We start from the raw sequence: 56,536 nt of genomic DNA on the forward strand, positions 1-56,536 counted from the left end.
TCGCCCTACGGCGCGCGCAAACCGTGCGAAACGCGGTTATCGCCGCGCTTGAAGCCCCGATCCCTGATAGTATCACGGTCACCGCCGAAGGATTTGGTGAAGCGATGCCCATGGCCTGCGATGACACCGAATGGGGCCGCAAGGTCAACCGGCGGGTCGAGATTTGGGTGCAGTAGCCGCTAGAGATACCCTTCGGAACGAAAGCTGAGCTCGGTCGATTTGCCGATGATCAGGTGGTCATGCAGGGTCAGCCCCAGGGCGGAGCAGGCATCCTGAATGCGGTTGGTCATGTCGATATCTGACTGTGACGGCGTTGGGTCGCCCGAAGGATGGTTGTGCACCAATATCAGGGCCGAGGCATTCAGTTCCAACGCCCGTTTCGCCACTTCGCGCGGATAGACCGGCACGTGATCCACGGTGCCTTTGGCCTGTTCCTCATCCGCGATCAGGACGTTCTTGCGATCCAGATAGAAAACGCGAAATTGCTCGGTCTCGCGATGCGCCATTGTCGTGTGGCAATAATCCAGCAGCGCGTCCCAGCTGGATATCACGTGCCGTTGCATCACCCGCGCCCGTGCCATCCGATGCGCGCAGGCTTCGAGGATTTTCAGATCGGTGATGACCGTATCACCAACGCCCTTGATCTGGCGCAGCCGTTCTTCGGGCGCTGTCAACACGCGGTTGAAATCGCCAAAGGCATTCATCAATGCGCGCGCCAATGGTTTCACATCCTGCCTCGGGATGGACCGGAATAAAACCAGCTCCAGCAACTCATAATCCGGGATCGCCGCCGACCCGCCCGCCATGAACCGTTCGCGCAGCCGCTTGCGATGGTCTTTGATGTAGGAGGGTAACCGACCATTCGGCAGCGGCTGCGCTGGCGCTTCGTCCGTATCAAACAGCATGGGGGCTTCGGCAAAGGCGTCCTGTGTCATGCGTTTACCCTGTCGCAGAATCACTTTCCGAAAGGTTAACGCGCCTCTCCTGCCATACGCGCGGTGGCGCGGCGGACAATCATGTGCAGAAGGATCGAAAACACGCCCAGCGTCAGCATCGCCGCAAACATCAGGTCCGTCTTGGCGCGGCCATTGGCCAGCAGCATCAGATATCCCAGACCTTGCGATGAACCGACCCATTCACCGATCACGGCACCGATCGGCGCATACACCGCCGCAAGCCGCATCCCCGAGGCCAAAGACGGCAACGCCGCAGGGATACGGATGTGCCACAACACAGCGCGCTTGCCCGCCTGCATCGTGCGCGCAAGGTCCAGATACCCCTGCGGTGTCCGCATCAAACCGTCAAAAAAGGACGACGTGATCGGGAAATAGATGATCAGCACCGCCATCGCGACCTTGGACAACAGGCCATAGCCCAGCCACAGGGTCAGCAACGGAGCCAGCGCAAAGACCGGCAGGGCCTGAGTGAACACCAGCATTGGCTGTACCAGAACCCGTGCGACACGGGAATTGGCCAGCTGCAATGCGGTGACAACGCCAAGCAGCGTGCCGCAGGCAAGGCCGATAATGACCTCGATGGCTGTGATCCAGGTGTGTTCTGCAATCAGCCAGCGGTTCTGCCACCAGGTCTCGGCAACCACTGCGGGACCGGGCAGGATGAATTTTGGCAATCCGGTCAGGGTCACGATCCCCTGCCACATGGCAAGGGCAAACAGGGTTGCTGCCAGAACAGAGAGGGACTTCATACCCCGCCCTCCCGCAGCAGCCGCAAAAGCGCGCCTTGTGTTTCCAGCGTCTGCAGATCATCCACGCTGCGCGGGGCTGGAGCAACCGGCGGGTCGCACGGTGTCAGCCCGTGCTGTGTCATGACGACGATGGATTGCCCCAGACGCGCGGCCTCGCCCGGATCGTGGGTTACCAGAAGGACAGTGCGGCCTTTCAGCGCCTCGGCGGCCAGATCCTGCATATCGGCACGGGTTCGGGCATCAAGGGCGGAAAAGGGTTCATCTAGCAACACAATCGGCCGGTCTTCCATCAGGGTGCGGGCCAGTGCCACGCGCTGGCGCTGCCCACCCGAAAGCTCGGGCGGTTTCTTGGTCATATGGTCCTGCAACCGCATCCGTTCGATCAGGCGGTCGCGCCGGTCAAGGTCAACTTTCTCGCCCCGCAGCCGCGCGCCCAACGAGACGTTTTGCGCAACACTCGCCCAAGGCAGCAACAGGTCGTCCTGCGCCATATAAGCAACCCGGTCTGAAACCGGCTGGCCGTCGCTGGCGGTGATCCGGCCCGAGAATTCAGCCCCGGTTTCCAGCCCGGCAATCAGCCGCAAGACCGTAGTTTTGCCAACACCCGATCCGCCCAGCAGACAGGTCCACGCCCCGGCGTCAAGCGTCAGGGTCAGCGGCGCGAACAGAGTTGCACCGTCGATCGTGGCAGTGCCGCTGATGGTCAGATCGGGCGCCGGGGTCATGGGGTCAGACCCATCTGCCAGAAATTGACTTCAAGCTCGGTCGCGGTGCGGAAGGTCTGGCAGAGGCGTTCCCAGCGCGGTGAGGCCTCAAAATCTGCCCCAATACGCCTTGTTAGAGCCTCATCCTGCAGCGCGCCAACCGCTTTGCACGCGCCCTGGTAGTCTTCACCGGCATAGGTGCTGATCCAGTCGCGATAGGTCTCAGACGTCGCCTCGGCCGCCAGCCGCTTGCCGATCTCGCCATAGCCCATGACGCAGGGCGCAAGCGCCGCCAGAAGGTCGAGCAGATCGCCACTGTACCCGGCCTCTAGCACAAAGCGGGTATAGGCGAGATTTTCGGCACGTTCGGGGGTGGCGAACAACTCCTCCTGCGAGATCCCGGCTGCTTCGCAAATACCGATATGCAGCTGCATTTCTTCGGCAACCAGCGCATTTACGGTGCCCACGGCAGTCAGCATCTCGGAATGCGTTTCCGATTTCACCACCGCCAGCGCCCAGGCGCGGGAGAAGTGGATCAGAAACACGTAATCCTGCCGCAGGTAATGCAGGAACGCCTCGCGTGGCAGCGTCCCGTCTTTCATCCCTTCGACAAAAGCGTGGCGGGTGTAGTCCCGCCACGGCCCCTGCGCCGCATCGCGCATCAGCGCAAAGGCTTTGCCATAATCGCTCATTGCGCGGTGACGTCGATGGCAATGTCGCTGACGGGCAGGACAGTGTCGATCATGCCGCTGTCGTTCAGGAATGCTTCGAACCGGGCATATCGGCCAGCGTCAAACCCGGCGGGACGCAGGGCAAAGCGCGGCAGCGTGTCGACCCATGCCCGCGCGTTCAGCTCGTCCTGCAGTTCGGGTGATGTGGTCGAGAAGACCTCCCAGCTTTTTTCCGGGTTGTTGACGATGTACTGAGTCGCTTTTTCGGTCGCGGCCAGGAAACGGGCGATCTTGTCTTTGTCCATCGTATCGGGGTTGGCGACATAGATCAGTTCGTCATAAGACGGCACGCCTTCTTCCTCGATATAGAAACAGGTGCCGGGGCGGCCTTCGATATCCATCTGGTTCAGTTCGAAGTTGCGATAGGCGCCAATCACCGCGTCCACCTGACCGGTCATCAGTGAGGGCGAGAGTGAGAAATTCACGTTGATCATTTCAACATCATCCAGCGCGACTTCGTATTTGCCAAGCACGGTGCTGAGGATGGCCTCTTCCACACCGGCGACGGAAAAGCCGATTTTCTTGCCCTTGAGGTCAGCGGGCGATTTGATCGGGCCGTCTTTCAGAACCAGCAGGCAGTTCAGGGGCGTCGCGACCAGCGTGCCGACCCGTTTCAGCGGCAGCCCTTCGTGGATCTGCAAATGCAGCTGCGGCTGATAGGATACCGCCAGATCCGCCTGACCGGCAGCAACCAGACGCGGCGGCGCGGACGGGTCGGCGGGGGCAACGACTTCGACCTGCAATCCCTGCTCGGCGAAATAGCCGTTTTCCTGCGCCACGATGATGGGCCCGTGGTCGGGGTTGATGAACCAGTCCAGCAGGACGGTCATCTTGTCTTCGGCCCAGGCCGGCGCGGCGGCCAGAAGGGCAAGGGCTGTCATCAGCTTTTTCATATCTCACGTTTCCTTTTCTCAGGAGGCTGAGGCCGCGACGAGGACAATCTCGCCCGGCCAAATCGGTTGAATTTTCTCGGCAGCGCGCCATGCGCGCAGCCCGGTGGCACAGCAAAGGGCAAGGCGTTGCCCTTTTTTAGAATCTATTATTTGAATTTCTTCGGGTGAAATGCGCGTCGCATTCGGGTGAGCTGGAACCGGCGCTTCGTCCGGGTCACGCAGTTCGACAATCTGGTCTGTCTCCTTCAACTGACTGGCAGAGAGAAAGCGGAAACAGCTGTTCGGTTCCGGCGCGTCATCAAAACGAAACCCGGTGCAGCGCAGGGTTCGCGCATCATATTGCACCATCTGCCCAAGCGGGGACGGGTCAAGCCGCAAGATCAGGTTCAGCGCCATCTGCGCCTGCATGGACCCGATCACACCGACAACGGGGCCTAGAACACCCGCCGTGGCGCAGCTTGCGCCGCTATCCGGCGCATCGGGGAAAACGGCTCGCAGAGAAGGCGCGCTGCCGCAGAAGCCGCCCACATAACCCGAAAGCCCCAGTACCGAGGCGCTGATCAGTGGCTTGCCTTGTGCCAGACAGGTATCCGACAGCAAATAACTGACCGCATAGCTGTCGGCACAATCCAGAATGATATCTGCCTGCGACACCAGATCGGGCGCATTTTCCCCTGTTAGAGCCATTTTCTTGGCAATCACATCGATTTCGGCATTCAACGCACGGCATCGGTCAGCGGCGCGTTCGGCCTTTGACAGCCCGCAATCTTCTTCTGAAAACAATGTCTGGCGATGCAGGTTCGACAGATCGACGATGTCACCATCGACAATCGTGATATGCCCCACCCCGGCCCCGGCCAATAGCGGCAGCAGCGGCGCGGCCAGACCACCTGCGCCGACCACCAGAACACGGGCCGCAGTCAGGCGGGCCTGTCCTTCAGCCCCAACCTCGGGCAGCAGCGTCTGGCGGGCGTACCGGTTCATCTCGTGACCTCGATCCAAGCACGCACCCGCGCTTCGGGGTCGGCGTTCAGCGTGATGTCCGTGACAGCCGAGACAATGTCGGCCCCGGCAGCCAGCACCCCTGCTGCGCGCGCGACGCTCATACCGCCAATGCCGACCAGAGGAATGTCGCCAACCCGCGCCTTCCATTCGGTCACGCGGGGCAGGCCCTGCTGATGCCATTTCATCTTTTTCAGGATGGTCGGATAGACGGGACCCAGCGCCACGTAATCGGGATCCATGGCCAGAACCCGCTCAAGCTCATCATCGTCATGAGTGGAAACACCCAGCTTTAGACCCGCTTTTCGGATGGCTTTCAGGTCGGCAACATCCAGATCTTCTTGCCCCAGATGAACCCAGTCACAACCCAGATCGATGGCCTGCTGCCAGTAATCGTTGATCACCAGAACCGCCCCATAGTCGCGGCACAGATCGCGCGAGGCGGCAATCTGATCGCGCACCACTTCAACCGGCTGATCCTTGATACGCAGCTGCACCAGTTTGACACCCAGGGGCAGCATCTGCCGCAGCCAGTCCGAGTGATCGAAGATCGGATAGAAACGGTCCAGCGTCATGACAGGAAGGCCTTTCCAACAACAGGGGTCGAAGGTTCGGCCATATCGCGTGCCTCGATCGGGTCTGCCTGATGGGCCAGTTGTCCGGCATGGATTGCCTGCGCCATCGCCTTGGCCATCAGAACGGGGTCACCGGCACGGGCCACAGCGGTGTTCAGCAGAACGGCATCATAACCCAGTTCCATCGCATGGGCCGCGTGGCTGGGCAGGCCGATCCCGGCATCCACCACCAGCGGCGTGTCAGGGAACTCGGCCCGCATCGACCGCAGGGCGTATTCGTTGTTCAGCCCGCGCCCGGACCCGATAGGCGCCCCCCACGGCATCAGCACTTCGCACCCCGCTTCGAGCAGGCGTTCGCCCACGATCAGATCATCGGTGGTGTAGGGAAACACCTCAAACCCGTCTTCGGTCAGGATGCGCGCGGCCTCGACCAGCTGGAACACATCCGGCTGCAAACTGTCGGTGTGGCCAATCAGTTCCAGCTTGATCCATTTGGTGTCAAATACTTCGCGCGCCATATGGGCTGTGGTCACCGCCTCTTTCACCGTATGACAGCCAGCCGTATTCGGCAGGATCAGAACACCCAGTTCGCGTATCATCTGCCAGAATGTCTGCCCCGCGCCGGATTCCCGCCGCAACGATACCGTGGCAACCGCCGCACCGCTTTCGCGAAAGGCCTGTTCCAGAATGGCGGGGCTGGGATATTGGGCGGTGCCCAGCATCAAGGGGTTCGGCAGTTCGATGCCGTAGAACGTTCGCATCCTCAGCCCCCCTGCATCGGCGCGACAACTTCGATCCGGTCGCCGTCGGTCAGTTTGTGCGCAATACGCAGGCTTGACGGCACGAAATCTTCGTTCACGGCGGTAGCCACACGGCCTGAGAAGCCGCATTCCAGCAACAGATCCGACAGGGTTTCGGCACGCACGTCCCGCGTCTCGCCGTTAAGCACGATCTTCATCGACCATCTCCGAATGTGTGTTGTCCAATGCCAGATCAGCGACACCCCGCGCCAATGCAGGGGCCAGCAGATAACCGTGGCGATACAGCCCATTGGCATAGATTGTCCGGCCCAAGCGCCGGATACGCGGCAGGTTGTCCGGGAATGCAGGGCGCAGGTCGACGCCGATCTCCAGCACCTCGGCCTCGCCAAAGGCCGGGTTCACGGCATAGGCCGCGCTGAGCAGTTCCAGCATCGAACGCGCGGTGATGCGGCTGCTGTCCTCGGACTCGATCATGGTTGCGCCCAGCATGTAGACGCCATCCCCGCGCGGAACGATGTAGAGCGGCATCCGCGGATGCAATAACCGCACTGGGCGCGAAAGGGTCACATCGGGGCAACGAAGAACCAGCATCTCACCCTTCACGCCGCGCAGGTCGTGCAGATATTCGCGCGCGTGCAAACCCCGGCAGTCTATGGCGTTGTCCAGTTGCGCCGGAGCCAGCTTTCGGTGGAATTCCACGCCTGCGCCTTGCAGGTGACGATGCAGATCGCGCAACGCCTGACGAGGATCAAGGTGCGCTTCGTTTTCAAAATACAGAGCTTTGCCAAACTTGCTCAGATCAGGCTCTAATTCGAGTATTTTCGCACGATCAACCTCGCTGAACCCTTCGGTCCGGCGTGCAAACCGGCGCAGGTCGGGCAGGTCGCGCGCATTGGCAACGACAAGAGTTCCATGTCTGTTTACCTGCGTTCGCTGCGCCCACCATTCGATTGCTTCCTGCCCCAGCCGCAGCACCGGTTCTTCCGCGTTTTCAAATTCACACCAAGGGGCCAGCATCCCACCGGCCCACCAGGAACACCCATGCGGGCCGGGCGGGCCGCCCGGATCGAAAACCTGCACCTTTGCCCCGCGTGACACAAGCTCGCTGGCCACGGCCAGACCCGTTACGCCCGCACCTATAACCGACCAGAGTGTCATGCGGGCCAGATCCGGTGGAAGTGGTGCACAGGACCGTGCCCGGCACCAATCTTCAGCTCATCCGCCCGCGCGATGGCCCCTTGCAGATAATTATGCGCCTGTGCGATCGCATCCCTCAGCGGCAGGCCCCTGGCCAAACCGGCGGCGATCGAAGACGACAGGGTGCATCCGGTTCCGTGGGTGTTTCTCGTGTTCTGTCGCGGGGCCTGAAATGCGGCCACGACGCCTGAGGGGTCGACCAACAGATCGTGGCAGACATCGCCCGACCCATGCCCGCCCTTCATCAAAACCGCACCTGCGCCCAGAGCACACAGGGCCTTGCCTTGTGCAGCCATCTCGTCCGGTGATTGCGCCGGTTTCGCATCCAGCAAACATGCCGCTTCGGGCAGATTGGGTGTCAGCACAGTCGCTGCTGGCACCATCACTTCGCGCAGTGTTCGGACCGCTTCCTGCGCCAACAACGCATCTCCGGATTTTGCGATCATGACAGGATCAAGAACGACGGGACCTTTGAACGCTTCCAGGCCTTGGGCCACTGTGTGAATGATCTCTGGCGTGGCAAGCATGCCGATCTTGATGGCCGTCACATCCAAATCGCTGAGCACCGCGTCGATTTGCGCAGCAATGACATCCAGCGGAACCCCATGCACCGCAGTGACGGCTTGCGTGTTCTGCGCCGTAACAGCGGTAATGACGCTTGCGCCGAATACACCCAGCGCCGACATCGCTTTCAGATCGGCCTGAATCCCGGCGCCTCCGCCGCTGTCAGACCCTGCAATGGTCAGGGCAATTGCCGCCATGTCGTTGCTCCATCTTCTTTGGGCAACGAGGTAGGGAAAACGTCTGTGTTCATAAGACCGTTCCCTACGCCGGAATTGCCCGGATCAGGTTCGATGGGTTAACGCGGTCGCGCCTCTCAGCCCTGATACGGGCACCCCAACGGTTGTCGCGGACAATTTCAGGGTCAGCGGTTGGAATCAAGACCCAATTTGGCAAATGCATTGCCACTTTTGGTCATCTGATAAGGCCAATTGAATGTCTTTAGGGAGTATTTTGCGAGGCTCTGCCTCGCGCTCCGGGATATTTAGAGCCAGATGAATAAAGGATCCCTGCTTCATCTGGCCGGAAATATCCCGGGGGAGGCGCCCGGAACGGGCGGCGGGGGTAGAGCCCCCGTAACCCTGGTTGTCAGCTTTTCATACCGTCCCAGAAGGATTTGACGGATGAGAAGAAGCTTTTTGATTCCGGGTGGTTATCTTCGCCCAGGTCATCAAACTCGCGCAGCAGTTCTTTTTGGCGGCTGGTCAGGTTGACCGGGGTTTCAACTGCCAGTTCGATGAACATGTCGCCAACACCGCCGCCGCGCAGCGCGGGCATACCTTTGCCGCGCAGGCGCATTTGCCGGCCCGACTGGCTGCCAGCCGGGATCTGCACCCGCCCACGCCCGCCATCGATTGTCGGAACCTCGATCGATCCACCCAGCGCGGCCTTGGCCATGCTGACCGGTACGCGGCAATAGAGGTTCACGCTGTCGCGTTCGAACAATTTGTGATCAGACACTTCCACAAAGATGTAGAGGTCGCCCGGAGGGCCACCGCGCATTCCGGCCTCGCCTTCACCTGCCAGACGAATACGGGTACCGGTTTCGACACCAGCGGGGATGTTGACCGACAAGGCGCGATCTTTTTCGACGCGGCCTGCACCTTTACAGGATTTGCAGGGGTTCTTGATGATCTGACCCAGACCCGAGCAGGTGGGGCAGGTTCGTTCGACCGTAAAGAAACCCTGTTGCGCCCGTACCTTGCCCATGCCGGAACAGGTGGGGCAGGTTGTCGGCTCGACCCCGCCTTCTGCACCGGTTCCTTCGCAGGAAGAACAGGCCACGGCTGTCGGTACATTGATGGTTTTCTGCTGGCCCGAGAACGCCTCTTCCAGCGATACGCGCAGGTTATAGCGCAGGTCCGAGCCGCGCGCGGCGCGTCGACCGCCACCGCCACGTTGCCCACCCATGAAATCGCCGAACAGGTCATCGAACACATCCGAGAACGCGCTGGAGAAATCGCCCTGTCCAAAGCCGCCGCCAGGTCGGCCACCACCGCCCATGCCGTTTTCGAAGGCGGCGTGGCCAAAGCGGTCATAGGCCGCCTTTTTGTCGGCATCGCGCAGCACGTCATAAGCCTCGTTGGCTTCCTTGAACTGCGCCTCGGCATCCGGGTTGTCCTTGTTGCGGTCCGGATGCAGCTCTTTGGCTTTCGTGCGAAAGCCTTTCTTGATCTCATCCGCCGAAGCGCCCTTGGACACGCCGAGCACTTCGTAATAGTCGCGTTTTGACATCAGTATTTCCTTCTGCCTCAACGTAAATAGGCCGGCCCGGCATCCGGACCGGCCTACATTGGCCCGGTTACCCGTTAGTTACGCTTGTCGTCGTCCAGATCTTCGAACTCGGCATCGACGATATCGTCATCACCATGTGCGGCATCTGCCGCGGCAGGCTCGTCCTCGGCCTCTTCGGACTGCGCCTTGTAGATGGCCTCACCCAGCTTCATCGCTGCTTCGGTGACGTTCTGGATGCCAGACTTGATCTTGTCGGCATTGTTGGTTTCCAGCTCGTCCTTGAGTGCGGCGATCGCCAGTTCGATAGCTTCGATCGTGGTCGGGTCGACCTTGTCGGCATGCTCTTCCATCGACTTTTCGGTCGAGTGGATGAGGCTTTCCGCCTGGTTCTTGGCGTCGACCAGCTCGCGGCGTTCCTTGTCGGCTTCCGCGTTCTCTTCGGCGTCCTTGACCATCTTTTCGATGTCTTCGTCGGACAGACCGCCCGATGCCTGGATGGTGATCTTCTGTTCCTTGCCGGTGCCTTTGTCCTTGGCCGAAACCGAGACAATGCCGTTGGCGTCGATATCGAAGGTCACCTCGATCTGGGGCATGCCACGCGGTGCGGGCGGGATGTCTTCGAGGTTGAACTGACCGAGGATTTTGTTGTCCGCAGCCATTTCACGCTCGCCCTGGAACACGCGGATGGTCACGGCATTCTGGTTGTCCTCGGCGGTCGAGAAGACCTGAGACTTTTTCGTCGGGATCGTGGTGTTGCGGTCGATCAGGCGGGTGAACACGCCACCCAGCGTCTCGATACCCAGCGACAGGGGGGTCACGTCCAGCAGAACCACGTCCTTGACATCGCCCTGCAGAACACCGGCCTGAATGGCGGCACCCATGGCAACCACTTCGTCCGGGTTCACGCCTTTATGCGGCTCTTTGCCGAAAAACTTCGTGACCTCTTCGATCACTTTCGGCATCCGGGTCATACCACCGACCAGAACAACCTCGTCCACGTCAGCAGCCGACAGACCGGCATCTTTCAGAGCAGCCTGGCACGGCTTCATCGACTTCTTGATCAGGTCACCGACCAGGGATTCCAGCTTGGCACGGGTCAGTTTCATGACCATGTGCAGCGGCTGACCGTTCGAACCCATCGAGATGAACGGCTGGTTGATCTCGGTCTGCGAGGTCGAGCTGAGTTCGATCTTGGCTTTTTCCGCGGCTTCTTTCAGACGCTGCAGGGCCATCTTGTCAGCAGACAGATCGACACCGTGTTCCTTTTTGAACTCATCCGCCAGGTAGTTGACGATGCGCATGTCAAAGTCTTCACCGCCCAGGAAGGTGTCGCCGTTGGTCGATTTGACCTCGAACAGGCCGTCGTCGATTTCCAGAATGGTCACGTCGAAGGTACCGCCACCAAGGTCATAGACCGCAATGGTTTGGGTTTCCTGTTTGTCCAGACCATAGGCCAGTGCGGCAGCAGTCGGTTCGTTGATGATCCGCAGCACTTCCAGACCGGCGATTTTACCCGCGTCTTTGGTGGCCTGACGCTGTGCGTCGTTGAAGTATGCGGGAACGGTAATGACCGCCTGCGTGACTTCCTCACCCAGATAGCTTTCCGCGGTTTCCTTCATCTTACCCAGAGTGAAGGCCGAGATCTGGCTTGGGGAGTATTTTTCACCGCGGGCCTGAACCCATGCGTCGCCATTGCCACCATCAACGATGGTATAAGGCACCATTTTCTTGTCTTTTTCGACTTCGGCATCATCCACACGACGGCCGATCAGGCGCTTGACGCCAAAGATCGTGTTGTCGGGGTTGGTGACCGCCTGACGCTTTGCAGGCTGACCGACCAGTCGCTCATCTTCAGTGAAGGCGACGATCGAGGGCGTGGTCCGCGCCCCTTCGGCGTTTTCGATAACCTTCGGCTGCGAACCGTCCATGATGGCCACGCACGAGTTTGTGGTCCCGAGGTCAATCCCGATTACTTTTCCCATTTTTGCAATCCCTTTCTCTTCAAGGCGATGTCTCGACGACAGGACCCGTTACGGCATCCCGCCCCCGATCTGATGTGCGCGACAGCACTACCATCGCGCGTCCCGGCGTATATAAGGGCGAGACCTGAGGCCTGCAAGCACCGTAGAACGCAGGTTTTAGGGATTCTGATGCCTTTTTTGGCAAGGAATTGGAAAGGATTGGGGTTTCCGGAATGGCGCGATTGGTTTTGCGGGGGTTCGATATCAGGAAAGGTTATCTTGATCCTGCGGCCCAGTCGCGGGTGATCGCGGATTTGCGCCCGATTCTGAAAGCCGCGCCCCTGTTCCGGCCTGTTACCACCTCGGGCAAGGAGATGTCGGTTCGGATGACCTCGGCAGGCGATCTGGGTTGGGTGACCGACAAGGCGGGGTACCGTTATCAGGATCAGCACCCCAAAGGTGGTGACTGGCCGGAAATCCCCGCCGCCATTCTGGATATCTGGCGCGATCTGGTCAGCACCGAGCGAGCGCCCGATTGCTGTTTGATCAACTACTACGGGGAAGGCGCAAAAATGGGCCTGCACCAGGACAAGGACGAGGCAGATTTTTCATGGCCCGTCCTGTCGGTTTCGCTGGGCGACGATGCCTTGTTTCGGATTGGCAGCACGACGCGCGGCGGCAAGACCGAGTCGATCTGGCTGAGCTCGGGGGATGTGGTTGTCATGGGTGGTCCGGCGCGGCTTGCCTATCACGGTGTGGATCGGATCAGGTTCGGATCCTCGCGCCTGTTGCCCAAAGGCGGGCGCATAAACCTTACGCTGCGGGTCGCGCGCTAGCGGCGCGCATTCCAGCTTTTCGAGACGTGCTGACGGGTAAAGAATTCACCCATAAGACCGATCATCAACAGGGCGATTCCAACCCAGGCCGCGTATTCCCAGCTGGTGTTTCTTGGATAATAGTTGCGGAACACGAACCCGCGGGTCTGGTCGATGATGTGAAACAGCGGGTTCCAGGCAAACATCATCAACAGCCCGCCACCCAATGCGTTCGCAATGAACATCTTGCCGGAAAACACCATGTTCAGACGGCGATATATATTGGTTAGCATCGAAACGGTCGTCGGGGCCCACGGTTTCAACGCCATGAACACAAGCCCCACCGCGCAGCCGGTAAACCAGGCCAGCACCAGCATTGCGAAGGCGCCGCCGGGGTTCTGCACCTCAAGCGGAGCAACCGCGACACTGTAGACGAACAGGATGATGAACATGGCCAACAGGAACTTATAGAAAGTGCTGAAGGCCGCCGCGAGAATCGTGACCATAACGTTCATCGGCGAATGCAGCATCATCGGATTATTGGATGACCCAACCCCGGAAATCGCGCCAATCGATTGTATGTGCAACATGAACGGGAACACGCCCGACAGGACATACAGCAGAAATTCGCCCCTGATCCTGGCGACCCCGCCCCGGCCCATCAGCGACATGAGCAGATAGAACGTGACCATCATCACCAGCAATTGCACAACGTTGAGCAGGATCGCGATCACCGCATTCGGATGCTGCGCGCGCACGTTCCGCACCACCGCGTGGAACACCAGTTCCGCAGTCGTCAGTGCACTGCCCAACAGCGTTTGATTGCGCTTGAAATAGAACACTAAAAGGGTCTTTCCTGCCTCGTCGTCCCTAACCTGGCATGAATATCTTGCCGTTCGGTAACCGTCGCATCATAAGTCGGTCACGAGTTTGGATCAACAAACCACAGGAACGGAGCATTTTTGTGACCTACGACGCGCTTATTCCCGTCATCCGGCGTCTAGCCCTTGAGGCCGGCGACAGGATCATGGAAATCTATGAGGCAGACGATTTCGACGTCAAAGTCAAATCAGACTCCAGCCCTGTGACCGAAGCGGATGAGGCAGCCGATGCGCTGATTTCAGCCGGGTTGCGTCAGGCCTTCCCCGATATCCTGCTGATCACCGAAGAACAGGCCGCCTCGCATTCCGAAAAAGGGGATACCTTTTTGATTGTCGATCCGCTGGATGGCACCAAGGAATTCATCAACCGCCGTGGCGATTTCACCGTCAACATCGCGCTGATCGAGGACGGAACGCCGACACGGGGCGTGGTCTATGCCCCGGCGCGGGGCCGCATGTTCTATACGCAGGCCGATGGTCAGGCAGTCGAGGAAACGGGCGCGTTTGACAAGGATGCACCCGGCACCCTGACCCCAATATCAGTCTCTAACCCAGACAATTCCGCGCTTTTGGTCGTGGCGTCAAAGTCGCACCGGGATCAGGCCACCGAGGATTACATCAACAAGTATCAGGTCAGGGACAGCAAAAGCGCGGGATCGTCTCTCAAGTTCTGTCTGGTTGCGACGGGCGAGGCGGATCTTTATCCGCGGGTCGGGCGCACGATGGAGTGGGACACGGCGGCAGGGCACGCGGTACTGGCCGGGGCCGGAGGCCGGGTTGTGCGGTTTGACGATCACGCGCCGCTTCTCTATGGCAAAGAGGGCTATGCGAACCCGTTTTTTATCGCGTACGCTCCGGGTGTTAAGCTGAAGGAGGCCTGATGTCAGTTCTGATCGCCATCCCCGCCCGCTATGCCTCGACCCGCTATCCGGGCAAGCCATTGGTGCCGCTGACCGGCGCGACCGGCGTTTCGATGACACTGATCGAACGGTCCTGGCGGGCGGCCACTTCTGTCGCGGGCGTGGACAGGGTTGTGGTCGCAACCGATGACGACCGCATCCGCGAGCTGTCCGAAGGCTTTGGCGCCGAGGTGGTGATGACCTCGGAAAATTGCCAGAACGGCACCGAACGCTGCGCCGAGACGCACAAGGTTCTGGGCAGCGGATATGACATCGTGGTCAACCTTCAGGGCGATGCACCCCTGACACCGCATTGGTTTGTCGAGGACCTGATCACGGGGCTGCGCGCGGCACCCGATGCTGGCGTGGCCACACCGGTCCTGCGTTGCGACGGGGATGCTTTGAACAGCCTGCTGAACGACCGCAAACATGGCCGCGTTGGCGGAACAACCGCCGTGTTCGGGCGCGACAACAGCGCGATGTATTTCTCGAAAGAGGTCGTGCCTTTCACCTCAGAAACCTATGGCGGGGATGAACCCACGCCGGTGTTTCACCATGTCGGCGTCTATGCCTATCGGCCCGATGCGTTGGCGGCCTATCCGGGCTGGCCAACAGGCCCTCTGGAAAAGCTGGAAGGTCTTGAACAACTCAGGTTCATGGAAAATGGCCGCAAGGTTCTGTGCGTCGAGGTTGACGCCAAGAGCCGTCAGTTCTGGGAGCTGAACAACCCGCAGGACGTGCCCAAGATCGAAGAGATGATGGCTGCGATGGGGCTGGAGTAGCCGGTTTTGCCCATGACGCCCCGCGGTTCCCATATCTCGATGACAGGCAATCTGGTTCCAAAGGACGCTTCATGAAACCAATCCTCGTGACCGGTGGTGCCGGATATATCGGGTCGCATGCCTGCAAGGCGCTTGCGCAGGCGGGCTATGTTCCCGTGACCTATGACAATCTGGTCACCGGCTGGCAGGATGCGGTGAAATACGGGCCGTTTGAACAGGGCGACCTGTTGGACCGGGCACGCCTGGACGAGGTATTTGCCAAACATAAGCCGGTTGCGGTGATGCATTTTGCGGCGCTCAGCCAGGTGGGCGACGCGATGCGGCAGCCCGGTTTGTACTGGTCGAACAATGTCACCGGATCGTTGACGCTGATCGAGGCTGCGGTTGCGGCGGGCTGTCTGGATTTCGTGTTCTCGTCCACATGCGCCACTTACGGCGAGCATGACAATGTGGTGCTGGACGAGACCACCGCCCAACACCCGCTGAACGCCTATGGTGCATCAAAGCGCGCGATCGAGGACATCCTGAGGGATTTCGAAGCGGCCCATGGGCTGCGCCATGTCATTTTCCGGTATTTCAACGTTGCTGGCGCCGATCCCGAGGGCGAAGTGGGCGAGTTTCACCGGCCTGAAACCCATCTGATCCCCCTGATGCTGGACGCGATTGATGGCAAGCGCGAGGGTTTGACCGTTTTTGGCACCGATTACGATACGCCCGACGGCACATGTATTCGCGATTATGTCCATGTCTGTGATCTGGTCGACGCACATGTTCTGGGGCTGGGCTGGCTGGAACAGGGTAAAGAAAGCCGTGTTTTCAATCTGGGCACCGGCTCGGGGTTTTCCGTGCTTGAGGTGATCGAGCATTCCAAATCCGTCACCAACCGCCCGGTACCGTATTCGGTCGGTGCCCGTCGGGCGGGCGATTGCACCAAGCTGGTGTCCGGCTCTGTCCGCGCCCAAACCGAACTGGGGTGGAAGCCGAAAAGGTCAACGTTAGAGACGATGATTGCGGATGCCTGGCGCTGGCATCAGAATGGCCACTACGAGAAATGAGGCCCCAGTGACGTCCAATACGGTTCAGACACTTCCTGATATCGGTTGGCAACAGGAATACCGGTTGCGCTGGAAACGGCGACGCCTTCTTTGGCGCTCGATGCGCAGCCGACATCAACTGACCTGCCTGAAAGATCATACAAGCAGGATACGGGGCGGCGACGTGCTGGCCTTTACCACCTTGCGCAATGAGATTACCCGCCTGCCCTGGTTCTTCCGTCACTATCGCCAGCTGGGCGTGAACCATTTTCTGATCGTCGACAACGGCAGCGATGACGGCTCGGCTGACTACCTGCAAGGGCAACCGGATGTGTCCCTTTGGCAGACCCGGTCCAGCTATCGCGGATCACGCTTTGGGCTGGACTGGCTCAGCTGGCTACAGATGCGTTACGGCCATGGCCACTGGTGCCTGATGGTCGACGCGGATGAGCTGCTGGTTTATGCCCGGCACGACCGCCAATCTCTGCATGAGCTCACAGAATGGCTGGACCGACAGGGACGGGTCGGGTTTGGCGCATTGATGCTGGATCTGTATCCAAAGGGGCCGTTGGGCGGACAAACCTATGACCCGGAAACGGACCCGATCGAGGTGCTGAACTGGTTTGACACAGGCCCGTATCGCGGGCAGCGGCAAAGCCCGATGGGAAACCTGTGGGTTCAGGGCGGCGCACGCGAGCGGGTGTTTTTTGCCCAGATACAGCAGCGATCCCCGACACTGAACAAGATCCCGCTGATGCGCTGGTCGCGGCGATATGCCTATGTAAACTCGTGCCATTCCGCCCTGCCCCGTCGTCTGAACGCAGTGTATGACGGACCAGCCGGCGACATCCCGTCTGGCGTTCTGCTGCACACTAAATTTCTGCCGGACATTATTGAAAAATCTAAAACTGAAAAGCTGCGCCGCCAGCATTTTCATGACCCGAACCAGTTCGCTGCGTATTACGATCAGATATTCAATCAACCAGACATGTGGACCCCGCAATCGGTGCGCTATGCCGGCTGGTCGCAGTTGCTGGAGCTGGGGCTGATGTGTGACGGCGGCTGGTGTTGAAAACAAATCCAAAGGGATCAACGGCACCTTTACCACTTCCGGGGTTTAAAAAAGTTGCCTCAGAAGAGGTAGAAGTGGCATAAACCGACAATGTCCTGTCGCACCAGCGGTCGCGGCGGATTCGGGGAAAGCTCGCGTCATAATAAAGGTTGGGCAGTCGCGTGAGCCTGTTTGATTCATACAAGATGAGATTGCGGCGCAAGCGCCGTATTCTGCGCTGCCTCAGACGTCGGCGCGAACTTAAGCCCGCCAGCAACAACACGTCTGCCATCCGCCGTGACGATATCCTGTTAATGAGCGTTGTGCGTAACGAGAAAATTCGCCTGCCCTACTTTCTGGAATATTACCGCAAACTGGGCATCGACCATTTTCTGTTCATCGACAATGACAGCGATGACGGCAGTTTCGAATTCCTGAAAGAGCAGGCCGATGTATCGGTCTGGCGGACGACAACCAGCTACAAACGTGCAAGCTATGGTCTGGACTGGTCCAATTACATTCTGCGCAAATACGCGCATGGACATTGGGTTCTGAGCGTCGACCCGGATGAGTTTTTTATCTACCCCTTTTGCGACACCCGCCCGATCCGCGCCCTGACAGACTGGCTGGACGGAAGTGCCGTACGCAGCTTCGGCACCATGCTGATCGACATGTACCCCGAAGGACCCGCGGATGCCGAAACCTATCGCGAGGGGCAGAATCCCTTTGAGATTGCGCGGTGGTTCGATCCGGGGAATTACACGATCACCAAGAACCCGGATTACAAGAACCTGTGGATTCAGGGGGGCGCGCGGGCGCGTGTGTTCTTTCGCGACAAGCCATCCAAAGCCCCGGCACTGAACAAGATCCCGCTGGTCAAATGGGATCGACGCTATGTCTATGTCAGCTCGACCCACTCGCTTTTGCCGCGCGGGCTGAATCAGGTGTACGACGAATGGGGTGGGGAAAAGGCCAGCGGCTCGTTGCTTCATGCCAAGCTGATTGACACCCTTGGCGACAAGGCGCGTGAAGAATTGCAACGCCGCCAGCATTATAGCGGTTCGGGCGAATACAAAGCCTATGCCGCACAGCTTGAAGACAAGCCGGTATTCAAGTGCGAGTGGTCCGAGGCCTATATCAACTGGCGGCAGCTTGAGATTCTGGGCCTGATGTCAAAGGGAAACTGGGCATGAGCGATCTGGGCGTCGTCATGCTGGTTCATACCTCGCTGGACCGGGCCGAACAGGTCGCGCGCCATTGGACCGCTGCGGGATGCCCTGTTGTGATCCATGTGGATCGCAAAGTACCGGGTGAAGAATATGCGCGATGTGTTGCGTCCTGTTCGGACAATCCCCGGATCGCATTTTCCGACCGGCATCAATGCGACTGGGGCGGGTGGGGCATCGTTGCCGCCTCACAAAGCGCGTCCGAACTGATGCTGGAGCAATTTCCCGAAACGCGCCACGTCTTCCTGTCGTCGGGGGCCTGCCTGCCGCTGCGCCCGGTTCAGGAGCTGATTGATTACCTGGCCGACCGGCCTCGTGTCGATTTCATCGAAAGCGCGACAACGTCTGATGTCAGCTGGACAATCGGCGGATTGGATCATGAACGGTTTACGCTGAGGTTCCCGTTTTCCTGGCGAAAACAGCGCGGATTGTTCGACGCATATGTAAAGCTTCAGCGCGCGGTCGGGTTTCGCCGGAAAATTCCCGACGGTTTGGTCCCGCATATGGGCAGCCAGTGGTGGTGCCTGACCCGCCAAACACTGTCTGCCATTTTGCAGGACCCCAAGCGCAAACAATATGACAGCTACTTCCGCCATGTGTGGATCCCGGATGAAAGCTATTTCCAGACATTGGCGCGGCTGTATTCCACACATATCGAGAGCCGATCCCTGACCCTGTCCAAGTTCGACTATCAGGGCCGCCCGCACATCTTCTACGACGATCATCTGCAATTGCTGCGGCGATCAGACTGTTTTGTTGCCCGCAAAATCTGGCCCCGTGCGGAACGGCTGTATCAGGCGTTTCTGACCGATCAGGCCAGTGCGATGAAACCGGCAGAACCCAACCCCGGCAAGATTGACCGCGTGTTTTCCAAGGCGGTCGAACGGCGGACGCGGGGGCGTGACGGGCTGTACATGCAAAGCCGGTTTCCCCGGCACGGCAGTGAAAACGGCCTTACCTCGTCACCCTATTCCGTATTTCAGGGCTTTTCCGAACTGTTTGAAGATTTCGAAGAATGGCTGGCCGCGGCCACTGGCACACGCGTGCACGGGCACCTGTTCGGACCCGAGCGTGCGGAATTTGCAAAGGGTGAAACCATTACAAACGGTGCGCTCAGCGATTGTGCTTTGCTGCGGGATTACAATCCGACGGCCTTTCTGTCGAACCTGATCTGGAACACACGCGGCGAACGCCAGTGTTTCCAGTTCAGCCCCCGCGACACGCAGGACATCAACTGGTTTCTGGCGCGGGACAAGAATGCGCAAATCTCGGTCATCACCGGGGCCTGGGCAATTCCGCTGTTCCGGTCGAACCTGAACTTCTCGGACATCCGGAGCGAGGCCGCGCGTCTGCAACAGATCGAAACCAAACAGCTTGAGGTTTTGACCTCGGTCTGGACCAAGGCGCGGATGCGCAGCTGGTCGCTGGCCGATTTCCTTGAAGCGCCGATGGAGCCCCTGCAGACAATCCTGGACGAGATTGGCGCGCATCAGTCCAGCCACCTGACAGAAGCGCCCACAATGGTCGATCTGTCCGGCTTCGGGAAGTTCCTGCAAAACCTCAAGAACCAGGGTATGCACCCTTACCTGATGGGCGATTTTCCTTCGGACGATGTGTTCGGCCGTCAGACGAAACCCTATCGCAAACCCTATCTGGTGCAGTAATCACCCATGCCAGCCAATTTTGACTACTTCGTTGTTCTGGCTGCCATGCGCACAGGGTCGAACCTGCTTGAGGCCAATCTGAGCGCGCTGGAAGGGGTTTCCTGCCATGGCGAAGCCTTCAACCCGCATTTTGCCGGCAACCTGAAGTCCGATACCCTTCTGGGTCTGTCGCTGGAAGACCGCGACGCAGATCCGATGCGGCTGTTGAAGGCAATCAGGTCAGCACCGGGCGACTTGAACGGTTTTCGGTATTTCCAGGACCATGACCCACGCATTCTGAAGCCAGTGCTAAATGATCCGCGCTGTGCCAAGATAATTCTCACACGCAATCCGCTGGACAGTTTTCTGTCCCTGAAAATCGCACGCGCCACGCAGCAATGGCTGCTGAAGAACGTGAAGCGTCGCGTCGATGCACAAGTTGCGTTCGACGGCGCTGAGTTTTCTGAGTATCTCGATCAGCTCCACAGCCATCAAGACATGTTGCGGCAGCATTTACAGAAGACCGGTCAGACTGCCTTTTTTATCACCTATGACGACCTGGCCGAGTTGGACGTTCTGAACGGTCTGGCCGCATGGCTGGGGGTTGAGGCGCGGCTGAGCAAGCTGGACGATACTCTGAAACCGCAAAACCCGGCACCTGCCGTATCGAAGGTCACCAACCCCGATGAGATGCAAGACGCCCTGTCCAGGTTGGACAGGTTCGGATTGCACCAGCCCACCCGTTTCGAGCCAAACCGAGGGGCGGCGGTACCGCAATATATCGCCGCAGCCAGATCAAATTTGATGTATTTGCCCATTCGCGGCGGAATAGAGCCTGTTATCGCGCAATGGATGGCCGAGCTGGATGGCTGTTCTGCGGACGATCTGGTCACAAACCGGAACCGCAAGGAAATCCGCGCCTGGATGCAAGACCACCCCGGACACCGAAAGTTCACCGTGTTGCGCCACCCACTGGCACGGGCGCATTCGGCGTTTTGCCAGTACATTCTGGATACCGGGCCGGGCAGTTACAAGATGGTTCGCAATTACCTGCGCAACCGCCTTGACCTGCCGATCCCCGGGCAGGTGCGCGACACCAATTACTCGGTCGAACAGCATCGGGATGCGTTTCTGGCGTTCCTCGGGTTCCTGCGCATGAACCTCAACGGTCAGACGCCGATCCGCGTTGACGGGACGTGGTGCAGCCAGTCCCGCACGCTGGATGGTATTGCCAGCTTTTTGATGCCGGACCTGATTCTGCGGGAAGAAGCGCTGACCACGGCTCTGCCGGATCTGGCCCGCTCAACAGGCCACCCCAATCCGCCGGTTCCCGGCCCGTGCGCGCAAGATGTTCCGTTTACGCTGGATCAGATCTATGACGAACAGCTTGAAGCGCTGGCATCCGAGACCTACCAGCGCGACTATGAAACATTCGGGTTTGGCGCGTGGACGCCTTTGCCCCCTAAGGGCGCAGAGTGATCAGCGTCCCCCGGTTGACCATCGCATAGATTTCTTCGATCTCGTCATTCTTGACCGCGATGCATCCCGCTGTCCAATCCGGTGTTTTCTTGGCGCGTTTGAACTCGGATCGCAGATTGGGCTGCCCGTGAATGAAGATGTCCCCACCCGGATCAACTCCCGCAGCCTTAGCCTTGGCGATGTCCTGAGAGTTGGGATACGATATCCCGATAGACAGGTGATACCGGCTGTTGGGGTTGTGCCGATCGATCAGGTAACTTCCTTCGGGCGTGCGGCCGTCTCCGCGTTTGGTTTTTGTGCCCTGCGGCGCAAATCCCAGATCCACATCATATTCCTTGAGGACTTTTTCGTGGTGCAACAAATAAAGTTTGCGCGCGCCCTTGTTGACCACCAGCGAGGTGACCTCGGGCCCATCATAAGTCAGAAAATTTGGTCGGGCTGATGCACAAGCCGATAGGCCCAGCGTTGCTACCGCCCCCAATCCGAATGCTCGACGATCCATGTTTCACTGCCTGCTTTGTTTTTTTGGGGCTTATTATGCCAAAAAACGCGAAAACTGAAATCACTTTTTGATGTTCAAGTTTTCGGTCAGATGCCGCTCGATGCTCTCCAAGCGTTCCAGAACCTCATCACGATACGCATCAGTTTTGACCTCATCCTCTGCATGGTGCGCGTCCTGCATGGAATTTACGATCAGACCCACCAATAGGTTCACCACCGCAAAGGTTGTGACCATAATGAAGGGGACGAAGAACAGCCAGGCATAGGGATAAACCTCCATCACCGGGCGGACGATCCCCATCGACCAGCTTTCAAGCGTCATGATCTGAAACAGTGTATAGGCCGACAGGCCAAGATCGCCGAACCAATCCGGGAAGGTTGCCGAGAACAGCTTGGTCGAGATCACGGCACCGATATAGAACAGAATTGCCATCAGCAGGAAAACACTGGCCATTCCCGGTAGGGCCGAGATGAACCCTTCAACCACCCGGCGCAGTCTTGGCGCAACGGAAATCACGCGCAATACCCGCAGGATTCGCAGGGCTCGCAGAACGGAAAGACCTCCGGCGCTGGGAACAAGCGCAATGCCGACGATCAGGAAATCGAAATTGTTCCAGCCGTTTGTGAAAAACCTGCGTCCGGTCGCGGTCAGCTTCATGGCGATTTCCGCCACAAAGATCGCAAGGCACAGCTTGTCCAGCATCACGATCAGCGGCCCGGCGGCTTCCATCAGGGTCGGCGACGTCTCCATCCCCAAAAGCACTGCGTTAAAGATGATGACAGCCGTTATGAATTGCCCGAATGCAGGCGCTTCGATGATGTTCAGCAGACGCTGTCTGAAACCCATGGGTCGCTTTCTCCTGTCTGATCAAGATGCGGCGTTCAGGGTAAACCGCGCAGCAAGTTCCGTATGTGACGACCATCGAAACTGGTCAACGACCTGCACCCATTCAAGGGTATAGCCAGCGTTAACCAATATTTTTGCATCGCGCGCGAAGGTGACGGGGTTGCACGAGACATAGGCAATCACCGGGCGTCTGGCCTGTACCAGCTCGGCCACCTGTGCCTCGGCACCAGCGCGGGGCGGGTCCAGAACGACTGCGTCAAACGATTTCAGTTCATCCGGCATCAATGGACGACGGAACAGGTCGCGGGCCTCGGTCGTCACGCGTTTCAGACCTTGCGCCCTGCGCCAGCCCTGATCCAGCGCCTGCACCATGTCCGCGGCACCTTCGACCGCGTGAACCTCGGCTTTTTCTGCCAGAGGCAATGAGAATGTGCCGCTGCCCGCAAACAGGTCAACAATTCGTTTCGCACCCCGTGTTGCCTCGGAAACGGCCTGTAATAGAGCCTGTTCTCCGTCCTTGGTCGCCTGAAGGAAGGCACCGGGTGGTGGCGTGACGGCGGCGGCCCCAAAGCGCTGAACCGGAGCGTGGCGCATGGCGATCACTTCACCATCCCAGCTGAGCCGCGCCAGACCATGTTTTTCGGTTTCCTGCGCGAGTGCCAGTTCCAGCGGCCCATCCAGGGGCTTGCCGCCCTTGACGGCCACATCCAGCCCGCCTTCGGACAGGGTGAGCGTGACGGCCAAGACGCCCTTGCGGCTGCCGCCCAGAACCGCCAGCGCCTCGGCCACGGGAATTGCGGCGATCAGGGCCGGGTCAAGCAATAGGCAATCCGGGATTTCGGTGATCGTATCCGATGCACGTCCATGGAACCCGGCCAATGTACCTTTCTTGGTCCGCCTGACGGCAATCGTGGCGCGTCGGCGTGAGTGTTCGGGAGATGTGTGTGTCGGACGCATCGGCGCCTCAAGCCCCTGCGCGAACAGGGCGTTGCGGACAATGCTCAGCTTCCAGTCGGCGACAAACGCGTCGGAGGCGTGTTGCAGCTGACAGCCGCCGCAGGCTTTGTAATGGCGGCACGGGGCTTTCACCCGGACATCAGACGGTACTTCGACGCGGATATCGGTCAGCACCTGATCAACAAGGGTGCCGCTGACAACCTCACCCGGAAGGGTGCGCGGAGCGTAAATGGGCCCATCAGCGATGCCGTCGCCCTGATGGCCGAGCCGGGTGATTGTGTATTTCTGCGTCATGAGGGGCCTGATAGCCGGGCTTTGGGTTCAACAAAACCCTTATTCGGCAGCTTCCGCCTGAATGAAACCACCAGATTGCCGATGCCAGAACCGGGCATAAAGCCCGCCCTGATCCAAAAGATCCTCGTGCGTTCCGGTTTCCACGATTTGCCCCTGATCCAGAACGATGATCCGGTCCATCTCGCTGAGCGTCGACAATCTGTGGGCGATGGCCAGAACGGTTTTGCCCTGCATCACCCGATGAAGCGCCGATTGAATCGACGCCTCGACCTCGGAATCAAGGGCTGAGGTTGCTTCGTCCAGAACCAGAATTGGCGCATCCTTGAGAATGGCGCGTGCAAGGGCGATCCGTTGCCTTTGGCCACCGCTGAGCTTTACGCCACGCTCGCCCAGATGAGCGTCATAGCCGGTGCGGCCATGGCCATCCTTGAGGCTCAGGATGAAGTCATGCGCTTCGGCCTTGATTGCTGCTTCGATCAACTCGGCCTCGGACGCGTCCGGGCGACCATAGAGGATGTTTTCGCGGGCGGACCGGTTGAACATCGCCGTTTCCTGCGTGACCATGCCGATCTGGCGGCGCAAACTGTCCTGCGTGACCTGCGACACGTCCTGCCCATCGATGCAAATAGCGCCATTTTCCCTGTCATAGAGCCGAAGAAGCAGCGAAACGAGCGTTGATTTACCCGCCCCTGAGGCCCCGACAATTCCCAGCTTCTCGCCCGGTTTCACAGTCAGCGTCAGGTCCGTAACACCGCCCACATCCCGGCCGTATGCAAAACTGACATCTTCAAACGAGATGGATCCTTCGGTCACATCAAGATCCTTCGCGCTGCGCGCATCTTCGACCCTGTCCCTTCTGGCCAGCGTCTTCATCCCGTTTTCAATCTCGCCCACATTGGCATAGAGGCCCATCAACGTGAAGCTGACCCATCCGGTCATCTGCGAAATGCGAACCGACACCGCGCCCGCAGCAACGATGTCACCTGCGGTTGCCATTCCGAACTGCCATAACCACAGCGTCGCCCCCAGCAGGAGAACAGGCAGAATGCCGGCAAGCGCCATCAGGACGAACCGGAAACTGGCCGACAGCTTGCCGAACGCCAGTGATTTTTTCCGCAGCTCGACCATTGAATGCCGCGCGGCCTGATCTTCGAAATCCGAGTGTGCAAAAAGCTTGACGGTTTTGATGTTGGTGATCGTGTCGACCACCTGCCCGGAAACCATCGCCCGCGCCCCGGCGCGTGCGGCCGAGCGCATGCGAATACGCGGCAGGTACCAGCGCACAAGCAGGAAATAGACCACCAGCCAGGCCGCAAAAGGCAGCATCACCAAAGGATGAATAGACCCTAACAAAAGCAAAGAGCCCACCAGCGACGCCAAGGCAAACACAATCGCACTGATCGTTTCGGACACGACCGAGGCCATGGCGTTCGACGTTTGCATCTGTTTCTGGGCAATGCGCCCGGCGAAATCATCGTCGAAATAGGTGACAGACTGGCCCAGCGTCCAGCGGTTCAGCTTGGCCAGCACCAAAGGCGTGATGTTGGGCATCACGATATAGTTGTTCGAAATCGAAGACAGCCCAAACAGGATCGGGCGCAGCAGCATGAAGAACACCACCGCCCCAAAGATCATCCACATATTCCCGGCGGTCATGAAATGCTCGGGCCCGCTGGATGTTGCCACATCGATCACACGTCCCAGAATCCACGCTGTTCCAGCCTCCATCGCGCCGGCCAGCGCCGAAAAGAACGCGGCGACAAACAGCATGGGCCAGGCGCCCGAAAGGCTCCAGCGAATGAACGCCCCCAATGTCTGCGGCGGGGGCGTTTCAGTGGTCCTGAACGGATAGATGAGATCGGCAATCTTCATTCAGCGGCCTCCGGGTTCATGAAGCCGCCAGATTGCCGCGCCCAGAACTGCGCGTAAAGGCCACCCTGCGCCAACAGATCAGAATGCGCGCCCTCTTCGACGATGCGGCCCCCGTCCATCACCAGAATGCGGTCCATCTGCGCAATGGTGCTGAGCCGGTGCGCGATGGCAATCACGGTCTTGCCCTGCATCATTCCGTAGAGCGTTTCCTGAATTGACGCTTCGACCTCGGAATCCAGCGCCGATGTCGCCTCGTCCAGCAAAAGGATTGGTGCGTCCTTCAGGATTACGCGGGCCAGCGTTACCCGCTGCCGCTGACCACCGGACAGCTTTACGCCCCGCTCACCCACATGCGCGTCATACCCGGTGCGCCCCTGCGGGTCTTGCAGGTCAAGGATGAACGCATGCGCTTCGGCCTGTTTGGCTGCGGCAATCATCTGCGCCTCGGTCGCATCCGGGCGACCGTAAAGGATGTTGTCACGCACAGACCGGTGCAGCAGCGAACTGTCTTGCTGGACCATGCCGATATGGCTGCGCAGGCTGTCCTGCGTGACGCCCGCAATGTTCTGATCATCGATCAGAATGGCACCGCGTTCGACGTCGTAAAACCGCAAAAGCAGCTTTACCAGAGTCGATTTCCCGGCACCCGACCGCCCAATGAGACCGACCTTTTCACCGGGCTGAATGGTCAGGTTGATGTGGTCAAGCCCACCAGCCTCGCGCCCGTAATGGTGCGAGAGATCCCGGATCTGAATTTCTCCTCTGGTCAACCGCAGGGGTTTGGCTTCGCGCGCGTCAAGCAGGTCGATGGGTTGCGCGATGGTCTCCATCCCCTCGGCCACGATACCAAGTTGGCGGAAGAAGCTGGTCAGCGCCCACATGATCCATCCGGTCATGGCGTTCAGGCGCAGGGTCAGTGCGGTTGCTGCCGCGACGACACCAACCGAAGCGGAACCCTGCATCCACAAGGCAATTGCCCAGCCCACGACACCCACGATCAGCACCCCGTTCAGGGTGACCAGAACCGCATCCATGATGGTGAAAATCCGCATCTCGATCTGGAATGTCCGGCGGGTTTCCTCGATCGCTTCGCGGGCATAGTCCAGCTCTTGCGGGCCGTGCGCGAACATCTTGACGGAATGAATGTTTGTATAGCTGTCCACGACGCGGCCCGTAACGGTTGACCGCGCATCGGATGCCGCCTTGGACGCCGGCCCGACACGGTGAACCGTCCAGCGCACCAGCATCGCGTAGAACGCAAACCAGATCAGCAGCGGGATCAGCAGACGCGCATCCGCCGCATAAAGCAGGATTGCCGCCCCGATCAGGTAAGCCAGTGAAAAGGAAATCGCGTCAAAGACCTGAAAGATCACCTCACCCGCTGCGGGCGGTGTCTGCATGATCCGGTTGGCAATCCGCCCGGCAAAATCATTCTCGAACCAGCCAACCGACTGACGCAGAACGTGCTTATGGGCGCGCCAGCGGATCAGAGTGCCAAAGTTCGGCAGAATCGTGTTGTTCAGGATCAGTACGTCGACCAGATGCAACAAAGGGCGCAGAAACAGGACAAAGGCCGCGATCAACAGCAGCTCGGTCCCGTGGTTCTGCCACACCTCGGTTGGTGTGCCGCCCAACAGGTCAACGACACGACCCATATAATAGATCAACCCAATCTCGACACCGGCGACGACAATGGAAATCAGCGCAGCCCAGACAAACACCCGATAGAACGGGCGCGAATAGTCCAGCAGAAACGGCCACAGCCGGGTCGGCGGCGCGTCAGCCTCATGATAGGCGACAAATGGGTCAACAAGGTTTTCGAAATAGCGAAACATGGAGTGTGCTCCGATTGAGCAGAGATAAAGACGTGCGAAGACAGATGGCGCCTGAACACCACCCTTTACGGGGCAAGTGTCCCGGCTTTAGCCGAACCAGATCCCGTAATACATTCGCATTCCTCCATCCATGTGACGGGCGCACCTAACCACAATGGACCAAAGTTGTCATCCCCTTTTGAGACTAAACATTAACTTGCAAGCAAGTCTTCACGTGACAGCGCAAAACCCGACGCGATCCAGCGGCTTTCAAGCTCGGCCAGTTTCTGGCCCAGCGCCGGGCCGGTATACCCGGGGATCAGGTCCTTGGCCTGTATAGGGAAACGCGCGGCTGCGCCTGCGTGCAGGTCCTGTCTGAAGCTTTCGGACCAGGGCTGTTCAAAAAAGGCGCACCGTAAAAGGGTTTTGTTCAACCCGCCTTCGTCACCATACCGATAGCCCAGTTCAGCCACGCTGGTGGTTGACTGCGCTTCGCTCCGCATTCCGGTCAGGCGTTGCAGTTGCGAACGGCTCAGGCGCAGGGTTGCGGCGTCATCGGGTGTCGCGATGGCCGCCAGACGGCGCAGGGGGTTCGACTCGGCACCTGCCGCATGTTCCAAAGCGACCAGAGGTGCCAGTGACCGGTCATCCGCGCCCGGCAGCAATTGCGCTAATACGCCTGTGCTGCGCATCGTCGCAATAGCCGGGGCCGGATCGGGTGCGCCCAGCAGTTTCAGCAGTTCGGCCCCGACGCGTTCCCGCGACAACGAGGTCAGCCCGTCAAGATTGGCACCAATGGCAGCCAGCGCGTCCGGGTCGAAACCGGCATCCGGGTCGCCATACCATGCGTGAAACCGGAAATAGCGCAGTGACCGCAGATAGTCTTCGCAAATGCGGTCCTCGGCCTCGCCGATGAACCGCACGCGCCGGGCCTGAAGGTCGGGAAGCCCGCCAAGCGGGTCTAACACGGTGCCATCTGGCAGCGCATAAAGCGCATTCATGGTAAAATCGCGCCGCGCAGCATCTTCTTCGACGTGATCGGAAAAGGCGATGACGGCGCGGCGACCATCGGTTTCGACGTCACGCCGGAAAGTGGTGATCTCGTGCGGGATACCGGCGCTGACCACTGTAATCGTGCCATGGTCGATACCGGTGGGGATGGCCTTGAGGCCGGCAGCCTGCGCCATCTCGACAACCTGTTCAGGCCGGGCATCAGTGGCAATGTCGATATCCGACACCGGCGCGCCCAGCAGCGCATTGCGCACGCACCCACCCACAAAAAGCGCCTGCGCCCCGGATGAGGTCAGGGCGGCGCATACCTTTTGGGTCGCCGGTTCGCTGACCCAAAGCTCCTCAATCTGCATCATTCATTCACCCGCGCTGCAAGCCCGCGCAATATGCGGGCCGTCGCACCCCATATGTAATAAGGGCCGTACGGAACTGTGTAATATCTGCGTTTTTGTCCGCGCCAACGGCGCGATTCCACCAGATAATTCTTGGGATTCAAGAGATGCGCAAGGGGGGTCGAAAAAACTTCGTCGACTTCGCCGGGTTCCGGAACAGGTTGAAATCCCTTTCGAAGAACGGCCACCACGGGTGTGACCGTGAATGAAGTGACAGTTTCATGCGTCGGCAGGTAACCCAGAATTTCGGGAAGGTCCGCGGGAAGGCCGATCTCTTCCTGTGCTTCGCGCAGGGCCGTTGCCGTGACATCCGCATCCCCTTCGTCCTGTTTGCCACCGGGAAACGCGATCTGACCCGGATGATGCTTGAGGGCCGAGGACCGTTTCGTCAGGATCACCCGAGGGGTGTCATCCGCAAGCGAGATTGCAACCAGAACCCCCGCCGGGCGCAGGCGGCGGCCGGGTGGCAGGACAGTATCCGGGTTCAGGTCAAAATCGCTGGACCCGTGACCGGGACGGCGCAGCGCCGTCCGGATCTGTTCAATCGGGTCAAGCACCCTTTCGGTCTTCGGCTTCAAAGCCAACCGTTGACGGGTCAAGCACATAGTGTGCGCCGCAGAACTGGCAATCGGCGGTGACCTGACCTTCGGGCGTCGTCATCTTTTCGAGGTCCTTTGCCGAATAGATCGACAGGCTCTGCCGTACCCGGTCTTCGGAACAGGTGCAGCCAAACTGCACGGACTGCGCATCAAAGACCCGTGGCTGTTCTTCGTGGAACAACCGGACCAACAAATCAGTCGGCGCAATCGAAGGACCGATCAGCTCAAGATCCTCGACTGTGTCCAGCAGGATATTGACCCGGCCCCAGTTCTCGCCCTCTTCGCCGTCGACCAGATCGCTGGCGGTCAGGATCTCGCCATTGCCCTCACCCGAGGCGGCAAATGGCGAAGCTTTGGGCATATGCTGCAACATGATGCCGCCGGCACGCCAATGTTCATCCACGCCGGGCTCGGTCGATTTGCCAAAGCTCAGCGAGAACCGGGTTGGCAGCTGCTCGGACTGTGCAAAATAGGCCTCGGCGCAGGCGCTGAGGGAGGCCCCGGTCAGCGGCGTGATACCCTGATAGGGTTGCGTGCCTTCGCCCTGGTCTATCATGATGGCAAAATACCCTTCGCCCACCTGATCGAAGGGGGCCGTATCGGTGAGCCGGTCACGGTCAAAGCTGGCATAGGCCCGGATCTGCGCAGGCTGACCTTCGGCCTTGGGTGCGTAATAGTCGGTCGCAATCATGCGCACCGGCCCCTTGGACTGCACCTGCAACGACAGCTTCCAGCGCAGCGCAACCGTCTGCCCGATCAATGCGGTCAGCAGGGCCATCTCGGCCACCAACGCCTCGACCTGTTCGGGGTAGTCATGCTGCTTCAGGATACCATCCAGCACACCATCCAGGCGGGCCACTCGGCCACGCATATCCGATACATCGAGTTGAAAGGGCAGGACGGTATCGTCCCACGCGATTTTCGTTCCAAGAGACATGGGGTTTCCTTACGCGCCACAGGTTGGCATACCGGCACCATATAGGTCGAACAGATTAGGTTGTAAGGGGCCATACATGATCAGGCGGTTCGGTGAAACCCCAGAGCCGGGGCGGAAATACACGCGACGGGTCGGTGTTTACGCACTTTTGCCCCGCAGAAGTCACCTTTTGCTGACCTGCCAGACAGAACCCGGACCCGACCTGCAATTGCCCGGCGGGGGTATTGATCCGGGCGAATCACCCGTTACCGCCCTGCATCGCGAAGTCTTTGAAGAAACCGGGTGGCTTATTGCGGCGCCCCGGCGGATTGGTGCCTTTCGGCGCTTCACCTATATGCCGGAATACGACCTGTGGGCCGAGAAGGTCTGCCTGATCTATCGCGCCCGCCCCGTGCGACGCATAGGCCCGCCGACCGAGGCGTTTCACGAAGCGCTGTGGATGGAAACTGCTGACGCCGTCGGTTTACTGGGAAATGACGGTGACCGGCACTTTGCCGAATTGCATCTCGGGTCGCTTTAAGGTCCGTTATATTCAAAAAAGACGGCCGAGACATCATCGCCGATGCCGTCTTTGGGTGACATCACTTGCGTCAAACGCCAGAACATGTCGTCCAGAAACTCTGACCCGCCCCTTTCCGACATGCTCTGTTGGGCCATCTGACGCAAACCGTCTTCTTCCAGCAAGCCACCACCAGCCAGTTGGCATTCGGTAAACCCGTCCGAGTACAACAGTAGCTTGTCGCCGGGCTGCATCTGCGTCTCGATTTGTTGAAAGCGCGCATCTTCGATCAATCCTATGGGAAAGCCTCCGTCACCAAGAAACTCGGCGCGGCCACCCTGCCGCAGCAGCAGGGGGTGCGGATGCCCGGCCTGTACCATTTTCAGATGCCCGTTGCGCAGGTCGACGATGGCGTAAACCATGGTAAAATACTCTTCGATACCCTCATCGGCCATCAGGCGGGAATTGAGCGTTTCAGCCACGTATTTCGGTGGAAGAAGTGCATAAAACTTGTCGAACCTCCGCTCCATCGCGACGTTCTGATCGAAATGCTTGCTGGACAGGTACCCCCCCAATCGCGCCGTCATCATGGCCGAGGTGATACCATGGCCGGATACGTCGATGCTGTAGAACCCAAGCCGGTTCACCCCGGGCGAGAACATCCCCACCAGATCACCGCCGATATGACCACAGGGTTTCAGCAACAGACTGACTTGTGACTTCCCGAATGACCGGGTCAGTTCGGGAACCAGCGATTCCTGAATTTTCCGCGCCTGCATCAGGTCCTTGTCGATCGCGTCATGCGCCAGCCTGAGTTCCTCGAGCGCGGATTCGATCAGGCGGTTTTTCTGTGAGAGCTCGCGCTGCATGTCCAGAATGCGCGCACCGGCTGAAATTCGGGCGCGCAGTTCGTCCGCCTCAAGCGGCTTGATCAGAAAATCGTCTGCCCCGGCATCCAGACCGCGCGCGACCTCCTGCTTTTCGCTTTTGGATGTCAGAAGGATGAAATAGCTGTATTGATCCGTTTCCAATGCCCGAAACGCACAGCAGAATTCAAGGCCGCTCATCCCCGGCATGACCCAGTCGCTTAGCACAAGATCGGGCGGATTATCGACACAAAGTGCCAAAGCGGCATGGCCTGTATCGGCCTCGATCACCTCGAACCCCCACTTCCTGAGAGAGGCCACCAGAATGCGCCGTTGCAGGCGGCTGTCATCCACCACCAGCACCGTGCGGATCGCGCCGAAATCCAGATCAGCTCTGGTTTCCTCAAAACTCGCACCCGGCACCATTTACCCTCTGCTCTGATGAGTTTCGTCACTGATGGCGACCCTATCGCCGACTGATTTAACATCCGGTGAAGAGTGACGATTGCCGAAGAGTGGCCCCGTTAACCTGCTTTTTACCGGGCGCGTCTATTCAGAACCATGACCATTCATTAGCTGGTGTACATCATGATCCACTGGGCCAGAGTCAGACAATTGCGGGATGAAGTCGGCCCCGAGGAATTCGATGAGGTGGTCGAGATATTTCTGGAAGAAGTGCAGGACGTGATCACCCGCCTGCGCCGCGACACCAACCGGGCCGAGTTGGAGCAGAACCTGCATTTCCTGAAAGGCAGCGCATTGAGCCTGGGGTTCGATCAATTCTCGAAACTCTGCCAGGATGGGGAACGGCAGGCCGCAGCAGGGCAAGGGGCCGAGGTTGATCTGCCAGCGCTTTTGGCCGCTTTCGACAGCTCGAAAACCATGTTTGAAGCCGAGCTGAATGAGAACCTGAACTAGATCACGAACTGTGCCAGCGTCTCGTCCTCGGTGATGTCGGTATAGGTGAACCCTGCATCGTCCAGATGGGCAAACAGGCGCATGAAGTTTTCGGGCTTGCGGGTTTCGATCCCGATCAGAACCGAGCCGAAATTGCGCGCCGATTTCTTCATGTATTCGAACCGGGCGATATCATCCTCGGGGCCGAGAATATTCAGGAACTCTTTAAGAGCGCCGGGTCGCTGCGGCAGGCGCAGGATGAAGTACTTTTTCACACCGGAGTACCGCTGCGCACGTTCCTTGACCTCGGGCAGGCGTTCGAAATCGAAATTGCCGCCGGATGTCAGGCAGACCACGGTCTTTCCGCGCACAAAGCTTTGGATATCACCTACTGCCTCGATCGCCAGCGCCCCCGCAGGTTCCAGCACGATGCCTTCGACATTCAGCATCTCGATCATGGTGGTGCAGATACGGTCCTCGGACAGGACCAGAACGTCCGACAGGTGACGTGATTTCAACAACTCGAACGGCTTTTCACCGATCCGCCCGACCGCCGCGCCATCGACAAAGGTATCCACATGATCCAGCGAAACAGGATGCCCCGCGGCCAGGGCTGCGCGCAGACAGGCCCCTCCGGCCGGTTCGACGAACAGGCAATGGGTGCGGTCCCCGAACCATGTGGCCACGCCGGCGGACATGCCGCCTCCGCCCACGGGAAGCACAACGTGATCGGGCGCACCACCCATCTGCCTTTCGATTTCAACCGCCAGCGAGGCTTGCCCTTCGATCACATCGGCATCGTCAAAAGGCGACAGGAAATACCCGCCCTGCTGCGTGCACCATGCCTGAGCGGCAGCAAGCGTGTCATCGAAATAGTCACCGATCAGATGAATCTCGACGTTGTCCCCGCCAAAGATACGCGTTTTCTGGATCTTCTGCTGAGGCGTCGTGACCGGCATGAAGATCACGCCCCGGACCCCCATATGCTGGCACATATAGGCCACGCCCTGCGCGTGATTGCCCGCGCTGGCACAGACGAACAGGTTCTGTCCCTGTTGCTTGCGCATGGCGTTAAAGGCACCGCGAATCTTGTAGGAGCGCACCGGGCTCAGGTCTTCGCGCTTGAGCCAGATATCCGCCCCATAACGGTCGGACAGGTGGGCATTGCGCTGCAACGGCGTTGCCGGGAAGACAGAGCGCATCGCCTCTTCGGCGGCGCGGGCGCGGGTCATGAAGTCGGTCATGCCCGCCTCCCTGCCCCATCAGCGTGATAAGGGCAAGGAATACATATGTGTACGGGCGTCAGCGTAGTTCGCGCTTCTCGACGACAAAACCGTAAAGGGCCGTCATGATGCTGACGCCCAGCATGAGCAGAAACCATTGCGCAACTAGGAAATAGACAAAGCTGCCTATGATTGGGGCCAGAGGTGTATGTAGCAACAAATTCGGTATTGCTGTAAGAACTCCAACACAAAGTGCGGCAACAAAAATCGGCTTAGAGAACTCTTTGGTTTTGCGCCACGAATCTGGAACTTTCATAAATTCCCCAACTGCCGCAGCCGGTAACACGAGCGAAAGCCTAAACGAAATGTACGAAATGACGACACCAAGCAAAAAACCAAGAAAGGTGCCGTCATCAGTTGACACCCCGCCATCATAAAAAACGGCTGCAGGTACCAGAAAAATAAAAACAGCGACAAGACTCAGTAGAATGCTCAATGGGATAATCCGAAGAAATGCGCCGCCATAGGCCCACATACGGTCTCCGTCCCATACTGGCCACGCGAGATGTGGTTCAACGTTCTGAAGTACGTAACGATGCCAGCCTACGGCCACCCAAACCAGTACGATCAAATAGAGGACTGCGAGTACAAAGCCAGCTAGAGACACGCCCAACATCGGAGAGAGTTTATCGGTCTCCGGCAAACTTTCCGTCTGAAAAATAGTCAAAAAATAGAATGCGGTGCCTAAAACAAGAAACGGAAAAAAGCTTAATCTCAACGCGACTGATATGTTGTCCAAAAGCATTAATACCGCATGCCTAAAAATCTTGTAGCCCAGCATCCTAAAACTGCCCTCTCAACCAATCCTTGTTCTCTTTCCCTCCGTTTCACCTCATTTCCCGGCCTTCGTCAACGCGCACCAACTTGCCCCCGCGTCCAAAACCCGCTAGGGGCCAATCGTTCTACGCATAAAGGGAAGTCAGATGTCCGCGCCCAAGAAAGTTGTTCTGGCCTATTCCGGTGGCCTTGATACCTCGATCATTCTGAAATGGCTGCAGACCGAGTATGGCTGTGAGGTCGTGACCTTCACCGCCGATCTGGGTCAGGGCGAGGAACTGGAGCCCGCACGCCAAAAGGCCGAATTGCTGGGGATCAAGCCCGAGAACATCTATATCGAGGATATCCGCGAGGAGTTTGTCCGCGATTTCGTCTTCCCGATGTTCCGTGCCAATGCGCAATATGAAGGGCTGTACCTGCTGGGTACCTCGATCGCACGGCCGCTGATCTCGAAACGTCTGGTTGAGATTGCCGAGGCCACTGGTGCTGATGCTGTTGCCCACGGCGCAACCGGCAAGGGCAACGATCAGGTGCGGTTCGAACTGGCGGCTTACGCGCTCAACCCAGACATCAAGGTCATTGCACCGTGGCGCGAATGGGATCTGACCAGCCGCACCAAGCTGCTGGAATTCGCCGAGCAGAACCAAATTCCGATTGCCAAGGACAAACGCGGTGAGGCGCCGTTCTCGGTTGATGCAAACCTGCTGCATACCTCGTCCGAGGGCAAGGTTCTGGAAGACCCCGCCGATATGGCACCCGACTATGTCTACCAGCGCACCGTCCACCCCGAAGACGCCCCGAATGAGCCTGAGTTCGTCGAAATCGGCTTTGAAAAAGGCGACGCCGTCAGCATCAACGGTGAGGCGATGAGCCCGGCCACGATCCTGACCAAGCTGAACGAATATGGCGGCAAGCACGGTATTGGCCGTCTGGACCTGGTCGAAGGCCGGTTCGTGGGCATGAAGTCGCGCGGTATCTACGAGACACCCGGCGGCACCATCCTGCTGGAAGCGCACCGTGGTATTGAATCCATCACAATGGACCGTGGCGCGATGCATCTGAAAGACCAGCTGATGCCGCAATATGCGGAACTCATCTATAACGGTTTCTGGTACAGCCCCGAGCGCGAGATGCTGCAAGCCGCCATCGACAGGTCGCAAGAGCATGTCACCGGCACCGTTCGCGTGAAGCTGTACAAAGGTCTGGCCTCGACCGTGGGTCGCTGGTCGGATCATTCGCTGTACTCTGAGGCGCATGTGACCTTCGAAGAGGATGCAGGTGCGTACGATCAGAAAGATGCGGCAGGCTTTATCCAGTTGAATGCGCTGCGTCTGAAACTGCTGGCTGCGCGCAACAAGCGCCTGTCCAAGTGATCGACGAAGACGATAGCGACGACGAACTCGACATGTTCATCGAGGCGCAGGACACGGTTTGGGCCGATGTCCTGCGCGAACTTGAACAGGGGCAGAAAACCAGCCACTGGATGTGGTTCGTGTTTCCGCAACTGGCCGAGCTAGGTCAATCCCATATGGCACAGCTCTACGGCATTGAAGATCTGAACGAGGCGACACGCTATCTGAACCACCCGGAACTGCGCGACCGGCTTAGGCAGGCGGCCTCGCTGATGTTGCTGCACGCAGGACGCGATGCCAGCGACATTCTGGGCGGAATTGACGCGAAAAAGCTGCGATCCTCGATGACATTGTTTTCGTCTGTGGCAGATGCTCCGCCCGAGTTTCGTGCTGTTTTGGACGCCTTCTATGGCGGTAAGCCTTGTGACCGGACGGTTCAGATTCTCGGCGCATCGTGATAAGAAGTTCCAGTTGGGTCAGCCTTGCCTGTTCGGCACCTGACGCATTACGCATTCGGAAACCGTGAAAGGACCCCGAATGCTTCAGGACATCGCCGATGGAATTCAAAAAGGGCTGAACGGCAAAAGCTTTGACGGTTCGCTCAAATTCGATTGCGGCGCGGACGGTGTGATTGTTCTGGCGGACAATCAGGCAACGACGCAGGATCGGGACACGGATTGCACAATCCGCATCTCGCAGGAGAACCTGACCAAGCTGTTGACCGGAAAGCTGAACCCGATGACCGGCGTTGCTTTGGGCAAGCTCAAGATCTCGGGCAATATGGGTGTTGCGATGAAGCTGGGGCAACTGCTGGGCTGAGTTTACTGCAAAGCTGGCCTTTGTCCCAGGCCAGCCAGACCGGCGGTCCCGCCCGCGGTGTACCGCCGTTCCCCATCGGGATACCTATCGCGCATGATCCGTCGCAAATGAACGGTGGTTTCGTCCGCCTTTCAAGTGGGCCGTTTACGCGTGATCGCAGACGATAAACTAGTCTCACCAGCGCGTGACATTGCATGACAGGCAATTGCAAGGGGGTCGAACCCGCGTCAATCTCATCTTAAAAGGAGACCTGACATGATGCGGACTGCTTATTTTGAAACCGTCAGACCAGCCCTTCTGTTTACACTGATTGCATTGGCTGCACTGTTGCGCGCGCTGCCCGCCCCGGCTGCAGGAACCGAAACGCTGACGGTGGCTGGCGGGTGTTTCTGGTGCGTGGAATCCGATTTCGAATCCGTGCCCGGCGTAATCGGGGCGGTGTCAGGGTACACCGGCGGCACATCTGCGGACCCGACATATGATCAGGTTTCAAAAGGGGGAACCGGACACTACGAGGCGGTTCAGATCACGTTCGATCCGGCGCGCGTCTCTCGCGCGTCACTTCTGAACATGTTTTTCCGGTCGGTTGACCCGACAGACGCAGGTGGCCAGTTCTGCGACCGGGGCGACAGCTATCGAACTGCAATATTCGTCTCTAACAAAGGCGAAAAGGTGTTGGCAGAACAAGCCAAAGCAGACGCGCAGCAAGCGCTGGGGCAGACCATTGTCACCCCGGTTCTAAGCGCAGGACCCTTTTACCCCGCCGAGGCGTATCATCAGGATTATTACAAAGGCAACAAACTGGTCCTTACCCGTTTTGGACCAAAGCGCCAGCACAACGCCTACAAGGCGTATCGCAAAGCCTGTGGTCGTGACGCGCGCGTCAAGCAGCTTTGGGGTGGGGATGCGCCATTTGCAGGCTCCTAGTCAAAGGATGCGTCACGTACTTCTTTCAGATCGGGAATGACATCCGCCGTTCCGTGCCGCATGACCATCAGGGCTGCGGCGCGGTTTGCCTGCAATATGGCCTGTTCCATTGGCATTCCGCGATCCATGCCTGCCAGCACGTAGCCGGTGAAGGTGTCGCCTGCCCCTGTGGTATCCACCGCCCGCACCTTATGCGCGGGAAACTCGACCGGATCGTTGCCCTGCTGCAAGTACCTCGCACCTTTTGAGCCGAGGGTAACGATGACATGCCGAACGGGCAGATCGGCGATGCTCAGACCGGTTTCCTGACGCAGTTGCTCGGCCTCCACCTCATTCAGGATCAGGAAATCCAGATAGGGCAGAACGCCCTGAACGGCCTGTGCCTGAAACGGGGCTGCGGCATAACAGACGGTCAAGCCAAGCTTGCGCCCCAGCTGCGCCGCTTCGACCTGGGCATTGGTTTCATTCTGCAAAATCAGCAGATCACCGGTGTTTGCCGAGGCCAGCGCCTGCCCCAGATGGGCAGGTTCCAATGCATGATTGGCCCCGGGATATAGGATAATCAGGTTTTCACCCTCGGCATCCACCGCAATGATGGCGTGGCCCGTGGGAACATCCACCTCAGAGATATGGCGCGTATCCACACCATATTCTGTCAGTCGATCCTTGGCCCAGCGCCCATCGGGCCCCACGGCACCAATGTGGCTAACGCGTGATCCCGCACGCGCAGCGGCCACCGACATGTTGGCCCCCTTGCCGCCCAGGAACCGATCCAGCCCGCGGGCGGCCAGAGTTTCCCCCGGCGCAGGCAAATGCGGCAGGTCATAGACCATATCCGCGTTGATCGAGCCGAGATTCCAGATCGTCATGACTTATCCGATGTCGCAAGAGGCCAGAATGGCCATGTTCAGAATATCGTTCGCGGTCGAGACGGTCGAACAGATCTGGATCGGCTTGTCGATGCCAGACAGGATCGGGCCAATCACGGTCGCTCCGCCCATTTCCTGCATCAGCTTGGTCGAGATTGATGCCGAATGCCGGGCCGGAACGATCAGGATATTCGCCGGACCGGTCAGGCGCGAGAACGGATAGGCCGCTTGCTGTTCGATGTTCAGGGCGACGTCCACCGTCATTTCACCCTCGTATTCAAAGTCGACGCCGCGCCGATCCAGAACAGCCGGAGCACGGTGCATCTTTTCAGCACGTTCTGACACCGGATAGCCAAAGGTCGAGAAGCTGACAAAAGCCACGCGCGGCTCCAGCCCCATATGCCGGGCAACTGCGGCCGAACGCTCGGCAATATTCGCCAGATCGTTTTCGTCGGGCCATTCATGTACCAAAGTGTCGCCAATCAGGACAATCCGGCCCTTATGCAGCAAAGCTGTCACACCGGCAGCACCGTTGGCCGCATCTGCATCAAACACATGGTTGATCCGGTCGAGCACATGCGCGGACTTGCGGGTTGCGCCAGTGACCAGACCATCACCATGCCCGTGGGCCAGCATCAGCGAAGAAAACACATGGCGGTCCCGTGCAGCCAAACGGTGAATGTCTTTGCGGTCAAACCCCTTACGCTGCAGGCGCTGATACAGGAAGTTCGAATAGGTTTCGAGATGCGTGGTATTGGCCGCATTCACGACCTCGATTTCACGCACAGCGTCGCCCAGGCCCGTTGCTTCCAGTTTGGTCTTCACATCGTCCGGCCGACCCACCACAAGTGCCTTGCCGAAACCAGACCGCTGATACATGACCGCTGCGCGCAATACCCGGGGATCGTCGCCCTCGGCGAAAATCATGCGGCTTTGCGCCTGACGCGCTCGGGCGTTCAGACCGCGCAGGATGCTGGCGGTCGGGTCCATCCGGGATTTCAGACTCAGCTCATACGCGTCCATGTCGATGATCGGACGGCGCGCGGCACCGGTGTCCATCCCCGCCCTTGCAACGGCCGGTGGAATGCGATGGATCAAACGCGGGTCGAATGGGGTGGGGATGATATAGTCCCGCCCAAAGGTCAGCGACTTGCCATAGGCCATGGCGACCTCATCCGGCACATCCTCGCGCGCCAGATTTGCAAGTGCGTGGGCGCAGGCGATCTTCATCTCATCATTGATGGCGCGTGCGTGAATGTCCAGCGCGCCGCGGAACAGGTAGGGGAAGCCCAGAACGTTATTCACCTGGTTTGGGTAATCGCTGCGTCCGGTAGCAACGATTGCATCCACGCGAACCTCGTGCGCTTCTTCCGGAGTGATCTCGGGATCGGGGTTGGCCATTGCAAAGATGACAGGATTGTCGGCCATGCTGGCAACCATATCCTGCGTGACCGCGCCTTTCACCGAAACGCCCAGGAACACATCTGCGCCCTTCATCGCGTCTTCCAATGTGCGCAAGTCGGTTGTGATCGCGTGGGCCGATTTCCACTGGTTCATGCCCTCGGTCCGACCCTGATAGATCACGCCCTTGGTATCGCAGACGATGCAGTTTTCGTGCCGCGCACCCATTGCCTTGAGCAGTTCGATACAGGCAATTCCCGCCGCACCCGCGCCATTCAGAACGATTTTCACGTCCTCAATCTTCTTGCCCGAGATATGCAGCGCGTTCAGCAGGCCCGCAGCACAGATCACGGCTGTACCGTGCTGGTCATCGTGAAAGACGGGGATGTCCATCTCTTCTTTCAGGCGCTGTTCGATGATGAAGCACTCGGGCGCCTTGATGTCTTCCAGATTGATGCCGCCAAAGGTCGGCCCCATCAGGCGCACCGCGCGGCAGAATTCATCCGGGTCTTCGGTGTCCAGTTCGATATCGATCGAGTTCACGTCGGCAAACCGTTTGAACAGGACCGATTTGCCTTCCATCACCGGTTTCGAACCCAGCGCGCCAAGGTTACCAAGGCCCAGCACTGCGGTTCCGTTCGAGATTACGGCCACCAGGTTGCCCTTGTTGGTATAGTCATAAGCCGTTTCCGGGTTTTCCGCGATGGCCTCGCAGGGAACGGCCACGCCCGGGCTGTAGGCCAGCGACAGATCACGCTGCGTTGTCATTGGGACGGTGGCCTGCACCTCCCACTTGCCGGGGGTGGGGTCCAGGTGAAAGGCCAATGCCTCTTCTTTGGTGATCTTCGCTTTGGGCATCTTAAATGTCGGTTCCATGACTTCAGGGCTGACGCCTCATAGCGCAGGCGAGCGCGCGCCTCAACGGGAATACTTTTCGCCTTTCGCTGCAGGGGCCGGGTTTGTAAGGTCACGACCGGAAAACGCCAGAAGGGGGCCGCTTTTGTCCACAGTCACGCCAATGATGGCGCAATACCTCGAAATCAAAGAGGCCCACGCGGATGCCCTGCTGTTTTATCGCATGGGTGATTTCTATGAGATGTTCTTCGAGGATGCCGTCAACGCTGCCGAGGCGTTGGACATCGCCCTGACCAAGCGCGGCAAGCACAATGACGAAGACATCCCGATGTGCGGCGTGCCGGTGCATTCGGCCGAAGGATACCTTCTGACCCTGATCCGCAAGGGTTTTCGCGTTGCGGTCTGCGAACAGATGGAAAGCCCGGCTGAAGCAAAGAAACGAGGCTCTAAATCGGTCGTAAAGCGCGATGTCGTGCGACTGGTCACGCCCGGAACACTGACCGAGGACGCATTGCTTGAGGCGCGCCGGCACAACTTTCTGGCTGCCTATGCCGAGGTCCGGGACGAGGCCGCGCTTGCCTGGGCTGATATTTCGACGGGCGCGTTTCACGTGATGCCCCTGACCTCGGTCCGGCTCAGCCCTGAGCTAGCCCGTCTTGCGCCCTCCGAACTGATCGTGGCCGATGGGGCGCAGGAAAAGCTGAACGAAACGCTGCTTGATCTGGGGATTTCACTGACCCCGGTCGGGCGCGCCAGCTTCGACAGCACGGCGGCGGAAAAGCGCATCTGTGGGCTGTTTCACGTAGGTGCTTTGGACGCGTTCGGTAATTTCGGCCGCGCCGAAGTGTCCGCGATGGGCGCGCTGATCGACTATCTGGAGATTACGCAAAAGGGCAAACTGCCCCTGCTGCAAACGCCGCTGAAAGAATCTGAGGATCGGGTCGTTCAGATCGACGCCGCCACACGTCGCAATCTGGAGCTGACCCGCTCGCTGTCCGGCGGGCGCGCAGGGTCGCTTCTTTCTGTCGTTGACCGAACCGTTACCCCCGGTGGCGCGCGATTGCTGGAACAGCGGCTTTCAAGCCCTTCTCGTAATCTGGATGTGATCCATGCCCGGCTTGACGCAGTCAGTTTCGCCGCTGGTGACAGCCTGATCGCGTCTGATCTGCGCGAAGCCTTGCGCAAAACCCCGGATCTGGACCGCGCCCTGTCGCGTTTGTCGCTCGAGCGCGGCGGACCTCGTGATCTGACAGCCATTCGCAATGGTTTGACACAGGCAGTCACGATTGCCGAAATCTGCGCGGATCAGGATTTGCCGGTGTTGCTGGCAACCGCGCTTCAGAACCTCGTTGGTTTCGATGACTTGCTGACTTTACTGGACGAGGCGCTGGTGGCCGAACCCCCGCTTCTGACCCGCGACGGAGGCTTTATCGCGCCAGGTTTTGACGCTGAACTGGACGAGGCCCGCACCCTGCGCGACGAAGGTCGCTCGGTCATTGCCGGGTTTCAGCAGAAATACGTCGAACACACCGGCATCACCTCGCTGAAAATCAAGCATAACAACGTGCTGGGCTATTTCATCGAAACCACGGCAACCCATGCTGAAAAGATGCTGAACCAACCCTTTAGCGAAACCTATATCCATCGCCAGACGACAGCCAATCAGGTGCGGTTTACAACCGTCGAACTGTCTGAGATCGAAACCCGTATCCTGAACGCAGGGAATCTAGCGCTGGATATTGAAAAGCGGCTCTATCAAAGGCTTTCTGGCGCGATACTGGACCTTGCTGCCCGATTGAATCAAGCCGCCCGCGGGCTTGCCGAACTGGACCTGACGACCGCTTTGGCTGATCTTGCACGGGGTGAAAACTGGTGCCATCCAAGGGTTGACGCCTCTCGCGCATTCAATGTGCAGGGCGGCCGACACCCGGTTGTGGAACACGCCCTCCGGCAGCAAAGCGGCGATGCATTCATTTCCAATGATTGCGATCTGACCGTCGAAAACGGCGCAGCGATATGGTTACTGACGGGTCCGAACATGGCCGGTAAGTCAACCTTTCTGCGCCAGAACGCCCTGATCGCACTGCTTGCCCAAATGGGCAGCTATGTTCCGGCCGAAGAGGCGCATATTGGCGTCGTCAGTCAGCTGTTCAGCCGCGTCGGAGCCTCGGACGATCTGGCGCGGGGGCGGTCGACCTTCATGGTCGAAATGGTCGAAACCGCCGCCATCCTGAATCAGGCCGATGACCGCGCTCTGGTCATTCTGGACGAAATCGGTCGTGGTACCGCCACCTATGATGGCCTGTCCATCGCCTGGGCCACATTGGAACACCTGCACGCGGCCAACAGATGTCGCGCATTGTTTGCCACGCATTATCATGAGCTTACGGCTTTGGCCGGCAAACTCGAAGGTGTCGATAACGCCACCGTAGCGGTCAAAGAGTGGGATGGCGAAGTCATCTTCCTGCACGAGGTTCACAAGGGCGCGGCTGACCGGTCTTATGGGGTGCAGGTTGCGCAGCTGGCCGGTTTACCCGCTTCTGTCGTCGAACGTGCCCGGGTGGTTCTGGACCAGCTTGAAAAAACCGAACGCGAAGGCGGTAAGCAAAAGGCGCTGATTGACGACCTGCCGCTGTTCTCGGCAGCCGCGCCGCCACCCCCGCCCGCACCGAAAACCTCGCCGGTGACCGAGATGCTGGAGGGTGTCCTGCCCGACGAACTGACCCCGCGCGAGGCGCTGGATCTGATCTACAAATTGAAAGAGGCGGTCAGATCCTGACCGCCCTTCATCTTTTCAAAAATACTCTCGCCGAAGGCTTGGCTTTGAAAAGCCAATCAGCTTGCTGGCGTTGAAGAGACCCCGACCTGAGCCGGACGCAACAGTCGGTCGTGCAGCATGAAACCTTCGGCGGACACCTGGATGATGTCCCCTGCCCGCGTGCCCGGGACCGGGGCCTCGAACATTGCTTCGTGCACATTCGGATCAAACCGGTCGCCAACCTGGGGTGTGATCACTTCGATCCCGTGTTTCTGGAACACATCCTTCAGAGCGCGCATGGTCAGTTCGACGCCTTCCAGCAGTCCGGCGGCAACCTCTTTCTGCTCGTCGGTCGCGGCCTCAAGCGCGCGCTTCATGTTGTCGTAAACAGGCAGCATATCGCGGGCCAGCTTGGAACCGCCATACTGTTCGGCATCGCGGCGCGCCTTGTCACCGCGTTTGCGCGCGTTCTCGGCGTCGGCAAGCGCGCGCATGAATTTGTCTTTATACTCATCCCGCTCAGCGCGCAGCTCGTCCAGCTCCAACGCCTCGTCACTGATCTCAGCAAACTCCTCGGCCAGCTCTTCCGCTTCTGCCGCCATGATATCGTCCAGAAAATCTTCGTTCTTGGGCTCTGCCATCTCTTACCCTCTAGCTCCGGTCGGATATCAGCTTGCCGACCAGTTGCGCCGTATAATCCACGATCGGCACGATCCGTCCATAATTCAGACGCGTGGGTCCGATGACCCCGACCGCACCGATTATCTTTCGATCAGCGTTCATATATGGAGACACCACCAAAGAGGAACCCGAAAGTGAGAAAAGTTTGTTCTCAGACCCAATAAAAATGCGCACACCCTCGCCACCTTCCGTCAATTCGAGGAAATCCGCGATGTCGCGCTTGCGCTCCAAATCATCGAACAGGCTGCGAATACGCTCCAACTCTCCGGCCTGACCGGGTTCGTTCAACAGATTCGCCCGCCCCCGCACGATCAAACGGGCTGAGTCGGCTCCATCTCCGTCCCAGGCCGCCAGCCCACTTTCCACCAGCTCGCGCGCCAGCGCATCTATTTCCTGCTTGCGCGCCTGAATCTGTTTCTGCATCTGACGGCGCACTTCACTGAGCGTGCGCCCCTCAATAAGCGCATTCAGAAAATTCGCAGCCTCGCGCATCGAACTGGGCGTCTGGCCGGGCGGTGGTGTGAACAGGCGGTTTTCGACATGGCCGTCAGAAAAGACCAGCACCACCAAAGCCTTGTCATGCCCTAACGAGACAAACTCGATATGTTTGATTTCGGCTTCATGCTTTGGCGTCAGAACCAGCGACGCGCCTTGTGTCACGTGTGACAGAGCTGACCCGACCCGATCCAGCATTCCGCCAACATCACCCGTGTTAGAGCCTAAAGTCTCTTCCAGTTTTTGCTTGTCGTCGACGCCCAGATCGCCAACCTCAAGCAAACCGTCCACGAACATACGCAGTCCTTGCTGCGTCGGTACCCGACCCGCGCTGATATGCGGGCTGTCCAGAAGACCCAGAAATTCCAGATCCTGCATCACGTTGCGCACAGTTGCGGCGCTGACTTTTTCAGACAGGGTGCGCGTCAGGGTGCGGCTTCCAACCGGCTCTCCGCTTTCCAGATAACTTTCAACGATCAGCCGGAACACCTCGCGCGACCGGTCGTTCATCTCGTCCAGAATTTTGCTCGCTTCACTCATGCGTTTTCCCCTGCTGGTTCATCATTAAATAGCAGGCAAATGAAAGGTCAATCGGGGTTGCATCGTAACGCTGCGGGGCGGTATCCCCAACCCAGCAAACAAAGGATTTCCCATGCGACCCTCTGGAAGAGACTTAAGTGAAATGCGCGCCGTTTCAATTGAAACGGGGTTCACCAAACATGCCGAAGGTTCCTGCCTGATCAAGATGGGCGATACCCATGTGCTGTGCACCGCCACGATCGAAGATCGCGTACCCCCTTTCATCAAAGGTTCGGGGCTAGGCTGGGTCACCGCCGAATACGGTATGCTGCCCCGCGCCACCAACACCCGGATGCGGCGCGAAGCGGCGTCGGGCAAGCAAGGCGGGCGCACGGTAGAAATTCAGCGCCTGATTGGTCGCGCCCTGCGCGCCGGCGTCGACCGGGTTGCACTGGGCGAACGTCAGATCACCGTTGATTGCGATGTGATCCAGGCCGATGGCGGCACCCGCTGTGCCTCGATCACCGGCGGCTGGGTTGCGCTGCGACTGGCCGTCAACAAACTGATGAAAGCAGGTGACGTGATTTCAGATCCGCTGGTTGATCCGGTCGCCGCCGTGTCCTGCGGAATCTATGCGGGCCAGCCTGTGCTGGACCTTGACTATCCGGAAGACAGCGAGGCCGGTGTCGACGGCAACTTTATCATGACCGGGTCAGGCAAACTGATCGAGGTCCAGATGAGCGCCGAAGGTTCTGTTTTCAGCCGTGCCCAGATGGATCAGCTGGTGGATCTGGCGGAAAAAGGCGTTGCCGAGCTGGCCGCAGCCCAGAAGGCCGCCACCGCATGACCCGTAAGTTTGACAGCGACAGGCTGCTGGTCGCGACCCACAACAAAGGCAAGCTTGAGGAGATGGCGCATCTCCTCGAACCTTTCGGCGTGACGGTTGTGGGTGCGGCGGACATGAACCTGCCCGAACCGGAAGAGACCGAGGACACCTTTGTCGGCAACGCCCGGATCAAGGCCCACGCCGCCGCAAAGGCCACCGGGCTGCCTGCCCTGTCAGACGATTCCGGAATCACCATCGACGCGCTGGACGGCGCGCCGGGTGTTTATACCGCGGATTGGGCCGAAACCGCCAATGGGCGCGACTTCCTGATGGCGATGACCCGCGCCCATACTGAGCTAGAGGCAAAGAACGCCCCCCATCCCCGCACAGCGCAATTCCGAAGCACACTGGTGCTGGCCTGGCCTGATGGGCATGATGAGGTGTTTGAAGGCATTGCCCCCGGTCATTTGGTCTGGCCCATCCGCGGCGAAGGTGGATTCGGCTATGACCCGATGTTTGTTCCCGAAGGATACGACATTACCTTTGCCGAGATGGATCGCTGGGAAAAGAACAAGATCAGCCATCGCGGTCGCGCGGTTGAGAAGTTCGTGAAAGGCTGCTTTGGCGGATGATTGGCGCAACGGGGGCTTTGGCCTGTACGTACATTGGCCCTTTTGCGAGGCCAAATGCCCCTATTGCGACTTCAACAGCCATGTTTCCAAGAATATCGATCAAAAACAATGGCGTGACGCCTATCTGAGCGAATTGCGGCGCTCGGCCGTCGAAACCCCGGATCGAGTGCTGAACACGATCTTTTTCGGTGGTGGAACCCCGTCGCTGATGGACCCGGAAACCGTTGCCGCCGTGATCGGTGAGGCCCGTGCGCTCTGGCGCCCCTCCAACACCATGGAAATCACGCTGGAGGCTAATCCCGGATCGGTCGAGGCCGGGCGGTTCGCGGCCTATCGTGACGCAGGCGTCAACCGGATATCGATGGGCGTGCAGGCGCTCAACGACGAAGACCTGCGCCGCTTGGGGCGGATTCACACTGTGGCCGAGGCCCGCGCTGCCTTTGACATCGCCCGTGATTGTTTTGAACGGGTCAGCTTTGACCTGATCTATGCCAGACAGCACCAAGCGCTGGATGCCTGGCGGGCCGAGTTGAACGAAGCTTTGTCCATGGCCGTGGATCACCTGTCGCTGTATCAACTGACAATCGAAGATGGCACCGCTTTTGGCGATCGTTATGCTGTCGGAAAACTGCGCGGCTTGCCCGAAGATGACAGTGCGGCCGACATGTACCTTGCAACACAAGAGATTTGCGAGAAACACGGCCTGCCCGCCTATGAGGTGTCCAACCACGCCCGCCCCGGTGCAGAGTCGCAGCACAATCTGGTCTATTGGCGTTACGGGGATTATGTCGGCATTGGTCCCGGCGCTCATGGGCGGATTACTGTGGATGGTCAAAAACACGCGACCGAGACCCATCTGAACCCGCAACGTTGGCTTGACGCCGCCACGAAGGGTTGCGGAGAAAAGAAACGCTATGTCCTTTCGCTTGAAGATCAGGCGAGCGAATACCTTATGATGGGCATGAGGATTTCAGAAGGACTAGATGTAGATAGGTGGGAGGCCCTGTCGGGCCGTCCACTTCCAGACGAAACCGTGGACCATCTGGTCGGCATTAATATGATTGAACGTGATAACAACAGACTCAGAGCAACACCAGCGGGGCGCGCCGTGCTGAATGCTGTAATCCGGGAATTGATGGGCTAGATATGCAGTATCTTTGGGCGGGGCTGGGATTGCTTTGCGTTGCGATGGCCGCGATTGGGGTTGTTCTGCCTCTTCTTCCAACGGTCCCGTTTTTGTTGCTGGCAGCGTTTTTCTTTGCGCGATCCTCTTCACGGTTGCACAACTGGCTTCTGTCGCACCGGATTTTCGGGCCAATGATACTGGATTGGCAGAGTTCGGGCGCAATACGCCCGGCCGCAAAAAAGGCAGCAACCCTGTCGGTCGCCGCTGTTTTAGGAGTGTCTTTGCTCTTATCCGTTCCGCCCTTCGTGCTGATCCTTCAGGTCATTGTTCTGGGCGGCGTCCTGATATTTATCTGGACGCGCCCTAACGGCTGAGCTTTGCACAAAGATCGTCAAGCTGATCCAGGTTTTCATATGTCAGAACAACCTGACCGGATTCCGTTCCCGCCTTGTGGTTGATTGATACTTTCATTGCCAGAATCGCAGACAGGTCTTTTTCCAGCGCGCGTGTATCAGCATCTTTTCCGGCATCCAGATTCCTGGATCTGGGAGCAGGTCGTGCAGTGTCGCCCTGCTGCTGTTTCTTGACCAGCGCCTCGGTCGCGCGCACAGACAAACCATCCTTGACGATCAGTTTTGCCAATTCCGAGGGATTTTCCGCCGTAATCAGCGCCCGCGCATGACCAGCCGATAATTTCCCTTCAATTACAAGAGTTTGCACGTCAATTGGCAGAGACAAAAGCCGCAACAGGTTCGCAATATGGCTGCGGCTTTTCCCCAAAGCCTCAGCAAGCTTTTCCTGCGTGTGGCCAAAGCGATCCATCAACTGCCTGTATCCGGCGGCCTCTTCCACTGCGTTCAGATCAGCGCGCTGGATGTTTTCGATGATCGCAACTTCCAGTACCTCGGTATCATCGAATTCGCGCACAATCACAGGGATCTCGTGCAGCTGCGCCATCTGAGCAGCCCGCCACCGGCGTTCACCAGCGACGATTTCGTATTCTCCAACCCCTGTTGGACGTACGATCAAGGGTTGGATGATACCTTTTTCCCGAACCGACGCGGCAAGCTCATCCAATTGTTCGGGCTGAAATGTGCGTCGCGGCTGATTTGGGTTTGCCTTCAGCTTTTCAATCGGAACCTTCAGATCAGGTCTGCGCACGTCAGATGGTACTCGGTTGCCCGCCTCTGGATTAACGTCCGCCATGAGTGCGGATAATCCGCGGCCCAACCCTCTGGATTTCGCTTTCCTGGTGCTCATGTCGGCCTCCTCTCCACCGCTCATGCTGCGGTCTTGTTGTTCTTATGCATGATCTCACGGGCCAGATGCCGATACGCCATCGCACCAAGTGATCCCGAGTCATACTGCAATACCGGCAGCGCATAGGATGGCGCCTCGCTGACCCGCACATTCCTGGGTATCTTTGTTTTAAAAACCATCTCGCCCAAATTGTCACGCGCATCCTTTTCGACCTGGCGGGACAAGTTGTTGCGGTTGTCATACATGGTCAACACAACACCTTCGATTCTCAGGTCTGGATTCGCGGTTTGCCGAACCTCCCGAATTGTCAGCATCAATTGCGAAAGACCCTCCAGCGCAAAGAACTCACTTTGCAGCGGCACTAGGACAGAATGGGCGGCAACCATCGCGTTTACCGTCAAGAGGTTCAGTGACGGCGGGCAATCAATCAGGATGAAATCCAGCTCAAACGCGTCCACCGCCGTCTGACGCAGCGCATCATGCAAAAGATAGCTGCGTTTTTCGTTGGAAATCAGCTCGATATCCGCCGAGCTCAGGTCAACCGTTGCAGGGACAACCAAAAGGTTCTCGATCTCCGTCTCTTGAACCACTGCCTCCAAAGGCGCGTCGTCCAGAATGAGGTCATAAGTGGTCCAATCCCGATCTTCGACCCCTAATCCGGTGGATGCGTTCCCTTGTGGATCGAGGTCAACCACCAATACCCTGCAACCAGCTTCGGCCAGTCCGGCCGCCAGGTTGATCGCTGTGGTTGTTTTCCCTACTCCGCCCTTCTGATTGGCAACCGCTATTATCCGGGGTCCGGACGGTCGAGACAGATCAACCACGTGATACTCCTTTGATCTTAAGGATAACGGCCTGAGGTTCAGTTAAACTTGTAATGGCCTCAGCATCGAAATTCCATTCCTCACGCGCCTCATCCAGCTCTTTTTTCCAGTTTGCACCTTTGGGCAACAGCGCGGTCCCGTTTTCACCTAAATGTCTGTCACAAAATGATAACAATGTACGCAAATCCGCCAGCGCGCGCGCCGAAACGATGTTTGCGCCGAGGGGTTCAACCACCTCAATCCGCTTGGAAATCACTTTACACGACACGCCACATTCACGGGCAACGTTACGCAGAAATGCCGATTTTCGCTGGTCGCTTTCCACAAGAGAGAAACTGGCGGCCGGAACTTCCTCGGCCGCAATAATGGCGCACACCATCCCGGGGAACCCGCCGCCACTGCCAAGGTCCACCCAGGTGTCAAACGTTTCAGCGCATCGAAAAACCTGGACAGAATCCAGAATATGCCGATCCCAAATGAATTCCAGGCTATTGCGCGAAACAAGATTTATCCTGGGGTTCCAGTGGTTCACCAGATCAACATAGATTTTCAGACGCTCAAATGTTTCACGTGAAACATTCAAGCCATCAAACTTGGAATAATCGACCGTCATGCCTGACGTGCTCGTTGATCCCGGCGCAATTTCGCCAGAACAAGGGTCAGGGCAGCCGGAGTAACACCTTCGACACGGCTTGCTTGCGCTATGTTCGACGGCTTGGCCTGCGACAGTTTTTGCTTCATCTCAGAAGACAGCCCGTCCAAGCCAAAATAGTCAAACTCACGTGGGATAACATAGGATTCATCCCGCTTCATGGCCTCAACATCGCGCTTTTGCCGATCGATATAGTTTGCGTAAAGCGCGTCGCGTTCGATTTGAAGCCGGATCGCCACGTCTACATCTTGTAGATCAGGTATCAGAGGGAACAAGTCCTCGAAGGATGTATCCGGAAATGCCAGAATTTCCATTCCATCTCGGCGGTTTCCATCCTGGTTGACGTTGATCCCAGCCGAAAGAACTTCCTTGGGTGTGTATGTGCGTGCGGTCAGCTTGGATTTCGCCGCATCAAGCTGGTTCATTTTCTTTTTAAAATGTGCCTGTCGCTTCTCTCCGACACAACCAAGTTCCAAACCAATCGGTGTCAACCGTTGATCGGCATTGTCTGCCCGCAAAGACAGTCGGAATTCAGCCCTGGAGGTAAACATTCGATAGGGCTCAGCCACACCACGGGTCGTCAGGTCGTCTATCATCACGCCGATATAGCTGTCTGATCTTGTGAAAAAGACCGGTTCGCGGCCCTGTACGTCCAGCGCCGCGTTGAGACCAGCAACCATCCCTTGTGCCGCTGCCTCCTCATATCCTGTGGTCCCGTTGATCTGCCCTGCCAGATATAGTCCCGGAACGTCGGGTAGCGACAAGGACGCAGTTAAGATACGAGGGTCCACATAATCATATTCAATCGCATAGCCGGGTTGCAGAATATCCGCCTTTTCAAGCCCTTTGATCGACCGAACATATTCCAACTGCACGTCCTGAGGCAGTGACGTTGAAATACCGTTGGGATAAATCGTGTGGTCATTAACGCCTTCGGGTTCAAGAAAAACCTGATGCGAATCCTTATCTGCAAAGCGCACAATCTTGTCTTCGATCGAAGGGCAATATCTTGGACCTATGCCGTCGATATGGCCACCATACATCGCCGATTTTGAGAGGTTTGCTTCGATGATCTCATGCGTCTTTGCATTGGTGTGTGTAATACCGCAGGAAATCTGAGGCGCGACAACCGATGTTGACAGGAAAGAAAACAAGGTCGGGTCCTCATCCCCGTCTTGTTTTTCCAAACCCGACCAGTTGATCGTACGCCCATCCAGACGCGGCGGTGTGCCGGTTTTCAAGCGCCCCAGCGGAAGGTTATAGCTATCCAACCTCTCGGCCAGTTTTATTGACGGGCGATCTCCCATTCGCCCACCAGCCCGTGACACGTCGCCGATATGGATGACGCCGCGCAGGAAGGTTCCGGAGGTCAGAACAACGGCTTTGGCGTAAATTTCCGACCCATCTCCGAGCACGACACCGGCGACACGGTGTCCATCCATCAGAAAATCTACAACCTCCCCAACGATAACGGACAGGTTTTCCTGATTGCTGATTTCGTTTTGCATCGCCGCCCGGTACAAGGCGCGATCAGCCTGCGTTCTGGGACCCTGAACAGCCGGACCTTTTCGCCGGTTTAACAGTCGAAACTGAATACCAGCCTGGTCAGCGACACGGCCCATTACACCATCTAGCGCGTCAATCTCTCGTACCAGATGTCCCTTCCCCAACCCGCCGATGGCCGGGTTGCAGGACATGACCCCGATATCGGTCGCGGATAATGTCACCAAAGCGGTTTTCGCACCCATCCTGGCAGCGGCGTGCGCAGCCTCCGTACCGGCATGACCAGCCCCAACCACGATGACATCAATGTTTGAATGTTTCACGTGAAACAATCCTTATTTTCCCAAACAAAAGCTGGAGAAGATTTCATCCAACAGTGTTTCGACATCTATTCTGCCAACCAGAGATTCAAGTCCCCGTATGGCGGTTCTTAACTCCTCCGCAGCGATATCATACAGGTCCGGGCCTGATTCCAGAACCGTGATCGCAGCAGCAAGTGAATCCGATGCCTTATTCATCGCAGCGCGGTGGCGCTCACGCGTGGCAATACCATGTGTTGTGGTTCTATCACTCAAGACCCACGAAATCTGGTCTACAAGCGCGTCAATCCCCTGTCCTGTCTTTCCTGAAACACCTTCAGCAGCGCCCTCTCGCAAGTCCGCTTTGGGTAGAACGTGGATATCGCCATCCTGCATGGCCACACCCAGATCTTCCGGTGCTTCAGCCAGGAAAACGCGCAGGTCCGCCGCATCTGCCCGTTTTCGAGCCAGCTCGATCCCAAGATTTTCGACATGATCTTCGGTATCCCGCAACCCGGCCGTATCCAGCAATGTCACCGGCAAACCAGCCAGATCCATTCGAACCTCGATCACGTCCCGGGTCGTGCCTGCGTATTCCGAAGTAATCGCAGCCTCGCGCCCCGCAAGCGCGTTCAGCAGGGTTGATTTTCCTGCATTGGGAAGACCGACAATAGCCACTTCAAATCCGGTACGAATACGCTCGGCGATCTTTACCCCATCAGCTTCTCGACGAAGATCTGCCAGAACTCCGCTTGTCAAACTACGGACTTCCGGCGTGACGTCAGTGGGGACGTCTTCATCAGCGAAATCTATGACCGCTTCCAGCAACGATGCCGCGCGGATCAAATCGCGCCGCCAGCGCTCGGCCAGCGTGCCAAGCTCACCGGCCAGAATGGTTTGGGCCTGCTTACGCTGTGCCTCGGTTTCCGCGTCAATCAGATCTGCCAGGCCTTCGACCTGTGTCAGATCCATCTTGCCATTTTCAAGGGCCCGGCGTGTAAACTCACCCGGGTCCGCCAGTCGCAGCCCATCGGTGTTCGACAAACAACGCAGAACCGCATTGACCGAGGCCGTGCTGCCGTGGATCTGAAGTTCTGCCACGTCTTCACCGGTGAAACTTGCCGGTGCCTGAAATGTCAGAACCAGACCATCATCTAGATGTGATCCATCCTGATCCCGCAGGGTGCGCAAGACCATTCCCCGCTTGGGCAGTTCCGCGCCGCACAGATATGCGGCTGCGGAATGCGCTTCGGGGCCAGAGAGGCGAATGACCGCCACCCCTGCTTTGCCTTGCGCGCTGGCCAAGGCGAATATCGTATCCATTCGAAGGCCTCGCTGGGGTCTAAGACCTGTGTCAGGTGTTCATCGAATCGAAGAACTCGCCGTTTGTCTTCGTCTGTTTCAACTTCGACAACAAGAACTCGATTGCGTCGGTGGTGCCCATCGGATTGAGGATACGGCGCAGAACGAAGGTCTTGGCCAGATCGCCCTTGTCGACCAGCAGGTCCTCTTTCCGAGTACCGGATTTAAGGATGTCGATCGCCGGGAACACGCGTTTGTCTGCAATCTTGCGGTCCAGAACGATTTCCGAGTTACCAGTACCTTTGAATTCTTCAAAGATCACCTCGTCCATCCGGCTGCCGGTATCGATCAGCGCGGTGGCGATAATGGTCAGCGATCCGCCCTCTTCAATATTCCGGGCCGCACCGAAGAAACGCTTGGGCCGCTGCAACGCATTCGCATCCACACCACCGGTCAGAACTTTACCCGAGGACGGAACAACGGTGTTAAACGCCCTACCAAGTCTTGTGATCGAGTCGAGAAGAATAACAACATCTCGTTTATGTTCGACCAAACGCTTGGCCTTTTCAATGACCATCTCCGACACGGCCACGTGACGCGTTGCGGGCTCATCGAAGGTTGACGACACAACCTCACCCTTAACCGAGCGCTGCATGTCGGTCACTTCTTCCGGGCGTTCGTCGATCAGCAGGACGATCAGATAACACTCCGGGTGGTTCTGTTCGATCGAATGCGCGATGTTCTGCAGGATCACGGTTTTACCGGTCCGCGGCGGTGCCACGATCAATGAACGCTGACCTTTACCGATCGGCGCAACCAGATCGATCACGCGCGCTGACTTATCCTTGATGGTGGGGTCTTCGATTTCCATCTTCAGACGCTCATCCGGGTACAGAGGCGTCAGGTTGTCGAACAGGATCTTGTGCTTGGCCTTTTCGGGATCTTCAAAGTTGATCATGGTGACTTTGGTTAGCGCGAAATAACGCTCATTCTCATCCGGCGCCTTGATCTCGCCTTCGACCGTGTCCCCGGTCCGCAATGAGTGCAGACGGATCATATCGGGCGAGACATAGATATCATCAGGGCCCGGCAGATAGTTCGCCTCGGGCGAGCGCAGAAAGCCGAACCCGTCCTGTAGCACTTCCAGTACGCCATCACCGCCGACGGTCCAGCCATCATCGGCACGTTCGCGCAGAATCTGGAACATCATTTCGCCCTTACGCATAGTCGAGGCGTTTTCGATCTCCAGCTCTTCGGCCATGGCCAGAAGGTCTTTGGGGCTTTTGGCTTTCAGGTCGGCCAGATTCAGGGATTCATTGGACATGATACATACCTTCACCGCTGAGAACGCGGCTTGAAGTGGAATTTCAGTACGGAAAATACGCCGCCCGGACGGGCGTGTTGTGATCTACATAAGCGCAGCGACGTTCGGAGTCAAACAGGCGTTCAGAACTTCAGAATGACCGCCAGAACGATGGCAACCATCAGAATGGTCGGAACCTCGTTCATCATGCGATACTGCCGCCCAGTGAGCTTATTCTGGCCTGCCAGGAAATCCTTCCTTCGGGCCATAAGCCAATGGTGGAACCAGGTCATCGCGATCACGCCCGCACCTTTGACCCAGGGCCATGCAAAATCCCATCCGACGATCCCCGGTGTGAACACCATGATCAGCCCGCATACCCAGGTTACAACCATCGCGGGGCGCATGATCACCCGCAGCAGCTTGTCTTCCATTTCAAAGAAGATGTCTTGCGCGCCCTCTACGGCCTGCGCTTTTTCGACGTGATAAACAAACAGCCGTGGTAAATAGAACAAGCCCGCCATCCATGAGATTACGGCCATGATATGTAATGACTTCACCCACGGGTAAATCGTGAAAAGAAGGTCTGTCATGCCGGCTCCGAACGTTGTTCGGAACTCTCCCTAATAAAAAAATATGAAAAGAAAAAGGATGATGGTTTTGTAGGGTGCCAAAAATCCGTGGATTACTTTTTTACCCTAGCGTTTTCCCCAAGGGGACAGAATATCTGAGATCGCCAGTGATTCTGTTAATAGTGGGAAATTAATATAAAGATCAAATATTTACAATGGTTCTACCATACTTGATCTGTGGATAACCCGATGGGTATCGCTGGATAGATCTGTTATCCCAAGAGTTGGAGTTATCCTTGTCCCAACAGGATGAGATTTGAGCGACTCGGGGATCTTTGCCACAAAATTCCCGGGGTTGCGTGTCAACCGGAAAACCATACA

The 56,536-nt window shown here is 58.2% G+C and carries 56 protein-coding genes and 1 riboswitch (1 of these 57 running past the window's edge); of the genes, 20 read left to right on the forward strand and 36 right to left on the reverse strand.

What is annotated here, in order from left to right:
* Positions 1–176 carry the final stretch of a phosphate ABC transporter substrate-binding/OmpA family protein gene (locus tag ACR0M3_RS05090; RefSeq protein WP_480909889.1) on the forward strand. It extends 1,381 nt beyond the left edge of the window, so only the last 176 of its 1,557 coding nucleotides appear in the window; its start codon lies off the left edge, out of view; the stop codon is at positions 174–176.
* 3 nt (positions 177–179) lie between these two features.
* Here ACR0M3_RS05090 and radC read toward each other — a convergent pair whose 3' ends face one another.
* From radC to dnaK, 13 genes are all read right to left on the reverse strand, one after another.
* Positions 180–935, reverse strand: a complete 756-nt coding sequence (gene radC / locus ACR0M3_RS05095; RefSeq protein WP_209506928.1) for a RadC family protein — start codon at positions 933–935, stop codon at positions 180–182.
* 35 nt (positions 936–970) lie between these two features.
* Positions 971–1,705 carry an ABC transporter permease gene (locus tag ACR0M3_RS05100; protein ID WP_480909890.1) on the reverse strand — a complete coding sequence of 245 codons (735 nt, stop codon included), beginning with the start codon at positions 1,703–1,705 and terminating at the stop codon, positions 971–973.
* Positions 1,702–2,430, reverse strand: coding sequence for an ABC transporter ATP-binding protein (locus ACR0M3_RS05105; RefSeq protein ID WP_480909891.1), 729 nt, complete (start codon positions 2,428–2,430; stop codon positions 1,702–1,704). Before ACR0M3_RS05105 ends, ACR0M3_RS05100 begins: the two co-directional genes overlap by 4 nt.
* A complete protein-coding gene (gene tenA / locus ACR0M3_RS05110) occupies positions 2,427–3,101 on the reverse strand; it encodes a thiaminase II (RefSeq protein WP_480909892.1) in 675 nt (224 codons plus the stop codon). Before tenA ends, ACR0M3_RS05105 begins: the two co-directional genes overlap by 4 nt.
* A complete protein-coding gene (locus tag ACR0M3_RS05115; RefSeq protein ID WP_480773060.1) occupies positions 3,098–4,033 on the reverse strand; it encodes an ABC transporter substrate-binding protein in 936 nt (311 codons plus the stop codon). The genes tenA and ACR0M3_RS05115 overlap by 4 nt, the downstream gene beginning before the upstream one ends.
* A gap of 18 nt (positions 4,034–4,051) precedes the next feature.
* Positions 4,052–5,017, reverse strand: coding sequence for a HesA/MoeB/ThiF family protein (locus ACR0M3_RS05120; RefSeq protein WP_480909893.1), 966 nt, complete (start codon positions 5,015–5,017; stop codon positions 4,052–4,054).
* Positions 5,014–5,610 carry a thiamine phosphate synthase gene (locus ACR0M3_RS05125; RefSeq protein WP_480909894.1) on the reverse strand — a complete coding sequence of 199 codons (597 nt, stop codon included), beginning with the start codon at positions 5,608–5,610 and terminating at the stop codon, positions 5,014–5,016. The genes ACR0M3_RS05120 and ACR0M3_RS05125 overlap by 4 nt, the downstream gene beginning before the upstream one ends.
* The gene (locus ACR0M3_RS05130) at positions 5,607–6,371 is read right to left on the reverse strand and encodes a thiazole synthase (protein ID WP_480474355.1); all 765 of its coding nucleotides are present in this window, start codon (positions 6,369–6,371) and stop codon (positions 5,607–5,609) included. Before ACR0M3_RS05130 ends, ACR0M3_RS05125 begins: the two co-directional genes overlap by 4 nt.
* A gap of 2 nt (positions 6,372–6,373) precedes the next feature.
* Positions 6,374–6,568: a sulfur carrier protein ThiS gene (gene thiS, locus ACR0M3_RS05135; RefSeq protein WP_480474356.1), complete on the reverse strand. Its 195-nt coding sequence runs from the start codon at positions 6,566–6,568 to the stop codon at positions 6,374–6,376.
* Positions 6,552–7,529 (reverse strand): glycine oxidase ThiO, encoded by a 978-nt coding sequence (thiO, locus tag ACR0M3_RS05140; RefSeq protein WP_480909895.1) that lies wholly within the window; start codon positions 7,527–7,529, stop codon positions 6,552–6,554. The genes thiS and thiO overlap by 17 nt, the downstream gene beginning before the upstream one ends.
* Entirely contained in the window at positions 7,526–8,329 is an 804-nt protein-coding gene (thiD, locus tag ACR0M3_RS05145) for a bifunctional hydroxymethylpyrimidine kinase/phosphomethylpyrimidine kinase (RefSeq protein WP_480909896.1), read from the reverse strand. The genes thiO and thiD overlap by 4 nt, the downstream gene beginning before the upstream one ends.
* Before the next feature lie 44 nt (positions 8,330–8,373).
* Positions 8,374–8,478, reverse strand: a riboswitch (TPP riboswitch).
* Between the two features lie 239 nt (positions 8,479–8,717).
* Positions 8,718–9,863: a molecular chaperone DnaJ gene (gene dnaJ / locus ACR0M3_RS05150; protein ID WP_209598968.1), complete on the reverse strand. Its 1,146-nt coding sequence runs from the start codon at positions 9,861–9,863 to the stop codon at positions 8,718–8,720.
* 74 nt (positions 9,864–9,937) lie between these two features.
* Positions 9,938–11,845, reverse strand: a complete 1,908-nt coding sequence (gene dnaK / locus ACR0M3_RS05155; protein WP_480506882.1) for a molecular chaperone DnaK — start codon at positions 11,843–11,845, stop codon at positions 9,938–9,940.
* Positions 11,846–12,057: 212 nt separating this feature from the next.
* On the opposite strand from dnaK, the gene ACR0M3_RS05160 reads away from it, so the two are divergent.
* Positions 12,058–12,660 (forward strand): alpha-ketoglutarate-dependent dioxygenase AlkB family protein, encoded by a 603-nt coding sequence (locus tag ACR0M3_RS05160; RefSeq protein WP_480506881.1) that lies wholly within the window; start codon positions 12,058–12,060, stop codon positions 12,658–12,660.
* Here ACR0M3_RS05160 and ACR0M3_RS05165 read toward each other — a convergent pair.
* Positions 12,657–13,481, reverse strand: a complete 825-nt coding sequence (locus ACR0M3_RS05165; protein WP_480909897.1) for an ABC transporter permease — start codon at positions 13,479–13,481, stop codon at positions 12,657–12,659. The genes ACR0M3_RS05160 and ACR0M3_RS05165 overlap by 4 nt on opposite strands.
* 122 nt (positions 13,482–13,603) lie before the next feature.
* Between ACR0M3_RS05165 and cysQ the strand changes: the two genes are divergently transcribed.
* The 7 genes from cysQ (at position 13,604) to ACR0M3_RS05200 (ending at position 21,634) form a co-directional block, all read left to right on the forward strand.
* Entirely contained in the window at positions 13,604–14,401 is a 798-nt protein-coding gene (gene cysQ, locus ACR0M3_RS05170) for a 3'(2'),5'-bisphosphate nucleotidase CysQ (RefSeq protein WP_480909898.1), read from the forward strand.
* Positions 14,401–15,201, forward strand: coding sequence for a 3-deoxy-manno-octulosonate cytidylyltransferase family protein (locus ACR0M3_RS05175; protein ID WP_480624808.1), 801 nt, complete (start codon positions 14,401–14,403; stop codon positions 15,199–15,201). Before cysQ ends, ACR0M3_RS05175 begins: the two co-directional genes overlap by 1 nt.
* Before the next feature lie 71 nt (positions 15,202–15,272).
* Positions 15,273–16,256, forward strand: coding sequence for a UDP-glucose 4-epimerase GalE (gene galE / locus ACR0M3_RS05180; protein WP_480909899.1), 984 nt, complete (start codon positions 15,273–15,275; stop codon positions 16,254–16,256).
* Positions 16,257–16,263: 7 nt separating this feature from the next.
* Complete coding sequence (locus tag ACR0M3_RS05185) at positions 16,264–17,307, forward strand: glycosyltransferase family 2 protein (RefSeq protein ID WP_480909900.1); 1,044 nt, start codon at positions 16,264–16,266, stop codon at positions 17,305–17,307.
* A 185-nt stretch (positions 17,308–17,492) separates the two neighbouring features.
* On the forward strand, positions 17,493–18,479 hold the full coding sequence (locus ACR0M3_RS05190; protein WP_480909982.1) for a glycosyltransferase family 2 protein: 987 nt from the start codon (positions 17,493–17,495) through the stop codon (positions 18,477–18,479).
* A complete protein-coding gene (locus ACR0M3_RS05195; protein ID WP_480909901.1) occupies positions 18,476–20,176 on the forward strand; it encodes a DUF5927 domain-containing protein in 1,701 nt (566 codons plus the stop codon). The genes ACR0M3_RS05190 and ACR0M3_RS05195 overlap by 4 nt, the downstream gene beginning before the upstream one ends.
* 6 nt (positions 20,177–20,182) lie before the next feature.
* Positions 20,183–21,634 carry a nodulation protein NodH gene (locus ACR0M3_RS05200; RefSeq protein ID WP_480909902.1) on the forward strand — a complete coding sequence of 484 codons (1,452 nt, stop codon included), beginning with the start codon at positions 20,183–20,185 and terminating at the stop codon, positions 21,632–21,634.
* Here ACR0M3_RS05200 and ACR0M3_RS05205 read toward each other — a convergent pair.
* From ACR0M3_RS05205 to hslO, 8 genes are all read right to left on the reverse strand, one after another.
* Positions 21,618–22,136 carry a L,D-transpeptidase family protein gene (locus ACR0M3_RS05205; protein ID WP_480486947.1) on the reverse strand — a complete coding sequence of 173 codons (519 nt, stop codon included), beginning with the start codon at positions 22,134–22,136 and terminating at the stop codon, positions 21,618–21,620. The genes ACR0M3_RS05200 and ACR0M3_RS05205 overlap by 17 nt on opposite strands.
* Before the next feature lie 60 nt (positions 22,137–22,196).
* On the reverse strand, positions 22,197–22,982 hold the full coding sequence (locus ACR0M3_RS05210; protein WP_480486945.1) for an ion transporter: 786 nt from the start codon (positions 22,980–22,982) through the stop codon (positions 22,197–22,199).
* 21 nt (positions 22,983–23,003) lie between these two features.
* Positions 23,004–24,233 carry a class I SAM-dependent RNA methyltransferase gene (locus tag ACR0M3_RS05215; protein WP_480559200.1) on the reverse strand — a complete coding sequence of 410 codons (1,230 nt, stop codon included), beginning with the start codon at positions 24,231–24,233 and terminating at the stop codon, positions 23,004–23,006.
* A 39-nt stretch (positions 24,234–24,272) separates the two neighbouring features.
* Positions 24,273–26,105, reverse strand: a complete 1,833-nt coding sequence (locus tag ACR0M3_RS05220) for an ABC transporter ATP-binding protein (protein ID WP_480831999.1) — start codon at positions 26,103–26,105, stop codon at positions 24,273–24,275.
* Complete coding sequence (locus ACR0M3_RS05225; protein ID WP_480909903.1) at positions 26,102–27,940, reverse strand: ABC transporter ATP-binding protein; 1,839 nt, start codon at positions 27,938–27,940, stop codon at positions 26,102–26,104. Before ACR0M3_RS05225 ends, ACR0M3_RS05220 begins: the two co-directional genes overlap by 4 nt.
* Before the next feature lie 191 nt (positions 27,941–28,131).
* Positions 28,132–29,286, reverse strand: coding sequence for a CCA tRNA nucleotidyltransferase (locus tag ACR0M3_RS05230; RefSeq protein WP_480909904.1), 1,155 nt, complete (start codon positions 29,284–29,286; stop codon positions 28,132–28,134).
* Entirely contained in the window at positions 29,283–29,879 is a 597-nt protein-coding gene (locus ACR0M3_RS05235; protein ID WP_480482502.1) for a CoA pyrophosphatase, read from the reverse strand. The genes ACR0M3_RS05230 and ACR0M3_RS05235 overlap by 4 nt, the downstream gene beginning before the upstream one ends.
* Entirely contained in the window at positions 29,872–30,858 is a 987-nt protein-coding gene (hslO, locus tag ACR0M3_RS05240; protein ID WP_480538373.1) for an Hsp33 family molecular chaperone HslO, read from the reverse strand. Before hslO ends, ACR0M3_RS05235 begins: the two co-directional genes overlap by 8 nt.
* 76 nt (positions 30,859–30,934) lie before the next feature.
* Between hslO and ACR0M3_RS05245 the strand changes: the two genes are divergently transcribed.
* Positions 30,935–31,378 (forward strand): NUDIX hydrolase, encoded by a 444-nt coding sequence (locus tag ACR0M3_RS05245; protein ID WP_267363745.1) that lies wholly within the window; start codon positions 30,935–30,937, stop codon positions 31,376–31,378.
* Here the strand turns inward: ACR0M3_RS05245 and ACR0M3_RS05250 are convergent.
* Entirely contained in the window at positions 31,375–32,649 is a 1,275-nt protein-coding gene (locus ACR0M3_RS05250; protein ID WP_480909905.1) for a PP2C family protein-serine/threonine phosphatase, read from the reverse strand. The two genes, ACR0M3_RS05245 and ACR0M3_RS05250, sit on opposite strands and share 4 nt — an antisense overlap.
* Positions 32,650–32,811: 162 nt before the next feature.
* Between ACR0M3_RS05250 and ACR0M3_RS05255 the strand changes: the two genes are divergently transcribed.
* On the forward strand, positions 32,812–33,141 hold the full coding sequence (locus ACR0M3_RS05255) for an Hpt domain-containing protein (RefSeq protein ID WP_209506897.1): 330 nt from the start codon (positions 32,812–32,814) through the stop codon (positions 33,139–33,141).
* Here ACR0M3_RS05255 and ilvA read toward each other — a convergent pair.
* A complete protein-coding gene (ilvA, locus tag ACR0M3_RS05260; protein ID WP_480538375.1) occupies positions 33,138–34,364 on the reverse strand; it encodes a threonine ammonia-lyase IlvA in 1,227 nt (408 codons plus the stop codon). The genes ACR0M3_RS05255 and ilvA overlap by 4 nt on opposite strands.
* 58 nt (positions 34,365–34,422) lie before the next feature.
* Positions 34,423–35,184 (reverse strand): hypothetical protein, encoded by a 762-nt coding sequence (locus tag ACR0M3_RS05265; RefSeq protein ID WP_480482510.1) that lies wholly within the window; start codon positions 35,182–35,184, stop codon positions 34,423–34,425.
* A 142-nt stretch (positions 35,185–35,326) separates the two neighbouring features.
* On the opposite strand from ACR0M3_RS05265, the gene ACR0M3_RS05270 reads away from it, so the two are divergent.
* The 4 genes from ACR0M3_RS05270 (at position 35,327) to msrA (ending at position 38,278) form a co-directional block, all read left to right on the forward strand.
* Entirely contained in the window at positions 35,327–36,553 is a 1,227-nt protein-coding gene (locus ACR0M3_RS05270) for an argininosuccinate synthase (RefSeq protein ID WP_480909906.1), read from the forward strand.
* A gap of 32 nt (positions 36,554–36,585) precedes the next feature.
* Positions 36,586–36,990, forward strand: a complete 405-nt coding sequence (locus tag ACR0M3_RS05275; protein ID WP_480909983.1) for a DUF1810 domain-containing protein — start codon at positions 36,586–36,588, stop codon at positions 36,988–36,990.
* Between the two features lie 79 nt (positions 36,991–37,069).
* Positions 37,070–37,351, forward strand: a complete 282-nt coding sequence (locus ACR0M3_RS05280; RefSeq protein ID WP_480482514.1) for an SCP2 sterol-binding domain-containing protein — start codon at positions 37,070–37,072, stop codon at positions 37,349–37,351.
* A 255-nt stretch (positions 37,352–37,606) separates the two neighbouring features.
* Positions 37,607–38,278, forward strand: coding sequence for a peptide-methionine (S)-S-oxide reductase MsrA (gene msrA / locus ACR0M3_RS05285; protein WP_480482516.1), 672 nt, complete (start codon positions 37,607–37,609; stop codon positions 38,276–38,278).
* On the opposite strand, the gene ACR0M3_RS05290 is transcribed toward msrA, so the two are convergent.
* Together ACR0M3_RS05290 and ACR0M3_RS05295 are read right to left on the reverse strand one after the other, a co-directional pair.
* Entirely contained in the window at positions 38,275–39,147 is an 873-nt protein-coding gene (locus ACR0M3_RS05290) for a ribokinase (protein WP_480546075.1), read from the reverse strand. The two genes, msrA and ACR0M3_RS05290, sit on opposite strands and share 4 nt — an antisense overlap.
* Positions 39,148–39,150: 3 nt before the next feature.
* Entirely contained in the window at positions 39,151–41,406 is a 2,256-nt protein-coding gene (locus ACR0M3_RS05295; RefSeq protein WP_267363735.1) for an NADP-dependent malic enzyme, read from the reverse strand.
* A 160-nt stretch (positions 41,407–41,566) separates the two neighbouring features.
* Between ACR0M3_RS05295 and mutS the strand changes: the two genes are divergently transcribed.
* Positions 41,567–44,182: a DNA mismatch repair protein MutS gene (mutS, locus tag ACR0M3_RS05300; RefSeq protein WP_480909984.1), complete on the forward strand. Its 2,616-nt coding sequence runs from the start codon at positions 41,567–41,569 to the stop codon at positions 44,180–44,182.
* Between the two features lie 56 nt (positions 44,183–44,238).
* On the opposite strand, the gene ACR0M3_RS05305 is transcribed toward mutS, so the two are convergent.
* Positions 44,239–44,802: a nucleotide exchange factor GrpE gene (locus tag ACR0M3_RS05305; RefSeq protein WP_480494021.1), complete on the reverse strand. Its 564-nt coding sequence runs from the start codon at positions 44,800–44,802 to the stop codon at positions 44,239–44,241.
* Positions 44,803–44,812: 10 nt separating this feature from the next.
* Positions 44,813–45,877 carry a heat-inducible transcriptional repressor HrcA gene (gene hrcA, locus ACR0M3_RS05310; protein WP_209506888.1) on the reverse strand — a complete coding sequence of 355 codons (1,065 nt, stop codon included), beginning with the start codon at positions 45,875–45,877 and terminating at the stop codon, positions 44,813–44,815.
* Positions 45,878–45,989: 112 nt separating this feature from the next.
* Here hrcA and rph point away from each other — a divergent pair, with 112 nt between their 5' ends.
* Genes rph through ACR0M3_RS05330 form a run of 4 tightly spaced genes read left to right on the forward strand, consistent with a single transcriptional unit; the run spans position 45,990 to position 48,814 of the window.
* Positions 45,990–46,703: a ribonuclease PH gene (rph, locus tag ACR0M3_RS05315; RefSeq protein ID WP_267363729.1), complete on the forward strand. Its 714-nt coding sequence runs from the start codon at positions 45,990–45,992 to the stop codon at positions 46,701–46,703.
* Positions 46,700–47,314 (forward strand): RdgB/HAM1 family non-canonical purine NTP pyrophosphatase, encoded by a 615-nt coding sequence (gene rdgB, locus ACR0M3_RS05320; RefSeq protein ID WP_480909907.1) that lies wholly within the window; start codon positions 46,700–46,702, stop codon positions 47,312–47,314. The genes rph and rdgB overlap by 4 nt, the downstream gene beginning before the upstream one ends.
* Positions 47,304–48,458: a radical SAM family heme chaperone HemW gene (gene hemW, locus ACR0M3_RS05325; protein WP_480909908.1), complete on the forward strand. Its 1,155-nt coding sequence runs from the start codon at positions 47,304–47,306 to the stop codon at positions 48,456–48,458. Before rdgB ends, hemW begins: the two co-directional genes overlap by 11 nt.
* Before the next feature lie 2 nt (positions 48,459–48,460).
* On the forward strand, positions 48,461–48,814 hold the full coding sequence (locus ACR0M3_RS05330) for a YbaN family protein (protein WP_480482526.1): 354 nt from the start codon (positions 48,461–48,463) through the stop codon (positions 48,812–48,814).
* Here the strand turns inward: ACR0M3_RS05330 and ACR0M3_RS05335 are convergent.
* From ACR0M3_RS05335 to ACR0M3_RS05365, 7 genes are all read right to left on the reverse strand, one after another.
* Positions 48,804–49,700 (reverse strand): ParB/RepB/Spo0J family partition protein, encoded by an 897-nt coding sequence (locus ACR0M3_RS05335; protein ID WP_480486918.1) that lies wholly within the window; start codon positions 49,698–49,700, stop codon positions 48,804–48,806. The genes ACR0M3_RS05330 and ACR0M3_RS05335 overlap by 11 nt on opposite strands.
* Before the next feature lie 20 nt (positions 49,701–49,720).
* On the reverse strand, positions 49,721–50,524 hold the full coding sequence (locus ACR0M3_RS05340; RefSeq protein ID WP_209506882.1) for a ParA family protein: 804 nt from the start codon (positions 50,522–50,524) through the stop codon (positions 49,721–49,723).
* Positions 50,517–51,137, reverse strand: a complete 621-nt coding sequence (gene rsmG, locus ACR0M3_RS05345) for a 16S rRNA (guanine(527)-N(7))-methyltransferase RsmG (RefSeq protein ID WP_480482530.1) — start codon at positions 51,135–51,137, stop codon at positions 50,517–50,519. Before rsmG ends, ACR0M3_RS05340 begins: the two co-directional genes overlap by 8 nt.
* Positions 51,134–53,002: a tRNA uridine-5-carboxymethylaminomethyl(34) synthesis enzyme MnmG gene (mnmG, locus tag ACR0M3_RS05350; RefSeq protein ID WP_480909909.1), complete on the reverse strand. Its 1,869-nt coding sequence runs from the start codon at positions 53,000–53,002 to the stop codon at positions 51,134–51,136. The genes rsmG and mnmG overlap by 4 nt, the downstream gene beginning before the upstream one ends.
* A gap of 12 nt (positions 53,003–53,014) precedes the next feature.
* On the reverse strand, positions 53,015–54,301 hold the full coding sequence (gene mnmE, locus ACR0M3_RS05355; protein WP_480506859.1) for a tRNA uridine-5-carboxymethylaminomethyl(34) synthesis GTPase MnmE: 1,287 nt from the start codon (positions 54,299–54,301) through the stop codon (positions 53,015–53,017).
* A 31-nt stretch (positions 54,302–54,332) separates the two neighbouring features.
* Positions 54,333–55,604 (reverse strand): transcription termination factor Rho, encoded by a 1,272-nt coding sequence (gene rho / locus ACR0M3_RS05360; protein ID WP_267364726.1) that lies wholly within the window; start codon positions 55,602–55,604, stop codon positions 54,333–54,335.
* A 122-nt stretch (positions 55,605–55,726) separates the two neighbouring features.
* Positions 55,727–56,176, reverse strand: coding sequence for a CopD family protein (locus tag ACR0M3_RS05365; RefSeq protein ID WP_209506877.1), 450 nt, complete (start codon positions 56,174–56,176; stop codon positions 55,727–55,729).
* Between the last annotated feature and the right edge of the window lie 360 nt (positions 56,177–56,536).

It is taken from the genome of Ruegeria sp. O5, from assembly GCF_056535105.1.

Coding starts and splice junctions, on each gene's coding strand:
- radC (WP_209506928.1), bottom strand. CDS start 935: ATGACACAGGACGCCTTTGCCGAAGCCCCCATGCTGTTTGATACGGAC.
- ACR0M3_RS05100 (WP_480909890.1), bottom strand. CDS start 1,705: ATGAAGTCCCTCTCTGTTCTGGCAGCAACCCTGTTTGCCCTTGCCATG.
- ACR0M3_RS05105 (WP_480909891.1), bottom strand. CDS start 2,430: ATGACCCCGGCGCCCGATCTGACCATCAGCGGCACTGCCACGATCGAC.
- tenA (WP_480909892.1), bottom strand. CDS start 3,101: ATGAGCGATTATGGCAAAGCCTTTGCGCTGATGCGCGATGCGGCGCAG.
- ACR0M3_RS05115 (WP_480773060.1), bottom strand. CDS start 4,033: ATGAAAAAGCTGATGACAGCCCTTGCCCTTCTGGCCGCCGCGCCGGCC.
- ACR0M3_RS05120 (WP_480909893.1), bottom strand. CDS start 5,017: ATGAACCGGTACGCCCGCCAGACGCTGCTGCCCGAGGTTGGGGCTGAA.
- ACR0M3_RS05125 (WP_480909894.1), bottom strand. CDS start 5,610: ATGACGCTGGACCGTTTCTATCCGATCTTCGATCACTCGGACTGGCTG.
- ACR0M3_RS05130 (WP_480474355.1), bottom strand. CDS start 6,371: ATGCGAACGTTCTACGGCATCGAACTGCCGAACCCCTTGATGCTGGGC.
- thiS (WP_480474356.1), bottom strand. CDS start 6,568: ATGAAGATCGTGCTTAACGGCGAGACGCGGGACGTGCGTGCCGAAACC.
- thiO (WP_480909895.1), bottom strand. CDS start 7,529: ATGACACTCTGGTCGGTTATAGGTGCGGGCGTAACGGGTCTGGCCGTG.
- thiD (WP_480909896.1), bottom strand. CDS start 8,329: ATGGCGGCAATTGCCCTGACCATTGCAGGGTCTGACAGCGGCGGAGGC.
- dnaJ (WP_209598968.1), bottom strand. CDS start 9,863: ATGTCAAAACGCGACTATTACGAAGTGCTCGGCGTGTCCAAGGGCGCT.
- dnaK (WP_480506882.1), bottom strand. CDS start 11,845: ATGGGAAAAGTAATCGGGATTGACCTCGGGACCACAAACTCGTGCGTG.
- ACR0M3_RS05160 (WP_480506881.1), top strand. CDS start 12,058: ATGGCGCGATTGGTTTTGCGGGGGTTCGATATCAGGAAAGGTTATCTT.
- ACR0M3_RS05175 (WP_480624808.1), top strand. CDS start 14,401: ATGTCAGTTCTGATCGCCATCCCCGCCCGCTATGCCTCGACCCGCTAT.
- galE (WP_480909899.1), top strand. CDS start 15,273: ATGAAACCAATCCTCGTGACCGGTGGTGCCGGATATATCGGGTCGCAT.
- ACR0M3_RS05190 (WP_480909982.1), top strand. CDS start 17,493: ATGAGATTGCGGCGCAAGCGCCGTATTCTGCGCTGCCTCAGACGTCGG.
- ACR0M3_RS05195 (WP_480909901.1), top strand. CDS start 18,476: ATGAGCGATCTGGGCGTCGTCATGCTGGTTCATACCTCGCTGGACCGG.
- ACR0M3_RS05200 (WP_480909902.1), top strand. CDS start 20,183: ATGCCAGCCAATTTTGACTACTTCGTTGTTCTGGCTGCCATGCGCACA.
- ACR0M3_RS05205 (WP_480486947.1), bottom strand. CDS start 22,136: ATGGATCGTCGAGCATTCGGATTGGGGGCGGTAGCAACGCTGGGCCTA.
- ACR0M3_RS05210 (WP_480486945.1), bottom strand. CDS start 22,982: ATGGGTTTCAGACAGCGTCTGCTGAACATCATCGAAGCGCCTGCATTC.
- ACR0M3_RS05215 (WP_480559200.1), bottom strand. CDS start 24,233: ATGACGCAGAAATACACAATCACCCGGCTCGGCCATCAGGGCGACGGC.
- ACR0M3_RS05220 (WP_480831999.1), bottom strand. CDS start 26,105: ATGAAGATTGCCGATCTCATCTATCCGTTCAGGACCACTGAAACGCCC.
- ACR0M3_RS05225 (WP_480909903.1), bottom strand. CDS start 27,940: ATGTTTCGCTATTTCGAAAACCTTGTTGACCCATTTGTCGCCTATCAT.
- ACR0M3_RS05230 (WP_480909904.1), bottom strand. CDS start 29,286: ATGATGCAGATTGAGGAGCTTTGGGTCAGCGAACCGGCGACCCAAAAG.
- hslO (WP_480538373.1), bottom strand. CDS start 30,858: ATGTCTCTTGGAACGAAAATCGCGTGGGACGATACCGTCCTGCCCTTT.
- ACR0M3_RS05245 (WP_267363745.1), top strand. CDS start 30,935: ATGATCAGGCGGTTCGGTGAAACCCCAGAGCCGGGGCGGAAATACACG.
- ACR0M3_RS05250 (WP_480909905.1), bottom strand. CDS start 32,649: ATGGTGCCGGGTGCGAGTTTTGAGGAAACCAGAGCTGATCTGGATTTC.
- ACR0M3_RS05255 (WP_209506897.1), top strand. CDS start 32,812: ATGATCCACTGGGCCAGAGTCAGACAATTGCGGGATGAAGTCGGCCCC.
- ilvA (WP_480538375.1), bottom strand. CDS start 34,364: ATGACCGACTTCATGACCCGCGCCCGCGCCGCCGAAGAGGCGATGCGC.
- ACR0M3_RS05265 (WP_480482510.1), bottom strand. CDS start 35,184: ATGCTGGGCTACAAGATTTTTAGGCATGCGGTATTAATGCTTTTGGAC.
- ACR0M3_RS05270 (WP_480909906.1), top strand. CDS start 35,327: ATGTCCGCGCCCAAGAAAGTTGTTCTGGCCTATTCCGGTGGCCTTGAT.
- ACR0M3_RS05275 (WP_480909983.1), top strand. CDS start 36,586: ATGTTCATCGAGGCGCAGGACACGGTTTGGGCCGATGTCCTGCGCGAA.
- ACR0M3_RS05280 (WP_480482514.1), top strand. CDS start 37,070: ATGCTTCAGGACATCGCCGATGGAATTCAAAAAGGGCTGAACGGCAAA.
- msrA (WP_480482516.1), top strand. CDS start 37,607: ATGATGCGGACTGCTTATTTTGAAACCGTCAGACCAGCCCTTCTGTTT.
- ACR0M3_RS05290 (WP_480546075.1), bottom strand. CDS start 39,147: ATGACGATCTGGAATCTCGGCTCGATCAACGCGGATATGGTCTATGAC.
- ACR0M3_RS05295 (WP_267363735.1), bottom strand. CDS start 41,406: ATGCCCAAAGCGAAGATCACCAAAGAAGAGGCATTGGCCTTTCACCTG.
- mutS (WP_480909984.1), top strand. CDS start 41,567: ATGATGGCGCAATACCTCGAAATCAAAGAGGCCCACGCGGATGCCCTG.
- ACR0M3_RS05305 (WP_480494021.1), bottom strand. CDS start 44,802: ATGGCAGAGCCCAAGAACGAAGATTTTCTGGACGATATCATGGCGGCA.
- hrcA (WP_209506888.1), bottom strand. CDS start 45,877: ATGAGTGAAGCGAGCAAAATTCTGGACGAGATGAACGACCGGTCGCGC.
- rph (WP_267363729.1), top strand. CDS start 45,990: ATGCGACCCTCTGGAAGAGACTTAAGTGAAATGCGCGCCGTTTCAATT.
- rdgB (WP_480909907.1), top strand. CDS start 46,700: ATGACCCGTAAGTTTGACAGCGACAGGCTGCTGGTCGCGACCCACAAC.
- ACR0M3_RS05330 (WP_480482526.1), top strand. CDS start 48,461: ATGCAGTATCTTTGGGCGGGGCTGGGATTGCTTTGCGTTGCGATGGCC.
- ACR0M3_RS05335 (WP_480486918.1), bottom strand. CDS start 49,700: ATGAGCACCAGGAAAGCGAAATCCAGAGGGTTGGGCCGCGGATTATCC.
- rsmG (WP_480482530.1), bottom strand. CDS start 51,137: ATGACGGTCGATTATTCCAAGTTTGATGGCTTGAATGTTTCACGTGAA.
- mnmE (WP_480506859.1), bottom strand. CDS start 54,301: ATGGATACGATATTCGCCTTGGCCAGCGCGCAAGGCAAAGCAGGGGTG.
- rho (WP_267364726.1), bottom strand. CDS start 55,604: ATGTCCAATGAATCCCTGAATCTGGCCGACCTGAAAGCCAAAAGCCCC.
- ACR0M3_RS05365 (WP_209506877.1), bottom strand. CDS start 56,176: ATGACAGACCTTCTTTTCACGATTTACCCGTGGGTGAAGTCATTACAT.